The organism is Amphibacillus xylanus NBRC 15112 (assembly GCF_000307165.1).
In the GTDB taxonomy this organism is placed as follows: domain Bacteria; phylum Bacillota; class Bacilli; order Bacillales; family Amphibacillaceae; genus Amphibacillus; species Amphibacillus xylanus.
The window spans coordinates 634,385-692,055 of sequence record NC_018704.1 but is presented as its reverse complement, the minus strand read 5'-3'; the positions used below and the strand labels follow the sequence as shown (position 1 = coordinate 692,055).

Below are 57,671 nucleotides of genomic sequence, written 5' to 3'. Positions count from 1 at the left end.
GATTCAAATCAAAGAGGTTATCTACGTTAAAGAAGTTTTCAGCTTTTGTAATTCCTTCTTCACTTAATTGTACACCTTTAGTTTTCACGTCATAAGTGTAATCAACTTCTTTTTTCAGTGTGCGGACAAATGTGTTTGCTTGCTGATAAAGTGCAGCCGACTTACGCGCTGATCCTGAAATAATTAATGGTGTTCTCGCCTCATCAATTAAAATAGAGTCGACCTCATCAATAATTGCGAAGTTTAATGGGCGTTGTACCATTTGTTCTTTGTAGAGAACCATGTTGTCTCTTAAGTAATCGAAACCAAATTCATTGTTCGTTCCATAAGTGATATCAGCTTGATAGGCAGCGCGCTTTTCAGTTTTGTTCATACTATTTACGTTTAAACCAACTGTTAAGCCAAGGAACCTAAAGAGTTCACCCATCTCTCTTGCGTCACGATCCGCTAAGTATTCGTTAACAGTGATGATATGAACACCTTCACCTGTTAATGCATTTAAGTACGCAGGCATAGTTGAAGCTAAAGTTTTTCCTTCCCCTGTCTTCATCTCTGCAATATCGCCACCATGTAAAACGATCGCTCCCATTAATTGAACTGGGTATGGGCGCATATTTAATACTCGTTTTGACCCTTCGCGAACAACAGCATAAGCTTCTACTAATAAGTCATCTAAAGTCTCTCCAGCTTGATAGCGTTGTTTAAATTCATCTGTTTTTGCTACTAACTGTTCATCTGTTAGTTTTTCATATTCTGGTTCTAGTGCTTCAATTTGATCTACAATCTCTTGAAGTTCTTTTAATTTTCGTTCATTACTATCAAATATTCGTTTAAGTAAACCTAGCATCTTTTATACGCTCCTCTACTTCCAAAAATAGCTTTTTAAAGCTAAATAACTAACCCTTATCATACCACTTACATGCTTTTTATACAATGTTTATCCATATTATGACTTGCAACTAAAGGTTAACTATATTTTATCAAAGAAAAAAAGGATCAGCTTATTTACTAAGCTCATCCTTTCTAAAAGTAGATGATTTTATGCGTTATTTTTTTTCTTTGATGAGATGTCTAGCCAAACCGCTAAAATAAGGATCAAACCTTTTACGATATATTGCCAGAATGGTGCTAAGTTCATCATACTCATTCCGTTATCGATACTTGTCATAATGAGTGCACCTAATAATGAACCGACGATCGTTCCAACTCCACCCATTAAGCTCGTACCACCAATGACAACAGATGCAATTGCATCCATCTCATACATATCACCAGCACTAATTGTTCCTGCATTCAAACGGCTCGTTAAAATGATACCCGCTATGGCTGATAAAGCACCCATAATGATAAAGATATAAAGCACGTTACGTTTAATATTAATACCTGATAATTTCGTCGCTTCTTCGTTACCACCGATAGCATAAATATGACGACCAAACTCTGCTCTAACTTGTCATGATACAACATATATGAAGAACCAGGATTAGCTAAAACCGCATCTAATGCAATGATTGCCTCACTGTACGACTCAGAGAATTCACTTAGATCTCCAATTGTTTTCCCGATTCCTGCAATCAATTTTGCTTTTCTTTCTAAACGATTAAATTGTTGAATAATGCCGCGGACAATCTCTGCTTTTCGATCTTGATGATTAGTACCTATATTTTTATCTGCGATGAACACTGATACTTGAAAGCCGATTAAAGGTCCTGTAATAATGGCTTCTGTTTGACCTTTAAGAGTATATTTAAGTTGCTTGTATAAACTTGGTTTATCATCACTTTGATAAAATTGAGCATCAGTTTCAAATGAAAATACTGCGACAAATCCGGCCGTTTCATTTAAATTGAGCCAGTTACCTCACTCTTCAAAATGATGTTCAGGTAATGAATTGTGATCACTCGATAATTCTGCAATTTGTTGTTCATACTTTACTGTTTCAATAAAACGGTATATTGATAGAAACAAGCCTAGAATAAAACAAATGCTTAATATTCCATAGACAATATATCTTCTAATCACGGCTATCATCTCCTTTCTTATATTATATATGTTAACGCTTACTTAATCGAGCAAAAGAAAAACGTATCCCTACCAAAGAGATACGTTCTTACTCATTAATATTCTAATACACTCTCGATAACGCCTAGCATTTCTTCAACGTGTGCTTTTTCGATTAAAAAGTCACTTTCATGATCAATAAATGCAGCATAGTGATCTTCGTCATAATCTACTAATTCTAGCGCAATTTCTTTCTGCCCATCTTCTAGTTCAACTGTTGATGTAATTACAACATCTGGTTTACCATAAGTAGCTCCCTCTGATGAACCAGCAGAACGAAGACCTGCAATAGCTGTATATGCCTCTCTAAAGCCTTTTTCAAATAAGAATTTATCATCGACTTTGAAGTAAGTATTCTCTTCATCTTTCTCAACTGTTATATCTACTTTCAGTGAGTCTGAGTCAATAGATAAATGACTTAATGAATCTAGCGCTAAAATCTTCACATAACCATCATGGAATGCAGAAGCAGATTGTTGATACAATTCTAACCACTTATTAGAAATAGTAAATAAATCATTGCTTCCTTCAATTCTTGCATATGTCTCATCATCTGTTGCTGATTCGCCAACAACTAATGTAAGTTTATCTTCAGCAGTAATGAAATCTATTGTGAAATCACTTGAATCTAATCCATAGGTAGACCAATCGGTCATATCCTTCTCAAGCAATTCTGTCATTCTCATCGTTTGCAAGCTTTCAGTTAATTCCTGTTTCTTAGCATAGGAAATATTATGGTAATGCTTGTAAGGCTCGGCAATAAACCAACCTGCGACATTAGCTTGTGTTTCCTCTTCAGGATATGGACTATTCGTTGTTAAGTTAATCACATCAGATTGATGATTAATCTGAATTGATTCAATATTTCCTGCTGGCCATGGTAATAGTGCAGTATCAAGATACTTAACCACATCTAACGGGAAATAATCAATCATCATCTTTTCAATTATGTAAATTCCATCTACTCCATCACCTTGAACCTCAACATAATAACCTTCACCAGTTGGGTCAGGATAACCTAGTGCGACACGTTTATAACTGTTATCGGCATAATCAAGACGAATGACTAGACTCGGAAAATCTAAACCAACACTTTGTCTCTTAACCTGAACCTTCTCCCCAGCCCACTGATTCAATACTGCCAATCCCTGTGTAACAGCGAACTGATCAGTTTCTTCAAGTCGGTCGTGAACAAGCCACTCATCGCCATTGTTTTCGATTACAAAACCATCATCACCACGCACTGTCAATTTATTAATTTCATCATTGGTATTGAAAAATCGAATTAGATTATCTTGAGTTGATTCGATAGCTTTCATAGCCAAAAACACACTTAAAATAGCAACAACTGCAATTCCTACACCCCAAATAACTTTTTGCTGTGTAGCCGAAAATCTCTGTTTCTGTTTGGACGATTTCTTCATTGTCAGCACCTCTAAGTTCCTCTAGATTAAACAAGCTCCAATTGCCTATTTAAATTAGATCTATTATTTATATCACCAAGATATTTTAAAAAGACAAGTTAGATCTAGGTAAATCTACCCAATCATAAATGTCCCTTCCGGTAAAATTATATCAACTGAGCAAATGTTTGTCTACCAGCTAAACAAACTCCATAGAATTGTATAATTATTTATGTTAAAGTAAATAAAGGCTATATTATCTAAAAATTTTAAAATGATAGAGAGTGAGTGTCATTATGAGTCGGACGTGGAATCAATATGTTGTTAAACAGGAAAATAAAACACTCGTTTTAACTACAATTATGAACCATACCCCGATATCAAGAGCAAAAGTTGCTAAAATAACGGGATTAAATAAAGGGACCGTTTCATCATTAGTTAGTGAGCTTATTGATGAGGAACTCGTTGAAGAGTCTGGACCGGGAAAATCGAGTGGTGGACGTCGACCAGTTATGTTGCTGTTTAATGGTAATGCTGGTTATTCAATTTCTATTGAATTAGGAGTTGGATACATATTAGGTGTGATTACAAATCTAAATGGAGAAATTATTGTAGAAGAAAAGATTCAATTACAAACAACACACTATAAAACTATTTTCCCGATGATGATTAATTTAATTAGAGGATTGATGAATCAAGTACCGGAAAGTCGCTATGGTGTCATCGGAATCGGTGTTGGTGTTCCTGCAGTCGTCAGTCAAAAGGGTGAGATTTTACTCGCACCTAACTTGTATTGGAAAAATGTGAAGTTAAAAGAAGAATTAGAAGCAGTTTTTGATATACCTGTTTATATTGAGAATGAGGCCAACGCTGGCGCCTATGGTGAAATGCGCTATGGATCTAGCCAAAATTCACGCCATACGATATTCGCAAGTATAGGTATTGGTATTGGTGTCGGAATGGTTTTAGACGGGAAGTTATATCACGGGCTGAATGGTTTTGCTGGTGAATTAGGTCATATGACAATTGAAAAGGATGGAAAGTCATGCCGCTGTGGCAATTCTGGTTGCTGGGAACGTTATGCATCAGAGCAAGCATTGATTGATGAGGCACTGAATCGTGGACTCATTGATGAAGGTCAGTCTGAGCCGTTTGAACAGCTTATTCAACTAGCAGATGAAGGCGATAATCATGTGATCGAATTATTTAATGAAATTGCTACTTATATTGCAATTGGTCTAACAAATTGTATTAATATATTTAACCCAGAACACGTCATTATTGGAAATCGGTTAATGCGTGCTAAAGAATGGTTTTATCCAGTCATCGAGTCATATATTTTAGACCATGCAATTGGATTTCATCAAAACAAGTTAAAAATTGACTCAGCAAAACTCGGTCATCATTCGACTGTCGCAGGAATGGCAGCCTTTACAATTGAGGGGTTTTTATTAAATCAGCGAAATAACTTGGTATAATCAATATTGTATTAACGTATTACGATAGATGTACTTATTTAACGAAAGAAAATAGCATCAGAGAGCTGAAATTTAGCTCACTGATGCTATAAATTTATCTTACATAAATTTTAATGATTATCATGCTTTTTAAATTACTTTACTAATTCATCGCGCTTTATTAAGTAATAATTAATTCGGTTCAATTAAACCATATTTACCATCATGTCGACGGTAAACAACACTTGTATCCCCTGTATCTGCATTTGTAAAGACAAAGAAATCATGACCTAACATATCCATTTGTAAGATTGCTTCCTCAGAATCCATTGGCTTTAAGTTAAAACGTTTTGTTCTGACGATTTCAATACTATCGCCATCATCCTCCTGTTCAACTGAGTTTGTTTCTAGCTCAGCAAACATGTACTTAGCATTGCCTTTTTGACGAGTTCTACGGTTAATTTTCGTTTTGTGCTTTCTAATTTGACGTTCTAACTTATCTACTACTAAGTCGATGGCAGCATATAAATCCTCATGCTTTTCTTCCGCTCTTAGTAATAAATTCGTCATTGGAATCGTGACCTCAATCTTCTGTTCTTCATTATAGACACTTAAATTAACTTTGACATCTGATGTAGGTGACGATTCAAAGTAGCGTTCAAGCTTGCCCACCTTCTTCTCTACATATGCTTTAATAGCATCTGTCACCTCAACATTTTCACCTCTGATGTTATAATTCATAAAAGTGTCCTCCTTTCTTTATCTATAGTACTCTTTTTCCCTGTTCTTCAATAAATTAAACTAGGAAAAACAGGATAATGATGTGATAAAGCGCTTATGTATAGTATACCAAAAAACTCCCCAAGTTTCACTTGGAGAGTCTCTTTTTTTATTTTTTCTTATCCCAATAAGTTCCATCATTACTTGCGACATGACGATAAGGATCAAGATATTTCTCAGATGATGACTTTTGTCTTTTTACATCTCTTAATTCACTCTTAAGTTCTAAAAATAAATGATCAAGCTTCAATTGAATTTCTTTATCCTTTTCCATAATAGATTGTGCAGTCTTAGCGTCTGTTTCTGAATAAGGTGGTTTTATGTCCTTTAATAAATTCTCACGTTGATCTAGAAATTGATTGATTTCATTTAACACTTGTTCACGATTTTTCACAGTAACAGGCTGTTCAAGTAATTGAGCAAGCTTTTGTGTTACACGATTTAATTCATCTAGCTTTTTCATTATGCTTGGACACCTTGTTTATACTCACGAGTACGTGTTTGTTTAATAACTTCCTTCCACGTATCACGAAATTCCTCAACTAAATTAGCTGCTTCGTCTAATGAATTTAAATCATTTTTGATATTAGCTTCAATTAGTAACTGATTAATATAATCGTATAATGGCATAATATCTTTAGCGATCGGTGCACTTTGATCGAGAGTTACCATTAATTCTGTAATGATGTTTTGCGCCTTTTGAATATTTGTATTCTTAAGCTCCATATTCTGCTCTTCTATACCTTTTTTCCCATACCTAATAAACTTTAAGCAGCCATTGTAGAGCATCAATGTCAATTCCGCGGGTGATGCTGTGTTAACTGAATTATTTATATAGGCTTGATAGGGTTGTTGTACCATATAATTTACACTCCTTGTTTGAAATCATTTTTACCATTGTTGATTGAACTGACTAAATAAGTAATTAGATTGTTCATTCATACGTTGGATGGCTGATTCCATTGCCGAGAACTGGCGCCAATATCGATCTTCCGTTTGTTTTAAGCGACGTTGAAATGCTTCAATCCGCTCATCCATTCCTTTTAAGCGACGACCAAGTGCATATTGATGTGGTTGGTGAGTTGATCGGCCTGCTTGATGATTGATTCGTTCAGTCGTTTTATCAACAGCATCTTCTAAGCGATTAATAATGCCTCGTTCTGAGCCCGTAGCATTATTAGAAAATAAACGATAAACAGCATCAGGGTCTTCTTGTAGTGCTGCTTTCAATTTATCTTCATCTAGCTCTAACTTACCACCATCCATATAGTTAGTTGTTGTTTTAATCCCAATTTGTGAAAAGTGTGTGAAACTACTATCAGTTGTGACTCTGCCAGTCCACGCCTGACGCATTTGTGATAGAGCGTTTGTTAGAATTGGATCACGTCTTAATAAACCGCTACGTGCTTTTTCTTCCCATAATTCAATTTCGCGATCGCTCATTTCTTCCATTTGTTCAGATGTCAATGGTGGATAATCACGATAATACGTTTCCGTCACTTTTCCATTAATCTTCTCAACAATTTCATTATATTTCTCAACAAATTCTTTAATTTTATTAAATGTAGCATCAGTATCATTACTAATATTAACATACGTACGTTCTGTAACATCATTAAAGGTAAATGTAATGCCATTTAACGTTGTTGTGTTTGTTTTTGACGTCAGTTCGATACCATTATATTCGAAGACAGCGTCAGTGCCACCTTTCTCATTACCATATCTAATAACATTCCCGTCACTGTCCGTTACTGGATCTGATTTCAAGCCGAAAATGTCTCCAAAGAAGTTACCCATAAAGCTAATTTCATTTTCATCAGTAATTCCTTTAGCATCCATCACTTCTTCTAAAGATACATTAAAATCAATCTCTGGACCATTCGAGTTAAATTTACCTGCGCTCGTTCTTTCCATAATAACACGATCTGCTTGAACATCATAAAAAGCACGAACACCAGCATCCTTGAGATTGGTGATTTTCGTTAATACGCTATTTAACGTATCTTCATCAGTTATATCAATTGTATGAACTTCGCCTTCTCGGTTATTATGGTATGTTTTAAAGGCAATTGTTTTAGGGAATTCTCCACCTAATTTTTCTCCTAGTTGCTCACTTAACGGTGTAAATGGGTTAAGTTTATCAACCCCTAATAAATCCGAAAGAGTTCCTTCTGTTGCATTAATTGCACTTGTTGCTAAGCTCTTAACAGCGATATTATAGCTTCCTGCTGATGCAGTTGCTGCAGCTGTAGCTGTAACTGCTTGATTTGATGAAGTAGCTGATTTCGTATTGTATGTTCTACTTAATTTCATATCAAGCATCATATTGTCGAGTTCGAGTAACATTGAATTAACGTCTCTAAAAGCATCTCGTTGCCACTCAATTCGAGTCTTGTCCTGTTCTAGTTTATCTAAAGGAATTCGTTCTGCTTTCATTAAGTCTTTAACGATACCGTCAATATCCATTCCAGTAGCTAAACCACCGACTCTCATTCCCATCTGTTGTCACTCCTTTTAAATTTTTTCGTCAATAATAAGTCCCATAAATTCTGCCATTGCAGCATACATATCCAACATTTGCTTAGGAGGGATTTCTCTTACGATTTCTTCCGTTTTTGTATCGATTACTTTGACATAATATCGGTTCAGTTTATCATGTAATTCAAAGCGAATCGATCTATTTATCGGTTCTAAGAAATCATTTAACCCCTCGATCATTTCTTCAATCTTAGCACGTTCAACAAGTTGATTCCCATGTGTTCTAGCTTGAGTATACAATGTTTTTTGTTGAAGTACACCATTTTTGTTTGTTTGTGCATTTTCAATTTCTGGTTTAGTATCTATATTTTGAGATTGTCTATTTGGTAACGAAGCATAATTTGTTCCAGAGATCACTTTACTTACATCCATGGTTATGCCAGCTCCTCTACAGTTTTCTTTCTTCTTATATCGGCATAATCATAGAAGTGTTTAAGATTTCTTGATTAATCAAAGTACTATTTTTTTCGTTATTACATAATCACATAGAGAAAAGTAGCCGGACTAGATTTCAATCGGCTACTTTTACTAAACATTTGCTTACTTATTTTATATCATATCATTGACGGCGACGACCGCCGAAGATCATAATTAATCTTAATAATTGTAATACAGCAACCAATGTACTTGCGACATAAGTGAGCGCTGCAGCATTTAAAACTTTATTAATACCATACTCTTCATTCCTTGCAATTAAGCCCATGGATACTAATTCATTTTTCGCACGTGTACTCGCATTAAACTCAACTGGTAGTGTAACTACTTGGAATAATACGGCGGCTGCAAACAAGCCAATACCAATTCCGATTAATGGTTCGAAGCCTGAAAAAATAAATCCTGAAACTAAGAAAATTGGCGCCATTCTTGAACCTAAATTGGCAACAGGTACTAACGCTGTTCTAAACCTTAACATGAAGTATCCTTGATCGTGTTGGATTGCGTGACCAACCTCGTGAGCTGCAACAGCTAAAGCAGCAAGCGAAGATCCACTATAAATGGCATCTGATAAGCGAACTGTCTTAGTTCTTGGATCGTAGTGGTCACTTAATAGTCCATGTCTAGATCGTTCAATTTTAACATCATATAGACCGTTCTGATCTAGTATCCGACGAGCTACCTGAAGACCAGTAACTTGAGCACCGGACTGAACTCTTGAGAACCGATCAAAGTTATTTTGCACATTTGCTTGCGCCCACATGGCAATTCCAAACGCAACTAAAATTAATAAATACATTGGGTCAATACCCATAGGATAAAAGTACATTATGAATTCCTTCCTTTACATAGTTTAACTTTTTTTACAACTTGTGCATTAACCCCTTGTTTAGTTAATGTCATTGCAAGCTGCCTCATTACAGATGGTTTTTCTGTTTTAAAAAATATCGACTGTCCCTTAGTAAAATTAACAATTGAGTTATAGTTACTCAAAAGTAGTCACCTCAGTTTATATATTTGTCTTTATTATAGACAACTATTATGAACTGAATATGAACTAAGACATTTTTTCTAAAAAATTTTTATTGAATTGGCAAACGGACAAAAAAAGTTGTGCCAATCCCCTTTTGGCTGACGAGATCGATTGAGCCATTATGAATCTGAATGATCTTTTTCGTAATCGATAAACCAAGACCATTTCCACTGCTAAACTCAGATCGGGATCGGTCAACTTTATAAAAACGATCAAACAAATATGGGATGTCTTTTTGATCGATTCCAATTCCTGTATCATTAATCCGGACAACAATGTCTTGATCGTCCTTATAAAATGAGATATAAATCTCCCCATTCTCACGGTTATACTTGATTGCATTGACAATGAGATTGAGCCAAACTTGTTCCATTAAATCTTGATTAGCATAAATATATGTCTTGCTTAAATCAAGTTCAACGGAGATATTTTTTTCACGCCATAAAGGTTCAATTGATAAAATGACACGCCTAATTTGTTCATCTAATCGATACGTTTCAAGTTTGATTAAATCTTTCTCAGCATCTAATGAGGCCATTTTCAGTAAATTGTTAGATAATCGTGATAAACGATCAACCTCTTGATAAATAATATCTAAGTAGTCTTGTTGATTTTCTTCAGATACTAATCCGTCCCTTAGAGCCCCTGCATATCCCTTAATAGAAGTTAATGGTGATTGCATTTCATGAGAGATATTACTAATAAATTGCTTACGGACTTCCTCCATATTCTCTAATGCCTCAGCCATATTATTAAAGCTATGCATAAGCCGACCTAATTCATCTTGTCGATCAGTAGGTAATCGTGTTGAAAAGTCACCTGTTGCTAATTTTTCACTTGCTTTTGTAATTGATCGAATACTGTCAACGAAATATCGTGATAGTAATAAAATTAATAAACTACCAATACACAACACCAACATAAGGGTTTGCATCGTTAACCGGCGGGTGTCCTTTACTGTGCTCGACAGGTCAAGTTTAATAAACAATGCTTCTGCACCTTCAATATTTGAAAGTCTTGTCCCAATATACCGTGTAGCATCTTGCCTTTTGCTTGCAAAAGAAATCACTTCATTTGGTTGAAGTTGTTGGATTTGGACAATCATGTCATCTGTCACAAAATCTGCAATCATATCTGAGATAATTGGTTGACCAGATAAATCAGTTAAAACTGGATCGATCCCAAATTGGTTAAACAGCTCAACCAATTCCGGAATTGACTCTTGATCTACAATCTGAAGTAATCCCTTCACATATTGAGATACACGGCCCATTTCACTTTCCAAAATAACATCTTCTTGAATAAATCTTGACGAAAAAATAAATGAACCAAATAAACTAACGATAACACCGACGATAAATGCGACAACAAATTTCCAATATAAACTATTGCGCAATTACGTCACATCCTCTAAACGGTAGCCTAGCCCTCTTACAGTGGTGATTTTTAATTCCTTAAAGGGAGCTAATTTTTCACGTAATCGTTTAATGTGGACATCTACCGTTCGTTCATCACCTTCATAATCAAAGCCCCATATCTTTTCAACTAATTGGGCTCTTGTAAAAATCCGGCCGGGTTCAAATGATAGCTCCAATAGGAGTTCACACTCTTTCCTTTTTAGCTCAACGGTTGTTTCACCATCAGAGACAATCAATCGATCCAAATCAATTTCGATCGTACCAATTCGATTATTTCTTTCTACATTAATGTTATACCTTTTTAGTAGAGCTTTTACTCTTAATACGAGTTCAATTGGGTCGAATGGTTTAACTAAATAATCATCTGTACCTGCCTCAAAACCAGAGACTTTATCTTCTGAAGCACCTTTAGCTGTTACCATAAGGATCGGTATTGAATAGTATTGTCTTATTTCCTTTGTTAACTCAATACCATCCATTTTTGGCATCATAATATCAACGATCGCTAAATCAATCGGATTTTGCTCGAGCTTTTCAATTGCCTCATATCCATTTCTAGCTTCAACAACTTCAAAGTGATGATTCTTTAAGTATAATGCTATTAATTGACGGATATGGTCATCATCATCAACAACTAATATGACTGCCATCTTCTTCACACCTTCCAAAACATCGATACGTAATTTTATTAAGATTTTTCTTCAGAATAAATATGTAATATGATACTGTTTAGCTTATCACGTCTGCTTTTAAAGTGCTATAAATTACACAATCGAAATGATAAGTTAGCAATAATTCTAAAAGAAAAAACAGACATCAAGTGTGAATTAGAACACTTGGATGTCTGCTAATAAGTTATGCATCAATGTTAAATTAAAATAGCTCGCTTAATTTGCTTAAGATAAAGATATCTAACGATTAAGTAATAAATGACCTGAATGACAAAGAAGCTACCGAGCACGCTACTTGCTACTATCGTTAAATCGTAATTAAAGAAGTGAGAGAGCGCTGTTAATGCGACTGCTCCATGAACAAGTGCAACAATAATTGGGGCGAAAAATAAAATACACGTTTGACGACTAATCACTTTATTCAACTCTTTTTCTGATAAACCGATTTTAGCAATTGAAGCAAATTTAACTCTATCTTGGTCGAGATCTGTGAACAGTCTGAAGTAAAGAAAACTACCTGCTGATACGAAGAAGACAATTCCGATAAATAAACCAATAAATAATATCGGACCGTATGCTTTATTTATCATGTAAAACATATAATCAAATGCCTGAAAAGCATAAGTATAATTCAATGTCTCCGTTAATTCTTCCCCAACCTCAACTAGCGACTTCTGATCAGCTTTTTCTGCTGACCAAACATTATGACTGTAAACATCTAATGGCTGTGGAAGATTTTCATAATCTTGATCTGACACAATAAAATGAATTTCCATTTCAGTAATGACATAATGATCAATGACATCTACTAAGTCAAGATTTTCTCCCATTTCCAATTGCTTAAGCGTAGTGTTAATTTGCTCATCACTATAATCACCAATTATGGCTTCACTTTGTCTGACACCAATGACTTGATTAGCCTCAAGCTCAACTTTTTCTGCACCCAGTACTTGTGCAAATTGATTATAGGTTGATTGATTAGTAATCAGCACAGATTGATTATTTTCTATTTCATAATAGCCAAACTCTGCACTGACTTTTGATGCGGATATTCCCCGTTCCTCTAACATCTGGTCAATCATTTTCAGATCATGTTCAAGATCTTCTGCTGTTTGATGCTTAGATTCAATATAGGTAAACGAATAAGGATTAATATCACGAGCCCCATTAATTAAATAAGATTGTAGACCAAATAATGTACCAATCGCACTAAACGACACAGTTGAAATCATCGCTACCATAAAAAATGTCCGCGCATTATCTTTCATTCGAAAAGATAAATCGGAATATAAAATCATATTCGTCTTCTTCCAAAATATCAGTTTGCGTTTTTTAATAAAGTGAATTAAATAGACGCTTAACTGAGTAAACAGAAAATATGTCCCAATCATAACTATGACAATAACTGGAATCATAACAACTAATACTTCTAATCCTCTTGCAATTAAAGCCGTTGAATAACCAATACTTAATAAGACAAGCGCCAAAATTGCTAACCAAATCGATGCTTTTGGTTCTTTTTTTGGTTGTTGATCAGCTTTAATCAATTCAATCAGCTTTTTAGTTCTTAGTACAAAAGTGATTGCGAATGAAATCACTAAAAACAAGAACAAGAAAGAAACAAATGTAAGTACAATCGCCCAAAACGGAATATAGAAATACAAGGTTTCTTCAATGACTAATACTTTTTCAGCAATCATGAGAATTAATTTCGAAAATACTAATCCTGTTAAAATTCCAATTGCTGTTGCAAGTGTACCAATCAACATATTTTCTAAAAAGACCATTAACCGAATTTGATGTGTGGTCATGCCATGTAGTGATAATAAACCAAATTCCTTTTTTCTCGTTTGTAGAAATGATCCCATTGAATAAAGCACAAAGAAAAACGAGAATATATAAATGATGCCACCAGCAACACTCATCCCAAATAACGCATAATCATTAACTTTACCAAGTGATAACGCTGGGTGAAATGCAAACATGGCAAAGGTAAAGAAGATCATCACTGTAAACATACTACTTAAAAAATAAGCGCCATAGATACGTTTGTTACGGACAACATTATTAATCACGAATTGACGAAAAGTCATGATCATGCCCTCCTAAAAAGGAGAGTGTATCAATGATCTTTTGGAAAAAGGCCTTTTGATTTTCTCCTTTATGAATTTCCGAATAAAACTGACCATCTCGAATAAAAATAATTCGATCAGCATAGCTGGCTGCTTGAGGATCATGTGTAACAAGTAATAATGTTGCTTTTTCCTGTTGATTTAACTTTTTTAACATTTCCATGACATCATGAGACGCTTTCGAATCTAAATTACCGGTTGGTTCATCTGCAAGCAACAGCTTCGGTTGATGAATCATCGCTCTGGCAATTGCTGCCCGCTGTGCCTGACCTCCTGAAACTTCATATGTGCGCTTATTCAAAATTGAGCTTATCCCCAATTTTTCAGCGATCTCATCTGCCTTTTGAACCATCTCTTTTACACGTGTACCGTCAAGCGTCAATGGCAATACAATATTTTCTTTAATCGTGAGTGTCGGTAATAAATTAAAGTCTTGAAAGACAAACCCAAGCGAACGACGACGGAACTTTGCTAACTGATTACGATTTAATTGATATGGATCCTTTCCTTCAATTAATATTTGACCGGTTGTCGGCTGGTCAATTGTCGCAACCAAGTTTAATAGTGTTGTTTTACCACTACCAGACGGTCCCATCACCCCAACAAATTCTCCCGCTTCAATTTGTAAATTAATATCTGATAGTGCGCGATAGGCCACTTTACCTTGATAAATTTTACTTACATTTTTAATTTTAAGCATGACGACTTTCCTCCTCAATCAAACTGATAACTCTATCCTAACCTGTTTCAGACTAATTAAGGATTGATTTATCTTTCAATTACCTTACACTTTTGTAAGGTAACACTGTAGTTTTATGATAGTGTTTGAGCTTCAGTAAAGTAAATTCGAAAAGTTGTCCCAACATCTACATTTGATTCGACTTCAATCTCGTGTCCAAGATAGTCAATGACTTCTTTTACTAAGTAAAGCCCCATTCCAGTCGATTCACGAAATTTCCGACCATTATCTCCCGTGAAAAAGGATTGATAAATTCGTTTGATATCATGACGCGCAATACCAACACCATAGTCAGTAATCTCAATGAACGCTCTTTTAGTAGCTGTTTGTTCAATTTTTATATCAATACGATTACTTCTACCATCTGTATATTTAACAGCATTATGTAAAAGCTGATCAACGATAAAAAAGAGCCACTTCTCATCAGTTTCTACTGTTATATCTGAACTCGCCACAGTCAGATGAGGATAAACATTATTTCGTATATAAAGACGTTTGTTTTCTTGATTAACCGCTTGAATCAATTTGTTTAAGTTAACAGGCTTAATTTGAAAATCTTCTTCAATCGTCCGCATCCGTGCCATATAAAGAATCGTTTCTAACCCTTTCTTCAATCTATCAGTCTCTTCTCGAATATTTGAAGAGTCTGGTTCATCTAATTCTTTTGCTGATAACTCTATGACAGAAAGCGGTGTTTTCATTTGATGAACCCAGCGATCAATAAATTTTAAGTGATTTGCTTGATCTTCTTCTACCTTATTGATTTGCTCGATAAATAATTGATAAGATGAATGCATAATCTGATCAACCGCTTCACCAAGTGGTGTATGATCTGTTTGTTCCAGTAATTGTTGTAAATCTGTTACTTGAGTCGTTAACTTTTTATAGACATAACGTCTTCGATAATAATAAAAACCTAAATATGTAACTATTACAAATAGACTGATAAAGATGCCGTATACCAAAATCGGAATGTTGTCATAACCGCTTAAAACAATTACTAAACTAAATAAACCGATTTGAATAGCTTGAAATAACATGAATCCTGCAAAATCTTTAATAAATAACTTCATAACTCATTCTCTTCCCATACTTTATTTAGTCGATATCCTGATCCCCTAATCGTTTCAATCGCATCATTAATACCTAGCTCTTTTAGTTTTCTTCGCACTCTTGTCATATTGACATTTAGTGTGTTTTCATCAACAAATGCTTGATCATCCCATAACTTTTCTAAAAGGTCTTCCCTACCTGCTACCCTAGGGTGACGTTCGATTAATAATTCGAATATATTTGTTTCATTTTTTGTTAATTCTACGTTAGCGTCAAAAAAATGCAACTCGTGACGTTCTGGATATAGCTTCAAGCCTGCTAATTGTAAGACTCTTTCTTGTTGGTTACTTGCATACTCACCATAAGCACGTCTTAATTGACTACGGATTTTAGCCATGACAATATCAGGTGAGAATGGTTTAGTAATATAATCATCTCCACCATTTTCAATCGCCATAACTTGATCCATTTCACCAGTTCTGGCTGAAATAAATATCACTGGACAAATTGAAAATGAGCGAATTTGGCGACACCAATAAAAGCCATCATAGTAAGGCAAGTTAATATCTAATAAAACAAGATCAGGATTAAAGGCTTGAAAACTATCAATAATCCTCTCTAAATCGGCAACGATCTCTACTTGATAATTATATTTTTCAATATATGATGCTAAATAAGTTGCGATTTTAGGATCATCTTCAATAATCATAATTTTACTCATCATACACACCTCTACTTACCTTATATTTTTTCATTTGATGTTGATCTGATTTTTGTTAAAGTTACCATAAATATAACATAAAAATTGTTCCATTTAATGACTATCCCATTACATTTTACTAAATAAACAATATTTTTGTTTCTAGGTTGTATTGAATGAAATTAATCGGATAAGCTAACCAAAAAAGGACTGTGAATTTTATGTATACAACAATTTATCTGTTATTAATGATGAGCTATATTGGTCTATTTATTTGGGGGATACTCCTGTTTCGTCGACAAAAACATATCGACCTTACAGTTGTGCTACTACTCGTTATTTTCGGATTAATTTATGATAATTTCATCTTAAGTATGGGACGTGTGATTGGTGAAGGCCAATTTCTATTAAATTTAACTTATCTTCGTTTTTGGCTTCATGCGTTATTTACTCCTTTACTTATTATTTTCGTCTGGAAAATTAGTGAGAAAGTTGAGTTAAAATGGACAAAAAGCGAAACATCTAAAATGTTTATCGTGCTTTTAACAATTGGATTAATCATATACGAATGGTACCAAACATTTAGAGAACTTAAACTTGAGCCTAAGTGGGAACAAGATGTACTGATGTATGAGAGTGCAGGTGAACAAGGGCTTCCCATTATGGTATTAGTTACAACCTTCATCGTTGGTTGGGTCGGTGTTTTACTGTGGAAACATCAAAAGTACCGCTGGTTGTTTATTGGCACTGCCGCAATGGTTGTTGGAAGTATTCTAGGCGTTTGGTTTAAAACCTCACCCATTATGAATATATTTGAGTTGATTTTTATCCTCTCACTCCTATTAACGAAAAAGTATCAAATTAAAAGAACATCCTCTCCTTTTGCTTAACTAGGCTATTATTTAATCCTCTATTCAGGGGATTTTTTTATTGGTAAAATAATTATTAACTCATTAGGCAACGCATTTTACATCTTGGCTTTTTTTACTATATAATGATTACATGTCATGACATGATTAGACAAATTTTTTATCGAAAAGGGGCTCGTCTAATGAATAACAAGATCAAAATAGGTATTGTTGGGTATGGTAACCTAGGTAAAGGTGCAGTTGAAGCGATTCATACGACAAATGACCTTGAATTAGTTGCCATATTTACACGTAGAAACCCTGAAAACTTAAAACTCAATATACCGAATGTAAAAGCATTACATGTCGATGATGCTGAAAAATATAAAGACAAAATCGATGTAATGTTACTTTGTGGTGGATCTGCAACTGATTTACCAGAACAAGTTCCACACTTTGCTCAATTCTTTAATACTGTAGATAGCTATGATAATCATGCACAAATCCCTAATTTTTTTCAATCAGTTAATGAAGTTGCCCGCCAAAATCAGACGACTTCAATTATCTCAGTAGGCTGGGATCCAGGTTTATTTTCAGTTAACCGAGTAATGGCGGATGCAATCTTACCTAACGGAGAAAATTATACATTCTGGGGCAAAGGATTAAGTCAAGGCCACTCTGATGCGATTCGCCGCGTAAATGGTGTTAAAGATGGTGTCCAATATACGATTCCTTCTGATGAAGCGATTGAAAAAGTAAGAAGCGGAGTCAATCCAACACTTGAAACAGCTGACAAACATATCCGAGTATGTTATGTCGTACCAGAAGAAGGAGCAGACCGAGCAAAAATTGAACACGATATTAAAACAATGCCAAATTATTTTGCAGACTATACGACAGACGTATATTTTATTACTGAAGAAGAATTAGCACGTGATCATTCCAAAGCACCACATGGCGGTTTTGTGATTCGTGGTGGAGAAACAAGTAATGGTCATAAACATATTTACGAATTTTCATTAAAGCTTGATAGTAACCCAGAGTTTACTGCAAGTGTCCTTGTTGCATATGCACGTGCAGCATACCGCTTAAATCAAGAAAAACAATTTGGTGCCAAAACCGTATTTGACGTTGCACCAAGCTATATCTCACCACGATCAGCCGAACAATTACGAAAAGATTTCTTATAAAATATTGATGAAGAGGAACTTTAAGATTATTAAAGTTCCTCTTTTTATTTGACATCGAAAAATTTACGGTATATAATTATCTTGAATTCGAGATAATTTAATATAAAATTTATTTGATAATAATAGGAGTGAGATATATGAGTAAACAAACAACTGGGATCCACCATATTACTGCAATTGTTGGCCATCCTCAAGAGAACGTTGATTTTTATGCAGGTATATTAGGTTTAAGGTTAGTGAAAAAGACGGTCAATTTTGATGATCCGGGTACTTACCATCTATATTTTGGTAACGAAGGTGCAGAGCCTGGAACAATAATTACTTTCTTCCCATGGATTGGTGCATATCAAGGTGAAATCGGTGGTGGACAAGTCGGTATCACAACATATGCCATTCCAGAAGGAACAATGTCATTTTGGAGAGAACGATTAGAAAAGTTCAATATTACTGTTAATGAGTTATCACGTTTTAATGAAGACTATTTACAATTTGAAGATCCACATGGATTAAAACTGGAGTTAGTTGAGCGCTCTGGTGGAAAATTGAATCATCGTACTTTTGGCGATATTACGCCCGAGGTTGCCATTAAAGGATTTGGTGGAGCGGTTCTATATTCTACTAACTCGGAAAAAACATTAAATATCCTAAAGGAAACAATGGGATTGAATCAAATTGATGAAAATGATGAATATATTCGTTTTCAATCTAGTGGAGAAATCGGTAATATTATCGATGTCAAGAAAACAAATGTCCCTCGCGGAAGAATGGGAGTTGGAACTGTCCACCATATCGCATGGCGTGCTAACGATAAGGAAGACTTGTTAGCTTGGCAAGATTATGTTGCTAATAAGGGTGAGTTTGTCACAGAAGTTAAGGATCGAAACTATTTTAATGCGATTTACTTTAGAGAAGCTGGTGAAATCCTTTATGAGATCGCTACTGACCCTCCAGGATTTGCACACGATGAGTCATACGAGACAATGGGTGAGGCTTTAAAATTACCACCGCAATATGAAAGTCACCGTGAAAAATTAACAAGAACTTTAGTACCAATTGAAGTTAGAGAATTAGATTAGGAGGCATCATTGTGCTATCATTTGATCCAAAAGAAATTTCTGAACGACAAAATTACAAATTTTTAATCGGCACAGTCATCCCGCGTCCAATTGCCTTTGTTACAAGTATTAGTGAGGATGGTGTCGTAAATGGTGCTCCATTTAGTTATTTTAATGTCGTATCATCGAATCCACCAATGATTTCAGTAGCCGTTCAACGAAAAGCTGGCCAAATGAAAGATACAGCTCGAAACATTGTAAAACAAAAAGAATTTGTAATTCATATCGTTGATCATGAAAATGTAGAAAAAGTTAATGAAACTGCAGCAAATTTACCACATGATGAGAGTGAATTGACACGTGCAAATTTAACGACAGTTCCAAGTAAAAAGGTTACCGTACCAGGCGTAAAAGAAGCGAAAGTTCGCTTTGAATGTGTACTCGAGCAAGCAATCGAGCTCGGAGAAAATGATGAAGTTGGCGTTGACCTATTAATTGGTAAAATCGTTCATTATCATATTGATGAGTCAATTTATCAATCGGATCAACGGATAGACGCTGACAAGTTAGCAGCAGTCAGCCGATTAGCAGGGAATAACTATGCAAAAATTGGTGAAATTTTCGAAATTGAACGACCGGATTAATTTATTTAAAAGAACTGGCACATACGCCAGTTCTTTTTTTATCATGATATATTAGTCCGTTTGGCTTTTATCTCCTTTTTATGCTCGTTCGCGCATACATTTAAAAATACGAAGAACAGTGTGTGAAGAAACAGCAACTCGATTACCAATAGTTTTCATTGATTGTAACTCTTTTAATTCTCAAGCGATATGGCTTTTTATCAAATTAGATATGTAACAATGCTTATCTACTAATGATGTTGATGCAGTAAACATTTGATCACATACCTTACAATAAAAACGTTGTTTTTTTAAACGTAGCAGTACAGGTTGAAAGATAATATAACCTAGCTTGATTGTAGATGTTTTTGTCCCATGTTTAATCACGGAGTGATTTTCATTTTTTACACCGCATTTTTCGCATGCTTTAGGTGTATATGTTAGGCGCGCTTGAAAAACTTGATAAGTAACACCATTTATCTGTTTGTCCGGAAGTTTTAAATTTTCTTCGCAAAAAGTAATGTTTTCGTCTTTAATATTAAATATTTTTCGTATACACTGAGCGTAGGCTAGGTAGATTCTCCTTTAAATGGGTTTTCGTCGACTTAATGATAAAGGAATCTACTGGTCTTTTTCTATGAAAACACAAAAAAAGGTGTCAGCGAATTCGAAAAAAAAGAACTCACCAACACCAAAAATTATAGAACCGAAAAAACAGCCTGAAATCTTCAAGCTGTTTCTTAAAACTATTCCGCATTCAAATCAATTAGGAACGAGTCTAATTCTGTTGTTCTCTTTTTCGGCTTAACATATAATTTCAATCCGTTGGGTTTATCTTCAGCCACTCTTAAATAAAAAACTTTCCCACCTTGATCACGGATATACAGTATTTCTTCTTCCTTACTAAAGCTGGCACCGTCAAATCTTAAACGTAGACTCTCACTTAATAACGGGTTGAACTGATTAATGCCAACATAGATTTGATTCGTTAGAGGATCGTACCAGACTCCAGTTTCAATTTCAGAAAAAAGTGTTGGATTCTTAACCGGCATTATTTCATAGTCTCTAGTTTCAACTGGTGTCAACTCAGCTTTAGTATACTCATTGGAAGGTGCCGCGTCCCTAATATCAAGATATAACAAATACGAAAATACACAAACAACAGCAGTTAGTATCGCAACGTACAATTTTTTTGATTGTTGAATTTTCCTTTTTAACTTTTGTTTTTGCTGATAGCGATCTAAATCTTGCTGTAGTTGCCGTTCTAAGTGAATCGATGGTTTTGGCACGTTTTCATCAGCTAATAAAGATTGCCAGCTTAACCACTCAGTCTGACACCGTTCACAGCTATACAAATGCCGTGATACAAACTTAGCTTCATGATCAGACAGTTTATCTAATACATAATCAATTAACTGCTCATCCGTTAGATGCTGCTTAACCATGACCTTCACCCCGATCCGAATCTATCCACTGCAAGAGTATCTTTTGTTTGCGCAAATGATTTAACCCATAACGTACCAGTGACTTTATTGTTCCTAGAGGGCGTTTAAACTTTTCCGCCAGTTCTTTTTGTGTCTTTCCTTCAAAGTAAGCGCCATAAATCACTTCTCGCTGTGCCTTAGGAATATGGTTTAAGGCTGCTAAAATAATCTCGTGTTCCATTTTTGATAATGCAGCAACTTCAGCAGGTTGATCCTTTTCATAAGACATCAGAATCGCTTCAAACCTATCAATCAATAAAGGTTTCTTCTTTCTTAGATGATCTATCGCCCGACTTTTCGTTTTGATCGCAAGCCATGCTTCTACACTCCCCCGCTTCGGACTGTATTGATCAGCATTTTGAAATACATCTAAAAATATATCATGACAAACATCCTCAGCAGTTAACTGCTCACCAATAACATTAAAAGCAATTCTAAAGACGTAATCACTATAAAGCTGATAAAATCGATTGAACGCCTCTCTAGAGCCTTGAGCCATATCTAAAAGTAAGTAATAACTCGTTTGCTGGTTTTCCACGTCATTCCCTCCTCACTTTACTCTGAAAGATCATTTAGCGCTCTGATCTAGCGATTAAAATAAATTTCCATGAAAAAATGACAGATAGAATAAACCAAGGCATCTACTATATTAAGATTTTTCTATTCTAATCATAATTTTATAAAAAAATTATTAAAAATCAAATCCATTTGAGAGAGCTAATCGTAATTATTATGAAGGCGTTTTAATTCATGCCCAAAAATCTGTGAAAACAAAGGGAGGAAAAAAATCATGAAAAAGAAAATTTCAATTATTTTAATGACTTTACTAATGATTGGAGGCATGCTTGGTTTTAGTCCGACTGAAGTGGCAGCAGAAGTGAACATGTATACACCTTATACTGGGCTGTCGACAACACCAGGTGAATCGATCAACTATTCTGTTGATGTTAAAAATACTAGCTCATCTGTTGCCCACGTTTCATTCTCGTTGAAAAACTTGCCTGATGAATGGACAAGCAAAATTAGAGCTGGAGGCCATGACATTCGTCAGCTATCAATTGATGCAGACAGTTATCAAACAATTAGCTTAGACATTGAGATTCCCCTACAAGTAGAAAAAGGAGAATACAAGTTTGACCTCGTCGCACGTGGAAGTAACGGTGTTGAAGCTACACTACCATTCTTAGTTGAAGTATCAGAGGAAGGAACATACTCGACAGAATTAACGATTGATCAACCAAACCTAGAAGGACACACTGATGCAACATTCTCTTACAAGTTTAATCTAAAAAACCTAACAGCAAATGAACAGAACTATTCATTAAGTTCAGAAGTACCTGCAGGCTGGCGTGCACAATTTAAAGCAGATGGAAATGCTGTCACATCTGTTTCATTAGAGCCTGGAGCAAATAAAGATATTGATCTTGACCTTATTCCAGCCGAAACAGCGAGTGCAGACACATATGAAATTCCTATCAAGGCATCTGCAGGAGGAACCGCTGCTGAAACAACACTTGAAGCAGTCATAACCGGATCTTATGACATTGATATTACGACACCAGACGGTAGATTAAATACCGATATAACAGCTGGGCGAAGTAAAATGATTGAATTAATTGTCCGAAATATTGGGACAGCAACATTAAATGATGTATCAATCACATCATCAACACCACCTAACTGGGAAGTTGAATTTGACGAATCTGAAATTGAAGTCTTAGAAGCTGGTGAAACAAAAATAATCAAAGCAAAAGTTACAGCGGCTGATGATGCTATTGCCGGAGACTATGAAGCTTCATTCTCTGCCAAAGCAGCAGAAACATCTGATAATGCAGTCTTTAGAATCTCTGTAGAAACATCAACATTATGGGGACTTATTGGCATAGCAATTATCCTAGCTGTATTCGGCGGACTGTTTTACTTATTTAAAAAATACGGGAGGAGATAATTGTGACCGAACCAATTATTCAATTTAATGATCTGACCAAAGTATATGATAAAGAATATGCAGTCGATCACCTCTCTCTCTCAATCAATAAAGGCGAAATTTTTGGTTTATTAGGCCCAAACGGTGCTGGTAAGTCAACGACTATCCTTATGACACTTGGGCTTAGCGAACCTACTTCAGGTACAGTAACCGTTAACGGAATTAACTCAACGAATCATCCGATTGATGTTAAGAAAATTGTTGGTTATTTACCTGATGACGTTGGATTTTACCACCAAATGACCGGATTAGAAAACTTAATGTATACAGCTAGTTTAAACGGAATGGATAGAAAAGAGGCGAAAGAAAGAGCACTTCATCTACTAGAGCTTGTCGGCCTAACAGATGCAAAGGACAAACGAACAGATAAATATTCAAGAGGAATGCGCCAACGTCTTGGTTTAGCTGATGTATTAATGAAAAACCCACAAGTCATTATCTTAGATGAACCTACAATTGGTATTGACCCTGAAGGTGTTCGTGAATTACTCGGCTTAATTAAAGATTTAAGTAAGAAGGAACAGATTACTGTTCTGTTGTCATCACATGATTTACATCAAGTTCAAAGGATTTGTGACCGAGTCGGCATTTTTGTTAAAGGTAAACTACTAGCAACTGGAAATATTAACGATCTCGCACAACAGCTATTTAACGAAGATGCCTACCTTATTAACTTAGAGTATATCAGTGGTGACACAAACTTGATTGAGCAATTTAAAAACACAGCAGGTATTAATGAAGTTGAAGAGATTCACCCTGGAAAACTTAAACTACATTGTGAAGCAGATTTAACTAAGCAAGTAGCCAAAATTGTTTTTGAATCCGGTGCAGAATTAATTCAAATTAGTAAAAGTGACTATGGCTTAGATGAAATCTACCATCGATACTTCGAGGGGCGTGATCAAAGTGAAACTGCCTAATTTAGAGTTAACTAAACCAGATTTCTCAAAATGGATTAACGCATTAAAAATTGAAAAAAGAGATACGACTGATTTAGATGATAAGCAAAAACAACGACGAATATTTAATGCGATCGTAAGAAAAGAGTTTACTGATTATATAACAAGTTGGCGAATTATTATCTTACTTGCGATTATCGTCTTAACATGTATTGGCTCACTTTACACTGCTGTTACTACAATTAGTGATGCAGCTAAATCATCTGAAAATGCGGTGGAATTTACAACGAGTTCTTACTTATTCTTAAGACTATTTACTTTATCAGACGGGACATTACCACCATTTATTACGTTTGTTTCATTCCTCGGACCACTACTTGGTATTGGATTAGGTTTTGACGCGATCAACTCAGAACGAAATCGAGGTACACTTAATCGCTTATTAGCACAACCAATCCCGAGAGATTCAGTGATCAATGCAAAATTCGTTGCAGCAGTCCTAATTAATGTCGTCCTATTCTTCACATTAGGCTTTTTAGTGATGGGATTCGGCATCCTAATTATCGGTATCCCGCCTACTTTTGAAGAATTTGCAAGGATCATCTGCTTCTTATTGCTATGTATTGTCTATGTCGCATTTTGGCTTAACCTTGGGATCTTATTCTCAGTACTATTTAAGCAACCAGCGACATCAGCGCTTGCAGGTATTGCAGTATGGATCTTTTTCAGTATGTTCTTTAGTATTATCATTAACTTAATCGCAAGTGCGATGACACCACAGTCTGTAGACGACCTACTAAGTAATCAGAATTTAATTTTAAATTTAATGCGACTCTCGCCAAGCTATCTATTTAGCGAATCAACTACGACTCTGTTATCGCCATCTGTAAGAGCATTAGGACCACTTACGATGCAGCAAACAGCCGGCGCAGTTGCTGGGCCATTGCCACTATCACAAAGCTTACTCCTAATTTGGCCACAGCTAACAGGACTCATCGCCGCTACAACAGTTTGCTTTGGAATCTCATACTATAATTTTATGAGACAAGAAATTAGAAACTAACAAAAAGCAATCAGTACCTATTTAATTAGGTATTCTGATTGCTTTTTTTACTTAAGATTAATAGCTAATGCTCTCTAACTATTAATACTAATTTGCTTATAAAAAAGAAAAGCCCTTACTAGCAAACTAGTAAAGAACTTATCAAAATAGTTATGATTTCCGCTCAGCGAACCCTTAACATTTGTGAACGTTCATTCCGATCATAATTACACCTTACACATGCACCAGTGATAATACTAATCTTATGTTTTCCTTGCAAATGACACTTAATCAATCTTTTAAAAAACTCGATCATCCTGTTTACCTCCTAATATATCATAAGAGGTTCCTTTGGCAACTCGGCTACCATGGTGACCATACATGTCACGTTAGGCCCTCGTTTTGCGTCCTTAGTTTTCACTAAGTTTGCCTTTTCATATCACCTGCAATACTTATTTTCCAGTATGAAAGACCTATTGTCAATAGCTTCGACAAAGGTTCTAATAAAATAACAAGATTAGTATTTTAATGTTATGACGTTAAATCAAGACAAATAAAACTATGATTTTTTTGATTTATTTGTCTCAATATATTCCTTTGTAGTGATCCCAGCAAAGATAAGCGCACCTACTGATTGAATAATCGATCCCTGTGCTGCAATAAAATCAGCAGTCTCCACGTCACCTTTCGACTCGGTAAATACACCTAGCAATTCTAATCCAATCCCTAAACTCTGTAATAGATTACCTATCAACAGCTTTTCTTCTTCGTTATCAAAGTTAGTAGTTTGTGGACTAAATGCAGAATTCGCAGCATCCATTACACCACCAATAATTTGCTGAAACAAACTAAAACCAAATAAACTTGGATTAACTAACGATAAATAGGTTAATTCTTCATCATCGGCATCGCCGAAACTCTCAATCATATTGTCAGTACCTTCATCAAGATCTTCTTCGATATCAATTCGCATCAGAGCCAGACCTAATAATTCCATTATTCCAGCTAATTCAACTATTGTATCACTTACGGGTTGATCGCTTGTTAAATCTTTAATTTCAGATAATGCCACAACAATAGTTCCAATCGCATTAATCCATGATCCAATTAGTAATGTATTCGAACCACCCAACTGTTTCTCCCCCTACTGAACAATATGCATATAATCATTTTATTCAGTAAGAAAGAAATTGGCACCCCAATTGTCATAAGCGGAAGAGTCAACTAATCTAGATTAATTAAGTTCTTATTTTTATGCATTTCTTTAAGTTCAATTATCGCTGCCTGGTCCATTTCCTCTAAGTCTTGATAATAACGGAAAATACGATCAACATTTGATTGAATATTCTTTAATTTATCTTCATTCATACTTTCAATATCAATCAAGGCTCCTTGAACTATGTTTTTAATACTTTTCCGAATCACTTGAATTCTCATCATAACTTTTGACGGTAAATTTAATAGATTAATCACATCAAGCTACCTATCTGTTTTAACTAGTTCTGATAGCTCAGTCAATAGATTAATAACCGCATTATTATCAATGGTCGTTTGACTTGTTACTATACTGATTCTTCTTAAAACCGTCATATATTCATCAAGTTTTGGTTTATAACCAGTATAAAACGAGATAAATGTATTCAACTGTTCAACACGATCTTCGTTTTCTTTCAATTTGATGACTTTTGATCATAATAATTCCTGCCGTCAATGCACCCATAAACGCTCCAATTATTGTACCAATACTTTGAATCCAAGCATCATGGCTAACGTGTTCGAAAAAGCTCATCTTGATTGTCTCCTTTAATTTATGGCATTTGAAAATATAATGTGAGTAGTTCGTTGAATTAGCTAAATAAACCTAATTATAAGTGATTAATTAGGGATTTACTATTACGTTTAAGAACTCACCATAAGCTTATATACTATAATCAAAAAAGTGTTAGCAAGTTCAATTTGAACTCACTAACACTTTTAATCTTATTTAGGCAATTTTACTCTGGTAAATTGTCAAGAGCATATTGCGCTTGTTCATCAGTAAATTGCTCACCGTATTCAGATGTAAGCTGTTCGAATAATTCTTGATCAGACATCGGCATGAATTCTAAATAGCTAATTGCTGCTTCAAGAGCTTCTTCTTTGTAATCAACATCCACATTTTCAATTGCATATTGTGCAGCTTCTTCTGGATATTGATCTCCAAACTCAGAAGTTAATTGTTCGAAAAGTCCTTTCTCTGAGAAATGCATAAGGTCGATGTAATTTTGAGCAGCTTTTAAAGCATTACGATATTCACGCGGAACATCTTCAGATTCTGTTTGCTCCTCTTCTACTTCATCTTCCTCAACATTTGCTTCTGTCTCTGTTTCTGTCTCTTCTGCTTCGTCATCATTAGATTCAGTTTCCTCAACATCTGGTGTATCGACAGCTTGTTTGCTATCGTCACTATCAACTTCACCACATGCAATTAGAGTAATTGAGACTAGCAATGCCATAAGCAAAAATAGTGCTTTCTTCATGTATGTACCCCCCAATATTGTAATAAACTATTATATTATCACTCATTAAACAATCATTTGCAAGAAATTGATACTGAAAATGGATAAGTAGTTTAATAAGTTTACTTAATAAATAGCTTAGAACTATTAATCATTCAGATTTAAAGCTAATAATATCACTTATTTTACAAAATTGACTTGATGTAGAATAAATTAATTACTATTATAACCAAATATTCTAGTTTGCAGAGTTTCTTTCCACCATGATTCTCTTTCTAAGATTATATGGTCATCTACTTTTGCATTATAATTTTCAAGAATTGAATAATAAAAATTAGATTTGATATAATCAAATCCCTCTTTATTTACCAACTCTATTAATTCTTTATTACCACCATGACCACTTTCAATGTAGCTTTTCCATCTTTGTAACAGCATTCCATAATCACTTGTGGCAGACCCTACATACATTTTTCCATTACTTTTATCTGTCAGTAAATATACAGCTTTTTGATTCTCAAGTGCGGCAATCCAGTCTCGCTTACCACGAATAATGATTGATTCTAATTGCTTATAAGAAATATTTACTTTATCATATCCTGGGAAATCTTGTCCGCCATACATCGTCGGTAAAATTTCCTTAACATTGCTCTCGTCTATGTATCGTGAAAGGTTAAACGTGTATCTAGCAAAGGTATTACCTTTCACTAAATCAATTACTAGTCTACCAAATAACGGTTTATACTTTTCAATAATCTTAACCTTAGCAAATGTATTTTCTGGTACGTCTATTATCTCTGCCGCTGAAGTAAATAGCCACTCATTATCGCGAATTCTAACAAAGCTAAACACCCACTGTCCTGGGCTAAAGTTTCTTTGTTTACCGTACCAGCCCCAATATCCACACTCAGGACATGTGCCATTTTCTTTGTCTATATCACTACTATAAAGCCATAGATCAATATATGATTTTCCGCCTACACCGGCCTGCATATTAAGCTCTATTTTACTATTAGATATCTCTGTATCATTTAACCCTAAAATATCATTCAATTTGATTCTATTCATTTGTTTCTACTCCTTTTATATTGAGTAACACAAAATTATCTAAATTACATTCTTATAAACAAAAAAACTCGCAAATATCAATTTTTGGAAATTCACGAGTGTTCTATCATTTATAAGGTTAAATTGTTTAAGTAAGAATACCGGTGGTCGGGGTCGAACCGACACGTCCCAGGGGACACGGGATTTTGAGTCCCGCGCGTCTGCCAATTCCGCCACACCGGCATAATTGGAGGCGGTAACCGGATTTGAACCGGTGATGAAGGTTTTGCAGACCTCTGCCTTACCACTTGGCTATACCGCCGGGATATTCGCGCTAAAAATAAAAATGGAGCGGAAGACGGGATTCGAACCCGCGACCCCCACCTTGGCAAGGTGGTGTTCTACCACTGAACTACTTCCGCATTAAATGGCTGGGCTAGCTGGATTCGAACCAGCGCATGACGGACCCAAAAACCGTTGCCTTACCGCTTGGCTATAGCCCAACGCTCTATAATATTTATAATTTAAAGTTTTATGGGGCGATCGATGGGGATCGAACCCACGCATGTCGGATCCACAATCCGATGTGTTAACCACTTCACCACGATCGCCATAAATAAAACAGGGGTAGTAGGAATCGAACCCACACCAAAGGTTTTGGAGACCTCTATTCTACCGTTAAACTATACCCCTATAAAAAAATAAAATGTTAAAAGAGAAATGGTGGAGGGAGTAGGACTCGAACCTACGAACCCGATGGGAGCGGATTTACAGTCCGCCGCGTTTGGCCAACTTCGCTATCCCTCCAAGAAAATGGTGGCTCAAGACGGAGTCGAACCGCCGACACACGGATCTTCAGTCCGTTGCTCTACCAGCTGAGCTATTGAGCCATTTCTGATGAAAGTTAATAGATAAATGGCGGTCCGGACGGGACTCGAACCCGCGACCTCCTGCGTGACAGGCAGGCATTCTAACCAACTGAACTACCGGACCATTTACTATATATTTAGTTAGAGATGTATTTTGGTTGCGGGGGCAGGATTTGAACCTACGACCTCCGGGTTATGAGCCCGACGAGCTACCAGACTGCTCCACCCCGCGAAGATAAAAGTATAATATCATGTTATAAAAATTGGTGACCCGTACGGGATTCGAACCCGTGTTACCGCCGTGAAAGGGCGGTGTCTTAACCGCTTGACCAACGGGCCTATGTAAAATAAGATAACAGTTTCTAGTAAATTAATACTTTAGTGGCGGAGAGCGAGGGATTTGAACCCTCGAGACAGCTTACGCCGCCCACACGAGTTCCAGTCGTGCTCCTTCAGCCACTCGGACAGCTCTCCATAATGGCTCCACAGGTAGGATTCGAACCTACGACCGATCGGTTAACAGCCGATTGCTCTACCACTGAGCTACTGTGGAACGGATTAAATGCTTAGCGACGTCCTACTCTCGCAGGGAAGACCCAACTACCATCGGCGCTGAAGAGCTTAACTTCTGTGTTCGGTATGGAAACAGGTGTGACCTCTTCGCTATTGTCACTAAATCTTGAAGGTTATCCTAAGTGCTAATTTTACAAGGACAAGATATATTATACTCATTTCTTAACAGAATTGCAAGTGTTTTCAAGGAAAAACATTTTTTATAAACACAATTGTGTCTAAAATGTATACCCTGAAAACTAGATAAGAAATGCACCTGACAAGTGTCATCAAATTCAATGCTGAATAGTCGCTTTCGCTTTTTGTTTTAGTTAAGTCCTCGATCGATTAGTATTCGTCAGCTTCACATGTCACCATGCTTCCACCTCGAACCTATCTACCTCATCGTCTCTGAGGGATCTTACTCTAAAAGATGGGAAGTCTCATCTTGAGGGAGGCTTCATGCTTAGATGCTTTCAGCACTTATCCTTTCCATACGTAGCTACCCAGCCATGCTCCTGGCGGAACAACTGGTGCACCAGCGGTATGTCCATCCCGGTCCTCTCGTACTAAGGACAGCTCCTCTCAAACTTCCAAACGCCCACGACGGATAGGGACCGAACTGTCTCACGACGTTCTGAACCCAGCTCGCGTACCGCTTTAATGGGCGAACAGCCCAACCCTTGGGACCGACTACAGCCCCAGGATGCGATGAGCCGACATCGAGGTGCCAAACCTCCCCGTCGATGTGGACTCTTGGGGGAGATAAGCCTGTTATCCCCGGGGTAGCTTTTATCCGTTGAGCGATGGCCCTTCCATGCGGAACCACCGGATCACTAAGCCCGACTTTCGTCCCTGCTCGACTTGTAGGTCTCGCAGTCAAGCTCCCTTCTGCCTTTACACTCTATGAATGATTTCCAACCATTCTGAGGGAACCTTTGGGCGCCTCCGTTACTCTTTAGGAGGCGACCGCCCCAGTCAAACTGCCTGCCTGACACTGTCTCCGAACCGGATAACGGTCCTGGGTTAGAAGGTCAACACCATCAGGGTGGTATCCCACCGGCGCCTCCACGTAAGCTAGCGCTCACGCTTCTTTGGCTCCCACCTATCCTGTACAAATGGCATCAACATTCAATATCAAGCTACAGTAAAGCTCCACGGGGTCTTTCCGTCCTGTCGCGGGTAATGCGCATTTTCACGCATAGTATAATTTCACCGGGTCTCTCGTTGAGACAGTGCCCAAGTCGTTGCACCTTTCGTGCGGGTCGGAACTTACCCGACAAGGAATTTCGCTACCTTAGGACCGTTATAGTTACGGCCGCCGTTCACTGGGGCTTCAGTTCAACGCTTCGTACCAAAGGTACTAACGCATTCCCTTAACCTTCCAGCACCGGGCAGGTGTCAGCCCCTATACTTCGCCTTGCGGCTTCGCAGAGACCTGTGTTTTTGCTAAACAGTCGCTTGGGCCTTTTCACTGCGGCTTCTTCTAAAAGAAGCACCCCTTCTCCCGAAGTTACGGGGTCATTTTGCCGAGTTCCTTAACGAGAGTTCTCCCGCTCACCTTAGAATTCTCATCTCGCCTACCTGTGTCGGTTTGCGGTACAGGCACCTGTGTCCTGGCTAGAGGCTTTTCTTGGCAGTGTGGAATCAGAAACTTCGGTACTATATTTCCCTCCCCATCACAGCTCATGATTAATATCAGACGGATTTGCCTATCTGACTCACTCACTGATTGGGCGTGCATTTCCATCAGCACGCTTTTCTTATCCTCCTGCGTCCCCCCTTCGCTCGTAACGGTCACGAGGTGGTACAGGAATATCAACCTGTCATCCATTGCCTACGCCCTTCGGCCTCGGCTTAGGTCCTGACTAACCCTGAGTGGACGAGCCTTCCTCAGGAAACCTTAGGCATTCGGTGAAGAAGATTCTCACTTCTTTTTCGCTACTCATACCGGCATTCTCACTTCTAAGCGCTCCACCAGTCCTCTCGGTCTGACTTCTCTGCACTTACAACGCTCTCCTACCATTGATCGAAGATCAATCCGTAGCTTCGGTGATACGTTTAGCCCCGGTACATTTTCGGCGCAGCGTCACTCGACCAGTGAGCTATTACGCACTCTTTAAATGGTGGCTGCTTCTAAGCCAACATCCTGGTTGTCTGTGCAACGCCACATCCTTTTCCACTTAACGTATACTTTGGGACCTTAGCTGACGGTCTGGGTTGTTTCCCTCTCGACTATGAACCTTATCACCCATAGTCTGACTCCCAAGTCTATATCTCTGGCATTCGGAGTTTGACTGAATTCGGTAACCCGATGAGGGCCCCTAGTTCAATCAGTGCTCTACCTCCAGGATACGTATCTTGAGGCTAGCCCTAAAGCTATTTCGGAGAGAACCAGCTATCTCCGTGTTCGATTGGCTTTTCACCCCTACCCACACCTCATCCCCGCATTTTTCAACATACGTGGGTTCGGGCCTCCAGTCAGTGTTACCTGACCTTCACCCTGGACATGGGTAGATCACACGGTTTCGGGTCTACGACCTTCTACTATATTCGCCCGTTTCAGACTCGCTTTCGCTGCGGCTTCACCTTTTCTGGTTTAACCTTGCAGAAAATCGTAACTCGCCGGTCCATTCTACAAAAGGTACGCCGTCACCCATTAACGGGCTCCGACTACTTGTAAGCACACGGTTTCAGGTACTATTTCACTCCCCTCCCGGGGTGCTTTTCACCTTTCCCTCACGGTACTGGTTCACTATCGGTCACTAGGGAGTATTTAGCCTTGGGAGATGGTCCTCCCGGATTCCAACGGAATTTCACGTGTTCCGCCGTACTCAGGATACACATCGGAGGTGATGATCTTTCCACTACAGGGCTGTTACCTTGTATCGCGGACCTTTCCAGATCGCTTCGTGTAAATCGTCACTTTGTAACTCCTAATGATGTGTCCTACAACCCCAGTAAGCAAGCTTACTGGTTTGGGCTAATTCCGTTTCGCTCGCCGCTACTCAGGAAATCGCTTTTGCTTTCTCTTCCTCTGGGTACTTAGATGTTTCAGTTCCCCAGGTCTGCCTCATTTAACCTATGGATTCAGTTAAATGTACTACTCCATTACGAGTAGTGGGTTCCCCCATTCGGAAATTCCCGGATCAATGCTTACGTACAGCTCCCCGAGACATATCGGTGTTTGTCCCGTCCTTCGTCGGCTCCTAGTGCCAAGGCATCCACCGTGCGCTCTTTCTTACTTAACTAAAGTTGAACTTTTTATTGCTTCACAGTAAAAAAGACTTTTGGTCTTACTTTGTTTAAAAGTTTGATTTGATGTCTTGTCATACAGTTCGTGTTCAATCCTCATAAATAAGGAATGTTCACTTACTGTTTATTCTTATCTAGTTTTCAAGGTACGCTTCCACACGGATGTGGTGACTTCTGTGTTGTCACAAATGTTTTCGATGGGGCGAGTAATCGCAGTCCCACGGATGTGACGATTTTAACAGAAGATCCTTTGAGAGATTGATCTCTCAAAACTGAACCAAACAACTGAATTGTTAAGTCAGCCCGTAGGGCTGTTCCTAGATCAGTCTAGCTCCGACGCCTTATCGACTAGCAGATTTCGAATGCCTTCCTACGATAAGTCAATATCGATTCACTTACGTTCATCGTATTTCCTTTATCTCGTCAGGCCTTCTCCAATCTGTACGTCGATGAGCAAGGCGTCTCCACTTCCTGATTTTCCTTAGAAAGGAGGTGATCCAGCCGCACCTTCCGATACGGCTACCTTGTTACGACTTCACCCCAATCATTGGCCCCACCTTCGGCGGCTGGCTCGCTAAAAGCGTTACCTCACCGACTTCGGGTGTTGCTAACTCTCGTGGTGTGACGGGCGGTGTGTACAAGACCCGGGAACGTATTCACCGCGGCATTCTGATCCGCGATTACTAGCGATTCCGGCTTCATGTAGGCGAGTTGCAGCCTACAATCCGAACTGAAAATGGTTTTATGGGATTGGCTCCACCTCGCGGTTTCGCAGCCCTTTGTACCATCCATTGTAGCACGTGTGTAGCCCAGGTCATAAGGGGCATGATGATTTGACGTCATCCCAACCTTCCTCCGGTTTGTCACCGGCAGTCAACTTAGAGTGCCCAACTGAATGCTGGCAACTAAGTTCAAGGGTTGCGCTCGTTGCGGGACTTAACCCAACATCTCACGACACGAGCTGACGACAACCATGCACCACCTGTCACCGCTGTCCCCGAAGGGAAAGCTATGTCTCCATAGCGGTCAGCGGGATGTCAAGACCTGGTAAGGTTCTTCGCGTTGCTTCGAATTAAACCACATGCTCCACCGCTTGTGCGGGTCCCCGTCAATTCTTTTGAGTTTCAGCCTTGCGGCCGTACTCCCCAGGCGGAGTGCTTAATGCGTTAACGCCAGCACTAAGGGGCGGAAACCCCCTAACACCTAGCACTCATCGTTTACGGCGTGGACTACCAGGGTATCTAATCCTGTTCGCTACCCACGCTTTCGCGCCTCAGCGTCAGTTACAGACCAGAGAGTCGCCTTCGCCACTGGTGTTCCTCCACATCTCTACGCATTTCACCGCTACACGTGGAATTCCACTCTCCTCTTCTGTCCTCAAGTTCTCCAGTTTCCAATGACCGCTTGCGGTTGAGCCGCAAGATTTCACATCAGACTTAAAGAACCGCCTGCGCGCGCTTTACGCCCAATAATTCCGGACAACGCTTGCCCCCTACGTATTACCGCGGCTGCTGGCACGTAGTTAGCCGGGGCTTTCTCGTTAGGTACCGTCAAGGTACCACCCTATTCGAATGGTACGTGTTCTTCCCTAACAACAGAACTTTACGATCCGAAGACCTTCTTCGTTCACGCGGCGTTGCTCCGTCAGACTTTCGTCCATTGCGGAAGATTCCCTACTGCTGCCTCCCGTAGGAGTCTGGGCCGTGTCTCAGTCCCAGTGTGGCCGATCACCCTCTCAGGTCGGCTACGCATCGTTGCCTTGGTGAGCTTTTATCTCACCAACTAGCTAATGCGCCGCGGGCCCATCTATAAGTGATAGCTTGCGCCATCTTTTATCCTCTTGTCAGGAGACAAAAGGTTTTATCCGGTATTAGCTCACGTTTCCGTAAGTTATCCCAGTCTTATAGGCAGGTTGCCCACGTGTTACTCACCCATCCGCCGCTCGATCCATTAAACGTCACTCCGAAGAGATCTGTTTAATTTCACGCGCTCGACTTGCATGTATTAGGCACGCCGCCAGCGTTCATCCTGAGCCAAGATCAAACTCTCAATAAAATTGATAGAGTTACGATTAACTCAATTTTGAAGCACTAGCTTCTTCTTACTTGTTTTTCTTAACATCTTTCGTTGTTTGGATTCAGTTTTCAAAGATCAATTGTTACTGCCTTCGTTTGCGACAGCTTTTATATTATATACCGATTAACCTTCAAAAGTCAACACTTATTTTTTATTTTTTTAAAACCTTTTAAAAGATAAGTATTAACGTTAATCAGTGACTACCTCTTTTATTACTAGAGGTGGTAGCTCCAATCTCGAGCGACGTTTAATACTATAGCATGTTTTTTTATTTTCGCCAATAGTTTTTTTGAAAAAATATAAATTAATTTTCAAATTGACTAAAGATTATTTTTACCTATCAATGAAGGAACTAATACAAGTTGATTAAAAAAACTCTGGATTTATTAGATTAATCCAGAGTTTAGCGTGAAAATTATTAATGTGTGACTTTACATCCCGGGCATGTTCCGTATATTTCCATGCGGTGGTGACTGATTGAAAAGCCTGTTACTTTTTCAGCCAATGATTCAACTTCATCTAATGTTGGATAATGGAAATCAACAATTTTACCGCAAGACTCACATATAACATGATAATGTTTTGATGTTGTGTAATCAAAACGACTAGAGGCATCACCGTATGTTAATTCCTTCACCAATCCGATTTCTCTAAATACACGCAAGTTATTATATACTGTAGCAACACTCATGTTTGGGAACTTACCCTCTAAAGCTTTATAAATTTCATCAGCTGTTGGATGCGATTTAGCGTTAACTAAAAATTCTAAAACAGCAAATCGTTGTGGAGTAATTCGCACACCTGATTGTTTCAATCGTTCAACTGCATCTTGAAGTTCATTATGCTCATGATGATCGTGCATGGCCACCCACCTCACTTTCAATAAAATAAAATCATTATTCATTAATCATTAATTACTATAATTAATTGCTAAAGGAAAACCACTTTCATTAGCGACTATAGTCTAAAATCATTTTCAAAACATAGATAAGTTTCTTTACTCTATTGTTTCAATTATTATATTATAATTCTTATAATCAGTTTACTCTGTAATACTTAGTATGTCAATTAAATGACATACTCATTTAGAGGTAGTGGATGTTTTCATTTGTATTTATTATTCTTTAACAAATTCAATTTCATCATAAACACTAAATTTATTGACATACCTTGCCGCAACAAATAATAGATCAGAGAGACGATTTAAAAATACTAAGACAAGTGGATTAACTTCATCCTTGATGCCAACCACAATTCGTTCAGCACGTCTAACAATTGTTCGAGCATGATGTAAACTTGCACCTGTTGGATGACCATTTGGTAAAATAAATTGCGTTAATGGTGGAACCTCTTGTTCCCATTTATCTATAGTTTCCTCTAAACGATCTATATGATCTTGAGTAATCGGCCAAGCTACTTCTTTTCCTTTTGGAGTTGACAACTCTGCTCCAACATGAAATAGAAGTGTTTGAATTCTATGCATACATTCCACAAAAGATTTTCTTTCTTGTATTGACCAACTTAAACCTTGATCAATCGAGCTTGTTGCGATTCCAATTACTGCATTTGCCTCATCACATGTTCCGTATGCTTCTACACGCAAGTGATTTTTCGGCACTCGTTCTCCATAGACTAAAGATGTCTCACCCTTGTCTCCAGATCTTGTATATATTCGCATCTTAATACCCCTTATCTATGTTTATTTTATTTATTGATACTGTACTTGTTTCTAAAAACTCCATGAGACTTTCACGGAATAACGCCACAGCACGTGGTATATATTGTTCTGACCCACCAGAAATATGAGGTGTTAATGTTACCTTTTCATGAGACCATAACTGACTTTCCCTTGGTAATGGTTCAATCGGTGTCACATCTAATATAGCATGCTCAATTTCATTATCATTTAATGCTTGTAGCAACACATTTTCTGTTACTGCTGATCCTCGTCCCATATTTAAAAATATCGCTGATTGTTTCATCCATTTAAAATGATCTTTACTATAATAACCTTTCGTTTTTTCTGTCTCAGGCAATATCGAAACGATAAAATCCGCTTGCTCTAACGCTTCTTTAATTTGATCATTTTGATAGACTTGATCAAAATATGGACGTTCTCCGCCGGAATTAGTTACAGCTATCGTCTTCATATGAAAGGCCTTTGATAGTCTCGCTAATTCTGAACCAATTGATCCAGCACCGACAACAGTTAACGTCCGTCCGGTAATCTCACGTCTTTTAATTGATTTATCCCAAACTTTTTCTTGTTGGCGTTTGTAATAAGTAAATAAATTTTGATAGTAATTTAATAGCATCGCTAAAGCATATTCGGCCATTTGTGTTTTATGTATACCTCTAACATTTGTTAAAAGAATTTTGCGTTCTTGGATTTCTCCAAGAGGCATTTGATTAATTCCAGCAGATAGAACCATAATCCATTTTAATTTCGTTGCCTTTTTGATGTGCTCACGCCTAATATCACTACCAAACGTTAGTAATATATCCGCTTCTTCTAAATGATTATCAGCCGCTTCAATATTTTCTTTAAATATAAATCTTATCTCGTCAAATTCCTGAATCAATTCCTGTTCAATTTCATCTGTCAAACGTGTCGTTGTTAAGATTAACATTGGTCTCCTCCTTATAAGTAAAAATCACCTTTCTTCTATATAATAAAACACATCGGCCATTTTATTGAGCACAGCACTAATGTGGTTATATCAAATAATAATTTCCCTATCTAATTTTATCTAAACATCACCATTTTTGTCATACTTTAATACTTATCCCGATAATAGCTATAAATAATAGTCTTTATCTCAACTTGTAATTAATCATCCTTTCAAATCACTGTTTTATGAATAAAAATAATAATTAATGAATTAATATTCAATGATAAAAATGTGTTTTTATATTGATTATGCATTTAATTATGACAAGATAACAATTTATATAATATATACAAAATCATTATTATACCAGCATTTTAACGCGACAAAACACAAACAAACACATTAAAAATACACTGCCTCTTTAGTAAAAATTAGAACCTGATACTATTTTTCTAAAAATTTAATAAAATTATGAATTTTTGTTTATTTATGAATTGATTATTTTTTTAGATTATGCTATTATAAATCTTGAAATTTAATTTCAACTCATGCTTTTTTTGTCAATTTGTATGACTTCCCTTCAAAGCATGAACTTGGCCTTTACTAAGTTAAGTTAGTAAAGGTCCTTTTTGTTTTTCTTCATTTTTTAATATTTCAGCCTACTATCCATAAGCTATATCATCAAACATAAAAATCATTCCATGCTATAATTAATTTGTCATCACAATTCACTTGTTTAGATATTGAGTCAATTTAAATATTGTTTATAATAGATTTATTCAGTTCTATCATAAGGGGGCTTACCGATGAAATTAGGAGCTCGAATGTTTAAAACAGGACTAGCTGTTGCCATTGCATTATACTTTGCTGGATTACTTAGTTTTCCATCTCCTGCATTTGCTGGTTTCGCAGCAGTCTTTGCTATGCAGCCTTCTATTTATCAGTCTTTTAAAATTACATTTAAACAGTTATACGGTAACTTAATTGGTGTTGTCACGGGGGTTAGTTTAGCATACACGATTGGTAATGATGCAGTTGTCGTTGGACTGGCCGTAGTCACTGTCATCATCATATGCCGTTTATTAAAATTTGAAAAAAGTGCTGTCTCAATTGCATTAATGGCCGTTATTTCTGTAATGGAAACAACATCAATGGAAATTCTAGCCTTTGGTATTGTGCGATTTTCATCGTTAATGTTTGGAATATTAGCGGCTTTTGTCGTGAACCTTGTGTTTATTCCTCCCAAATATGAATCGACATTATTTGAACATATCAAGCAATTAACTCTAGAAATTATCCAGTGGTTAAGAGTAACCATCAGGCATTTATCCGATGATCCTTCATTAAAAAAAGAAATGCAAAATCTTCATAATGAATTAAAACGAATGGATGAATTGTATTTACTTTTCTCTGAAGAAAGAATCTATTTGCCTAAAAATAAATTTATGCGTGCTCGAAAGCTTGTCATCTTTAGACAACTGATTAAAGTGAGTCATGTAAGTTTCAGTTTACTTCGAACGATTCATACTGTTGATAATCGAACAAATATGATCCCAATTGATATTCGAACGAAACTAGTTGAAGAAATAGATTATGTCGTTCACCGTCATGAACATATGCTACTTAGTTTTACCGGAAAAATTAAACCAAATAATCAAAGTCATGATAGTCATTCCAATATTACTGAGTTTGTTGATGGTCTTTTAAAATTATACCAAGAAAACTCTAGCGACTATCTGGTCTTCTTACCTCTAGCAACAAAATTAGTAAGGTACGACCATGAACTTAATCATTTGCAAGCATTATTAAGTAGCTATGAGAAATTTCATGCTAATGAAAAAGTGAAGATAGTGCCAAAACGAGATTTAGAACAATAAAAAAATGACCTGCATAACTAAAGTGAGTGTAACAATCGTTATCTCTTACTTATCATATGCGAGGTCATTTTTTTATTATTTAGAATGAGCGATAAGTTAAAAACATTTCATACCATCTTTCGACATGTTCATAGGCGAACGGACCTTTACGTTGATGAATCATTTGTTTCAACTGAGAAACATTATTCCATAAAATTCGATCCAGAACTTCTGGATAATTCATTCGTTCACGATGAAGCGCATATTCATCCTCATCTAAAAGTGTATAAGTCATATCAGGAAATACTTTAATATCTAAATCGTAATCGATATACTTTACAGCTCCTGACTCATAAATAAACGGAGAGCTAATATTACAATAGTAATGAATACCGTCCTCTCGAAGCATCCCAATAATATTAAACCAGTATTTAGTGTAAAAAAAGCAAATAGCTGGTTCTCTAGTGACCCAAGTCCTTCCATCACTTTCAAAGACTTTAGTCCGATCATTCGCACCTATAATTCGACTATTTGTTGCTTTTAGAACTGTTGTCTCTTGCCACGTTCGATGTAGCTGGCCATCATGCTTATAACTTACAATTTTTATAGGTGAACCTTGATTTGGCACAACCATTGTTTCTTCCTTTCATTGTTTAAGCTCTCTTTATTATAACTTTAATTAACCTCAAATGAAACTATTTAGACTAGCTTTTTTATCTAGCGGCATCCATGAGTAAGATAGACTATTAATAAAAAAAGAACCATAAGAAAAGCACCCCGAATGTTAGAACATACTTCAAATTCGGAGCGCTTTTCATTCATGCCTCTTTTTTTATTAATTAAAGTTACTTCTTATTTTGTTGCGATTTTTTGTTTTGTTGTCTCACTTGAGCTGTATCCGTTTCAGAAGCAAACTCAGTTCCATATTGACCTTGTCCTTGTTGAGCTTGCTGATTTTGTCGTTTTACTTCCTCAACATTAGTTTTACTTCTAGCTTGGTTTTTATTTTGGTTCTTAGCCATTTGCATATCACCTCCACACCGATTAGAGTAACCAGTTTCGCGGTGACTATTCAGAAATTAATGATAATATTTTTTTACACTCATATATTAAGCTGTTCAATTATTTTTTGATGAGGAACTGGAAATGGATAGTCCTTCATATCAGCTAAAGATACCAATTGCTGTGCAGATTCAGTTATTGAAAAGTCTGCTACTTTAAAGTGAAATACATCAATTGACCAAATTAAATGTGTGAAAATATGTTTGATCGATTCTAATTTTTGAGTATTCAATACCTTTGTTTTGTATGTTTGTTCTAGAAATGTTGCTAAAAGCTGTGCATCTACTTCACCTTGTTCAATCATCGGAAATTGCCATAATCCTGCTAGCAATCCTGCTGAAGGTCTTTTTTCAATTAAAAATTCACCTGATTGGCTTTCTAAAATGGTCACATAATAATGTAGTGTTTTCTGTTTTTTCTGTTTTGACTTAACTGGATAATCTGCTTGAGAATTCGATTGAAAAGCCTGGCAGTGTGCTCGAACTGGACATAGCTGACATTGAGGGTTCCTTGGCTTGCAAATTAAAGCACCTAACTCCATTACACCTTGATTAAAGCTCGATGGATCTTCAAGCGAAATAATTTCACGAACTAAATTTTCAAAAATCCGTCTCGTTTTTTGTTTGGCTATATCATCGTCAATTCGAAATACGCGTGACATGACTCGCATGACATTACCATCTACCGCTGGCTCAGGTTGATCATATGCGATACTCATAATCGCTCCTAATGTATAAGGTCCAATCCCTTTTAGTTTACTTAATTGTTGACGATCTTCTGGTACGATGCCTTGATATTTTTCTTTAACTTCCTTGACTGCTGTATGGAGATTGCGTGCTCTTGAATAATACCCAAGACCTTCCCACGCTTTTAGTACATCTTGTTCATCAGCTTCAGCTAATGCTGTTGGAGTTGGGAATTTATCAATAAAGTTTTTAAAGTACGGAATGACTGTATCTACTTGTGTTTGTTGGAGCATAATTTCAGAAACCCATACTTTATATGGATCTTGATCTTCACGCCAAGGTAATTGGCGCTGATTTTGTTTAAACCACTGAATTAAGTCTGTTTGGAATGCTTTTTTATCAAATAAATCTGGCTGCAATCTTGTCACCCTTTTTTCTTGATCTCGTATGTATAATCATAAAATGTTTAATCCACTACAATTATGGCAAAATATAAAGGAAAATAAATTGAAGTAACTTTGATTATATCGACTAATTACATCATTTGAAAGAGGTGAGCACAAATCGATACTGGTACTCATATTGCAATGGGGATTGCTTTAGGTGGAATCGCTACTATTGATCCGGTTATTCAACAGAATCCAATCTTTTTTACTGCTGTTATGGCTGGAACGATTATTGGCTCACACGCTCCTGATTTTGATACAATCTTAAAATTAAGAAATAACGCAGTCTATTTGCGCCATCATCGTGGGATTACGCATTCAATCCCGTTAATGATTTTTTGGGGATTGTTCATTTCGGGGATCATTTATTTAATCGTACCTGATATACCCTATATTAATATTTGGTTCTGGACAGCACTCGCTGTATTTCTCCATGTACTCGTTGATATCTTTAACGCTTATGGAACCCAAGCTTTTCGACCTTTTTCAAGAAAGTGGGTAGGGCTTGGTTTTATCAATACATTTGATCCGGTTATCTTTTCTGCTCATATTATTGGATTTGCGTTTTGGCTTTTAGGAGCAAGTCCTGTTAAAACGTTTCTCATCATTTATTTCTTGCTCGTTTTATATTACCTAAAACGATTTTGGCAGAAAAAAGTATTAGAGCGGAAAATTCGTCGATCTTTTTATAATGTTGAGGGGATCTTCACATCTCCAACCATTAGTCAAAAAATTTGGCGTGTTGCAATTACGACTAAAGATAAATTTTACGTTGCTAGAGCAAATGATGGTAATATTCAGATTGTCGATCAATTTGAACGAACGCCAGTACCTGATACAGAAATAATGAGAGTCGCTAAAACAGATCAAAATGTTGATGCGTTTCTATCATTTTCAAAAGTGTATCGCTGGGAACAAACTGAATATGATGCTTACACTGAAGTTCGTTTCATTGATTTACGTTACCGTTCAAAGGATCATTATCCATTTGTTGCAGTAGTGAAAATCACAAAAGATCTGCAAATATTAAAATCATACACAGGTTGGATCTTTTCAGAGGCGAAGCTCCAAGACAAATTACTTATTGAAGATCTATAAATTTTTTCCTGTCCAAATCCCCTTAAAGTATTGTCTGATCAATACAATTTTAAGGGGTTTTTATTGCGTCGTTTGCCTTATTAGCTTAGAGTAGAAGTTAGAGATGAATTGCGAAAGGATGATTAAATGATTAAATTATTTGCTACTGATTTAGATGGCACGCTTTTGAAAGATCATCGCTATATAGAAAAAGAGAACCAAGAAGCGATTCAAGCGTTATATCAAAATGGTACTGAGATTGCGTTTGCCACTGGACGATCAGATCGGGATATCGTCTGTCTGTTTAACCAATTAGACATAAATGGTCACCGTGTGAGTCAAAATGGTGCATATGTCATTAATAAGGCTGAGGAAATAATTTTTAAACGTCAATTTTCAAAGGACTTAAGTCAGGTTGTTTATCAGCAATTAAAAAAATATCCAGCCTACTATTTTGTAACAACGAAAGATGACATTTTATTTGAACAAGATATTCCAATTTTAAATGATCTTCAAGTATTGTTTAATCACAGACTTATACATACTGAACAGCTTGAGGGCAAACTTAAACATCAATTAGATATCACGAAGTTTATGTTGCTTGGAGAAATTGAACAGTTATTAGTCATCCAATCCGAGTTAAATGCTCGTTTTAAAGGCAAACTAGAAAGTGTGTTATCTGCACCAAAGTGTATGGATATCATGCCGACAGGTGTTAACAAGCAGATTGGACTCGATCAGTTAATTCAAACGATGTCAATAAAACCTGAGGAAATTGCTGTGATTGGTGATTCTCAAAATGATATTGAAATGCTTCAAATGACACCACATAGCTATGTGATGTCAAGCGCAGACCATGATGTTAAACAAGCTGGAAAATATATTGTTAATCATGTTTATGAAGCAATTGATCACTTAAAGGCAAATGGCTTATTGTAATATAGATCAGGTTTGATTTTTATTTTTGTACATTAAATTAATTTGGTAAGTGCTCATCAATAAATCGTTCAATTAAATCTTGATTAAAGCCCTTTCGATAGAGAGAGGCTTTAATTTTTTGCACAAGTTGATAACCTTCTGATTTTGCTTGATAACTTCTTAATGCCTTTTCGCCTTGGTAAACTAGTGCTTGCCACTCTTGATCATCATCTTTGTCTAACTCATACTGTTGAAATGCTTGTTCGATTGTCGATTGCTGAAAACCTTTTTGCATCAATTGTTGCTTCATCTTATTAATTCTTTGGCGATATGATTGACGAGCTGATTTCTTCATTTGTTTCCCTAGCCATTTTTCGATTAAGATTAATTGCTTTTGCTCAGAATAAAGTTGTAGCGCATAATCAATCATCTCATGCTTAATACCTTTTTGAACCAACTCTATTCGTATTTGTTCTGGACCTTTGAATCCTGTATTCATTTTCGTCGTGACATAAGCTTCTGCAAAAGCTTGATCATCTAGTAAGTTATGGCGATTCAAACGTTCAATGATAACTTCTAGCTGTTCTTCATCTAATTCTTTTTTAAGTAGATAGTCTTTAATTTCTTTCGTCGAGCGCATGCGATAGCTTAGATAATGAATAGCACTATTATAGGCCTTATTAAGGTCATCTGTTCTCATTAATTCATTTATTTTAGCTTGATCTAGTTTTTCACCTTTTTTTAAACCCTCACTAATTAACGTCTCTTCTTCTACACTAAAACCATACTGTTCTTTTCCTTCTTTTTTAATGAAAATATTATAACGATGTTGGTTATTTTTCTGTATTGTTATTCTTGTGATTTCTGTCACTTCAATCACCTCGTACAGTCATTATAACATGAATAAATTATCAAGAACTTTGTAAAAATAACAATATACAATTTAAGTTATACTATTTTAATTGAATCAAAATTGATTAGCGATAACGCTTAATCTCTCAATCAGATGAGATAAAATTATCTATTAATTCAAATTAAAAATCCCTCTTCACGTAAGAGGGATTCACTATTGTTCTGACTCTAGCTTTTGAATAACATACTTGCAGCTTTTACCACCTTTTGCAATACATTCTACTCGCTCAATTTGATCTGTACCTAATACTTCTTTAAATAATTCTAATTCATAATGGCAAGGTCTGTCGTATCGATCTGCGATTGCTGCGATTGGACAATTATATTGTTCAAATGTGATGGTATCATCATTTTCTGGAGCGGAAAATTCGGCCATATAGCCGTTCTCAGATTGGACATCGACTAATTGTTCAACTCTCTCAGTCAATGAATCTTCTTTATAAATGCGGCGTTGATACCTTTTTCGTAGTCGCTGTTCGCGGTTTTTGAATAGTGTGTCGATTGTTTCTTCGCCTAAATTTTCATGAATATCTTGTAGTAGTTCAACTACAATCTTATCATAGTTATTAGGGAAAATTTCGTGGCCCTTTTCAGTTAAACTATAATAGATAACAGGTCGTCCCATTGGTTGACGAATAGATCTTGATGTAATCAATTCATCAGCTTCTAACTTTACTAAATGCTTTCTAACAGCCATTTCGGTTATATCTAAATACTCTTTTAACCCACTTACTGACAATTCCTTGTTCTTCTTTAAAAGCTCAACAATTGATTGTCTAGTTGTTTTCTGTGAACTCATCCAAAACACCCACCCTTTATTTAATCATAGCTTAAAATATTTGTGAAGTAAATAACAAAGTGTGAACATTTATTACTTATTAATCTCCTACGTCTAAAATGTCACAATTGGTGTATATTAAATGACAAACATCATTGTATCCACTACAATGATATTCTAATAAGATAAGTTTTTCCTGAAAGGGTAGATTAATATGGGGATTGTCATCGTAGAAATCTGCGAAAGTAATGTCTTAATAACAGTTGATGCTGAACGATTATTAGAAGAGGAATATCCGGAAGTTTCCGTTATCGTCAATCAATGCCTATCTCTATGCGGTTTATGCAGATTCAATCCTTTTGCTTTAGTAAATGGTAAAAGAGTGCGTGGTAGAGATGTTGATGAATGTTTAACTCGAATTCGTCAAGCTATTGAAGAGGAATTATCACAGCTTCAAGCTTAATTTAAATATTTTTTCAAAAAAAAAGCGTCTGCCTTTTGATTCAATTGGCAAACGCTTTTTAGCTTACATCTTAAATTGTTGAACTAATTCATTTAATTCTCTTGCAGATTCTAGTAATGTGCTCGCTCCATTTGAGACGCCTTCCATTGCACTTGAGGCCTCTTCAGCTGAAGCTGATGTTTCTTCAACACCTGCAGCAGACTCTTCTGAAATCGATGCGATTTCTTGAACAGCTTCATTTACTTTAGCAGAATCATTGTTCAATTCTACTAATCCTGAAATAACTGTTTGAACATTAGATGTCATAACCGCAATAGCATCTTCAATTGCCTTGAAACGAACTCCTGTTTCTTCAATATCTTTTGTTCCTTGTTCAACTTCATCGTAGCCTTTTTCTAATGCATCAGTAACATTCCTAGATTCAGTTTGAATTTCATTAACAATTTTGGCGATGCTGACAACAGAATTAGCAACTTGTTCAGCTAACTTTCTTACTTCATCAGCAACTACTGCAAATCCTCGACCATGTTCACCTGCTCTTGCTGCCTCGATTGCGGCGTTTAGAGCTAAGAGGTTTGTCTGATCTGCAATTTCTTTCACAACGCCAACAAGTTTAGAGATTTCTTGTGTTTGTTTATCCAAACCTGCAACTTTTTCAACTGCATCTTTAACAATTTGATCGATATTATCCATTTGATTAATCGATTTATTCATATATTCATTACCAAGCTCAGTTTCTTTCAGCACGTCATTAGATGATTCATTAATCGATTCACTGCTAGCATTAATTGACTTAATCTTTTCAGCGAAGATTGTCATTGTTTCAGCTAAATCACCTGCGAAGTTTGCTTGCGTTTCTGTTCCTGATGCCAATTCTTCCATTGTAGCAGCAATTTGCTGTGTACCTGATTTAACATCATCTGCCGATTGATTTAACTGCTCACTTTGAGAACTTACTAATAATGAAGTCTGTTTAATAGAATCAATCATATTTGTAAGCTGTAAACGCATTTTCTCCATTGATGTAGACAATTGAGCAATCTCATCTCTGCCTCGATAATGGTGGTCTGTTTCAGTTAAATCACCAGATGCAATTTTTTCGCTCATTAATACAACTCGATTTAAGTGTTGCGTCACATGGCGACTAATAAAGATAACAAGGATAAATGCAATAATTATCGATACAACCATACTTGCAATTAATATCTGTAATGCATAGTTCTGGCTACCTTCAGCATGTTCAGCAGCTAAGTTTCGATCTTCTGTTACTAAATCCCGAAGTGATTCTAAATAAAGTCCAGCGGTTGTAGTCAAATTGTTATATCGATTACTACTATATAAACGCATAACTTCGATATCAGAACCAACTGCATCTACAATTTCATCATAAAATAGTGTATTTAATTCGTCATTAATTCTAAGTACCTCATTGTAAAGCGACTGGTGCTTCTCGCCAGAAAATTTTTCATTTAAATCACTTATCAATTCATTAATTTCAACATTTTTAGCTTCGAATGCATCAAAATAACTTGTTCCGCCATATTGTGCATAAGCCATTGCTGATAGACCTTTTGAATTTATTAAATCACTTAATTCAATTGTTAAAACAGAAAGATCCGCTTCTTCAAGGACGACATCCAAATCTTTTTGGGCGTCATTAATTGAAAATGAAACAAGTCCGGTAGTCACAACTAGTAGAATAAAAATAATAATAAGTACAAAACCGTATTTCCAGCCAATTCTTAAATTATGTATACCAATTTTGCCATATTTCTTTGGACGTTTAGCCTTAATGACTTTTTCAGGCTTCGTCGTTTTGTGATGTCTTTTCGGCAGTTTTAATTTTTTAAAAGCCTTCTTGATTGATGGAATTGGTGAGGAAATGTTAAGCTTGCTGAAGTTAAATCTTTTAAACAACTTGATGGCCTCCCTTTTTTAAAAAACGCTTTCATAATATTTTAAAACTTTTTGTCGAATGAACATTATACTTTTATAGTATACTTAAAAACAACTTAAGACAAGACATTTTTCCTATTTTATCTATCAACTTAAGGCGTTTAGACTATGTATTATTTATCGGACATAATTAATTAATTTTAATATGTACTTTTGTCACATTTTATAAAATTATCTAATTTTTCATACAAAATATTACATATTTAAAAGTAAAAGACTTAATTCACAACTAATCTCTTAGTTATGAATTAAGCCTAATTTAAACCTATTAGATTTTATCGATTTAACCCGCAGTCCAGCCACCATCAGCTGTAATAATAGCGCCGTTAACAAAGCTTGAAGCGTCAGATGCCAGGAATAGCGCAACTTCAGCAATCTCTTCTGGTTGACCAATCGGTGCTGTACCTCCGCCAATTGATCCAATTGCTTTACTTCCTAACTCATGCGGTTCTGTAATTGTTGATTGAATGTTTGTTGCTACTCCACCTGGTGCAATTGCATTAGCACGGATCTTGCCGTGAATACCATATGTTGCAGCGATATTTTTAGTTAATCCTAGTAAGCCATGCTTAGATGATACATAAGCTCCACCACCACGAACTCCGAATAAGCCACCAATTGATGCGTTATTGATGATTACACCACCGTTTTCTTGCTTCTCCATCACTTTAATGGCTGCACGTGCCGCTTTAAATGGCCCAGTTAAATTTATTTGAATAATTCGATCCCATAGCTCATCTGTTAAATCACCAACAGGAACAAAATTATCCATAATTCCAGCGTTATTCACTAAAACATCAAGTGATCCGTAACGTTCAATTGCTTCATGAACCATTTGATCAATATCTTCTTGGTTACCGATATTACTTACTAATCCGACAGCTTCACCACCAGCTTCAGTGATCGACTGTACCACTGGATCAAGTAATTCTTTATTGATATCTGTAGCAACAACCTTTGCACCTTCAGCGGCAAACTTCTTAGCAATCGCTTCACCCATACCAGCAGCTGCACCTGTTACAATGACCGTTTTACCTGATAACTTCATGTGAACACGTCCTTTAGATTAATATTTTTATAATTTCTAGTTCATTATATTTCTAATCTATAAAAATAACAATCTATTTGTGAAACATTTCACAAATAGTTCATAAAAACAACACTAACCGCTGTTTTGATCAGTGTTTTGTTTGTTTTATATGGAGCATAGCGGGATCGAACCGCTGACCTCTTGCATGCCATGCAAGCGCTCTCCCAGCTGAGCTAATGCCCCTAAATGAATCCTAAATTATTATAGCTGATTATGATTTAAATCTCAAGCCCTTTTCTTGCTATCATACTAGAGTTGACATTTATCGTAATCTTTTATTAAACTGGAGATACAAGTATGAGAAAGGGTGAATTATTAGCCGATGAAGTTATAATCCTATTTTTTCACAGTCTAACTACATCTAAGTCGCATTAACCAACTCCTAAGTGAGTTTATTAAGTGTGCTTTGATTTAGTTTAGCGAAAATAGGATGTAATCGGTTATTTGAATTTAACTCTCATTTCATTTAAGCAATCGGTGCCTCCTATTTTCATTTTTACTTAAATAAAAATAGGGGGTTTTTTTGTCTCCTTTAATGAGGTGAAATGAATTGGTTATAACAGAATTAAATCAAATTAAGCAATATATCAATGGTGATTTACTATTTGAAGTTGAACAACTAATTATCGAAAAGAAAGCACGAATTGGACTTGTTGGTAAAAACGGATCCGGAAAGTCAACGTTATTAAATCTAATTGCTGGTAAGCAGGAAATTAATCAAGGCCATATTAAACGTTATGGTTCAGTAGAGTTACTTCCTCAATTGAAAGTGACCGATACAACTGAAAGTGGCGGCGAAGTGACCCAGCGCTATATCAATCAAGCATTAGCTAAAGAAACAGATTTACTTTTAGCTGATGAACCAACTACAAATTTGGATCAAGACAATATTCAACACTTATTAAATCAACTTCATCACTGGAATGGTGCAATCGTCATTGTCTCACATGATCGTTATGTTTTAGATCAACTATGTGAACAAATATGGGAAATAGAGCAACAGAAAATCCATGTATATCATGGTAACTACAGTGATTATCGCAACCAAAAGCAGTTAAAAATTGTAAAGCAAGAAGAGGAATATGAGCAATATTTACAAAAGAAAAGACAGCTAGAACGTGCTGTTGCCAAAAAAGAGCAAAAAGCACAACGAGCAACAAAAAAACCTAAACAACTTAGTTCATCTGAAGCTAAGATAACTGGTGCTAAACCATACTTTGCAAAAAAACAAAAGAAACTTCACCAGTCTAAAAAAGCAATTGAAACAAGACTAGAAAAATTAGAACGAGTAGAAAAGGTTTATCAAGAAGCGCCAATTAAAATGGAACATCCTGAAGCAGAAAAATTATATGGCAGGACGATTTTAAGAATTGAAAGTTTACCTGCGGAAATTGGCAAGCGAACATTATGGAAACCTACTAGTTTTCAAATCAATGGCAATGATAAAGTCGCGGTTATCGGCAATAACGGCGTTGGTAAATCAACACTCATTAAAAAAATTATCAATCGTGTTGATGGCGTACAACTATCTTCAGCTGTGAAAATTGGCTATTTTGATCAGAAGCTAAAACAACTTAAACTTAATCAATCGATTATCGAATATGTAAGAGAATCATCTATCCAATCAGAAACAATCATTCGAACTTGCTTAGCTCGACTAAATTTCAACCAACACGATGTTAATAAACCAATTCGAGCATTAAGTGGTGGTGAGCGAGTAAAAGTCGCGTTAGCAAAGTTAATTGTAAGTGATGCGAATATGCTGATTTTAGATGAACCAACAAATTTTTTAGACATTGAAGCGATTGAAGCTTTAGAGTCATTGCTAATCTCATACCCAAGTACTGTTTTGTTTGTATCTCACGACCAGCGACTTATTGAACGACTCGCAACGAAAATCATTGTTATTGAAGAACAGAGGCTTGAATTATTTCCCGGGACATATGAATCTTACCTTAATCCAGTAGATGATGTAGATGATTTAAAGCAAAAATTAATGATTATAGAAACTCGAATCTCAGAAGTGTTAAGTAAACTTAGTCTTGAGCCAAGCGATGAGCTTGAACAGGAGTTTCAATTATTACTGAAAAAGAAGCAAGAATTAACGAATCAATAGTATTTTGACGGTGATTGAATTTATCTTCAATTACCGTTTTTTCTTGACAAAATGGCGAGGTTATTTTAGCATTTAAGTAATTACTTAAATAGTTAAGGGTGATAATCTTATGAAAGATGTTTTTAAAGCTCTTGCTGACCCTACCCGTAGACAAATATTGACGTTATTAAAGGACGGAGACTTAACTGCCGGTGAAATATCTAGTCATTTTGATATGTCAAAACCGAGTATTTCACAGCACCTCAATATTTTAAAACAGGCAGAACTTGTATATGATAACAAGAAGGGGCAATTTATTTACTACACTTTAAATACAACTGTTTTCCAAGAGCTTGTCAGTTGGACACTTGAATTTCTTGATAAAGGAGACTCCAAAGTATGAATAAACGTATTATTCCACTAATTATGATCATTTTTTCAATTAGTTTATGGTTGATTTTCTACCGTCAGCTACCAGAACAAGTCCCGATGCAATGGGGAGCTGATGGTTCAGTCAACTGGACCGCTTCTAAATTTGTAGCTTTACTTGTCAATAATGGCATGTACATTCTTCTTTACCTCTTATTAATGTTCAGCCCTAAAATCGATCCGAAAAAGAATAACTATAAACAGTTTTCGCGTTCATATGAAATCATGGTTTACGCTATTTTAGGCTTATTTTTAATCATTAATGTAGTTGTGTTGTTCAAAAGTTTAGGTTATCCACTAGAGATAAATTTCTTTATTCCATTTTTGATTGGTCTATTATTAATGATTTTCGGTAATTACATGCAAACAATTAAACCAAATTGGTTTATAGGGATTCGTACGCCGTGGACTTTAGATAATGAAACGGTTTGGCGTAAAACACACCGACTTGGTGGAAAAATCTTTATTATTTTAGGTTTAATTTTGATGATAACACCGTTTCTTTCTGATCAGTATGTTCTACCTGTTACATTAATCAGTGTTATTGTTGGTTCACTTATTCCGACAATTTATTCTTTTTATCTTTACCGAAAGCTAAAATAAATTTGGGGGTGAAATGATGACAGACGTCATTCAATTGCTTCAACTGTTATGGCCATTATTAGTTTTACAATTTATTTTACTCGTTGTTGCAATAGTTGCTTGGTTTAAAACAGATGAAACAAAAGGGCCAAAATGGGTATGGCTACTCGTTATACTTTTTGCCAATATCATTGGACCGATCTTATTCTTTTTAATTGGAAGGAGAACAGACTAAATGGAATTATTAATAGAAAATTTAACTAAGAAATTTAACCAACAAGTTGCGGTAAATAACGTCTCATTTCAATTAAAATCTGGACAATGTATCGCATTATTAGGAGCGAACGGTGCTGGTAAAACTACTACACTAAGAATGTTAGCTGGTTTACTAACACCGACATCTGGCGAGATAAAATTTGACGGTTCTCAAAATGGTGTCGACATTCGCTCGAAAATCGGTTACTTACCTCAGCACCCTGCTTTTTATGGCTGGATGACGGGGAAAGAATTTTTAGTCTATGTTGGTCGTTTAGCTAATTTAACTAAGCTAGAAGCAGAAAATCGCGCAGATCACTTACTTGAGCAAGTTGGTATTAGTGATGCAAAAAATAAGCGCATTGGTAAATATTCAGGCGGAATGAGACAAAGGCTTGGTATTGCACAAGCTTTAATCCATAAGCCTTCAATGATCATGTTAGATGAGCCAGTTTCTGCACTAGATCCGATAGGTCGCCGCGAAGTTTTAACGTTGTTACAAGAATTAAAGCAAGATACGACGATCTTGTTTTCAACCCATATTTTAAATGATGCTGAGGAGATCAGCGATGGATTACTGTTAATTCATCAAGGTCAGCTAGTGGAGCAAGGTAGTCTTGCAGAGCTTCGGGAAAAATATCAAAAGCAGAAAATAGAGTTAAGCTTTAAAGAAGTAGATGATCAAATGATTGAACAATTAAATCAGCTTTCTAGTATTGTAGAAATCAGCCAAAATCGTGATCAATTAAATTGCATTGTTAACAATGTTGATTTAGCAAGAGAGCAAATTTTATCAAAAACCTTAGATTCCGGCTGGCAGATGACTAACTTTACTGTGTCTCGTGCTACATTGGAGGATATGTTTATGGAGGTGGTAAATAAATGAGTCAGTTTTTAACAGTATTCAAAAAAGAATTCATGGAGTCATGGCGTAACTTTAGTTGGATTTGGGTACCGATCGTCTTTATTTTACTTTCAATTATGGATCCATTGACTTATTACTACTTACCAAAAATCATGGACGCAGTTGGTGGTGTGCCAGAGGGGATGGCATTTGAAATTCCAGAAATCCCAGCACCAGATGCGGTGATGTTAGCGCTAGTACAAATCAGCTCAATAGGCGTTTTAATCGTCGTATTATTAACAATGGGGACTATTGCTGGTGAGAGAAAAACTGGTATTGCTGAATTAGTTTTAGTAAAGCCGGTTAATCACGTAACATATATTTTAGCTAAATGGTTTGCTAAGTTCGTCCTATTTTTTATCGCCTTTACGATTGGGATGCTATTAAATTGGTATTACGTTAATCTACTTTTTGGTGATGTAGGTTTTACCGAACTAATTTATCTGCTGCTGTTTTATGCTTTATGGATCATGTTTGTCATCTCATTAACAATTTTCTTTAGTACCATTTTTAAAGGACCAGGACCTGTTGCAGGTGTGACAATCGGAACATTACTTAGTATGTCAGTCGTTAACGGTTTAGTAAACCACTGGTTACCTTGGTTCCCAAATCAACTAAGCACATACATTAACGAGATGCTCTATAATCAATCCGTCTCAACTGAACTCTGGGGAACGGCAGGTATAACTGTTGGTCTATCAGCCATTCTACTAATCTGTTCATTTATTATATTTAAAAACAAAAAAGTTCTCTAAACTTTTGAAAAAGCTATCTACTACCTAGTATGATAGCTTTTTTATTAACTAAAATATAGATGAGTTGCTTTGCAGTGGGGAATTTTGTAATGTGTTTAGAATTAGACATAATCTTTGACATTTGCTATTGTTTTTTGTCAAAACATTAACGATTAGAGCATTATCTTTAACTTTTACCACTATTTTTTGTCTAAACATTAACGATTAGAGCATAATCTTTAACTTTTACCACTGTTTTTTGTCTAAATATTAACGATTAGAGCGTTATCTTTAACTTTTACTACTATTTTTTATCTAAACATTAACGATTCGTGCATTATCTTTAACTTTTACCACTATTTTTTGTCTAAACATTAACGATTCGTGCATTATCTTTAACTTTTACCACTATTTTTTATCTAAACATTAACGATTCGAGCATAATCTTTAACTTTTACCACTATTTTTTGTCTAAACATTAACGATTCGAGCTTTATCTTTAACTTTTGTTACTACTTTTTATCAAAACGTTAAAGATCTAACATTTCACAGATAAAAAGACTGCACTAAAGGTCATAGCCTTCGATGCAGTCTTTCTTTTAGAAAATATAAACTTGAAATCACATTAGCAATGTTCAACTATTATCCTTTTTTCACAACAATCTCTTCATCAACTAACTCAACTGTTATCTTACTAACATCTGTTTCATCTAATAGTAAATCAGTTATGCCATCTTCAACCGTTTCTTGAATCACACGACGCAATGGACGTGCGCCATAATCAGGATTATAGCCTTTTTTCGCTAAAAATTCTTTAGCCTCGTCTGTAATGGTTAATTGATAATTTTGCTCACTTAGATGTGCGCTTAACTCATTCAACATTAAATCAACAATCTTAACGAGATCGTCAGTTGATAATGTTTTGAAATTAATAATAGAATCAAATCGATTTAAAAACTCTGGTTTAAAGTAATCTTTTAATTGATCAAGTGTTGATACAGCTTCATTTTGATCTTTATTAAAGCCTACCTGAATCTCTTTAAAACTTGATCCTGCGTTACTTGTCATAATAATGACACAGTCTTTAAAACTAACAGTTCTGCCATGGGAATCAGTTAAATGACCATCCTCCATGATTTGTAAGAACATATGCTGAACATCAGGGTGTGCCTTTTCAATTTCGTCTAGCAAAATTAAACTATATGGATTACGGCGAACTTTTTCAGTTAATTGACCGGCTTCCTCGTGACCTACATAGCCTGGAGGTGATCCGATAATTTTCGATACAGAATGTCTCTCCATATACTCACTCATATCAAGTCGGATGAGCGAGTCTCTTGTACCGAATAACTCCTCTGCTAGTACTTTAGCAAGCTCTGTTTTTCCAACGCCTGTTGGTCCGACAAATAGGAAAGAACCGATCGGACGCGTCGCTACTTTCAAACCAGCTCGACTTCTTCGAATGGCTTTAGCAACTTTATTAACTGCATGATTTTGACCAATTACCTTTTCTGATAATTTTACTGCTAGATCGCGCATTTTAGCTTGCTCATCTGCTTGCATTTTCTGAACCGGAATACCTGTCTTTTCTTCAATAATTTGTTGAATGTCATCAACTGTCACTTCTGTAGACGGACTGTCTTCTAACTCTTTTAATTGTTTTTCAAGTTGTAGCTCTTGATGACGTAAATGTGCTGCCGTTTCATAGTCCTCTTTCTCAGCTGCAGCTGCCTTTTCAACGGCAATCTCTTCTAACCTAGCTTCAATAGCTGATTTATCTGATTCTGCATGCAATAAATTAAGTCGAGCACCTGCTTGATCAATTAAATCAATTGCTTTATCCGGTAAAAATCGATCCTGAATATAGCGTTTTGATAATCGGACAGCATGCTCAATGACTTCATCACTATACTTGACGTAATGATATTTTTCATAGCGATCTTTAATCCCGTTTAGTATTTGAATTGCTTCATCAGTTGTTGGTTCCTTAACAATAATCGGCTGTAATCGGCGTTCTAAAGCTGCATCTTTTTCAATTTGGCGGTACTCTTTTAATGTTGTTGCACCGATTAACTGCAATTCACCTCTAGCAAGTGCAGGTTTTAGAATATTTCCAGCATCCATTTGTGAACCTTCTGCCGTTCCAGCACCTACTAATAGATGGATTTCATCAATAAATAATATTACGTCTTTTCGTTCTTGTAGCTCACGGATCAATTGATTCATCCGTTCTTCAAATTGACCTCTAATTCCTGTATTTGCTACAAGCGAAGCCACATCTAATAAGTATAACTGCTTATTCTTCAGTTTATTTGGCACTTGACCTTCAACTATCTTTAATGCCAGGCCCTCTGCAATAGCTGTTTTACCTACGCCTGGCTCACCAATTAAAACTGGATTATTTTTATTCCGGCGATTTAACGTTTCAATGACTTGTTTAACTTCTAGATCGCGTCCAATGACAGGATCAATCATACCTGCACTTGCAGCTTCAGTTACGTTACGACCAAGCTGATCTAATAAGCCTCCTCCGCTTCGACCAGACTCAGTTCGAACCTGTTGACCTTGCTTAGGCTGTGCACCAAATGCAAAACCACTAAACGGATGGGCGTCTTTGTTGCCAAAAAAGCTTGAAGGGTTCAATGAATTATTTCTAATTTCTTTGTAGCAATCTGGACAAACATGAAGTTGCTCTGTTTCCTGATTAATCTGAAGAGTTAAGTTTATAGTTGCGGGACGTATTTGACACTTTTGACATTTCATCCTTTTCTTCCTCCTTTATTCTTTTTGACTATCTTTGACCTTTCTTACTTATAGTATACTTTGACCTTATTTGACTTTCAAGTTTTTTGCATATTTTAATCAATAATCAACTTATATCAGTTGATTTTTCTCATTTTATGGTATGATATAATTAACAATAGGATGATTAGGAGGCGGTTTAAATGAAATGTAGAATCCAAATTCAGCA

Annotated in this window: 54 protein-coding genes, 14 tRNA genes, 3 rRNA genes, 2 pseudogenes and 1 riboswitch (2 of these 74 running past the window's edge); of the genes and pseudogenes, 19 read left to right on the top strand and 54 right to left on the bottom strand. The window is 36.3% G+C overall.

The window, feature by feature from the left end:
- The 5 genes and pseudogenes from secA to AXY_RS03535 all read right to left on the bottom strand — a co-directional run.
- Positions 1 to 847, bottom strand: partial view of a preprotein translocase subunit SecA gene (secA, locus tag AXY_RS03545; protein WP_015009405.1) — the 5' portion only. It extends 1,661 nt beyond the left edge of the window; only the first 847 of its 2,508 coding nucleotides appear in the window; its start codon is at positions 845 to 847; its stop codon lies beyond the left edge, outside the window.
- A 192-nt stretch (positions 848 to 1,039) separates the two neighbouring features.
- A pseudogene (locus AXY_RS03540) lies at positions 1,040 to 1,447 on the bottom strand (ABC transporter permease subunit); the annotation flags it as partial.
- 62 nt (positions 1,448 to 1,509) lie between these two features.
- Positions 1,510 to 1,812: pseudogene (locus AXY_RS13165) on the bottom strand (hypothetical protein); the annotation flags it as partial.
- 48 nt (positions 1,813 to 1,860) lie between these two features.
- Positions 1,861 to 2,022, bottom strand: coding sequence for a hypothetical protein (locus tag AXY_RS12730; RefSeq protein ID WP_015009403.1), 162 nt, complete (start codon positions 2,020 to 2,022; stop codon positions 1,861 to 1,863).
- A 95-nt stretch (positions 2,023 to 2,117) separates the two neighbouring features.
- The gene (locus AXY_RS03535; protein ID WP_015009402.1) at positions 2,118 to 3,485 is read right to left on the bottom strand and encodes a DUF4340 domain-containing protein; all 1,368 of its coding nucleotides are present in this window, start codon (positions 3,483 to 3,485) and stop codon (positions 2,118 to 2,120) included.
- A 275-nt stretch (positions 3,486 to 3,760) separates the two neighbouring features.
- Between AXY_RS03535 and AXY_RS03530 the strand changes: the two genes are divergently transcribed.
- On the top strand, positions 3,761 to 4,942 hold the full coding sequence (locus AXY_RS03530) for an ROK family transcriptional regulator (RefSeq protein WP_015009401.1): 1,182 nt from the start codon (positions 3,761 to 3,763) through the stop codon (positions 4,940 to 4,942).
- A 171-nt stretch (positions 4,943 to 5,113) separates the two neighbouring features.
- On the opposite strand, the gene hpf is transcribed toward AXY_RS03530, so the two are convergent.
- From hpf to AXY_RS03470, 12 genes are all read right to left on the bottom strand, one after another.
- Positions 5,114 to 5,662 (bottom strand): ribosome hibernation-promoting factor, HPF/YfiA family, encoded by a 549-nt coding sequence (hpf, locus tag AXY_RS03525; protein ID WP_015009400.1) that lies wholly within the window; start codon positions 5,660 to 5,662, stop codon positions 5,114 to 5,116.
- Positions 5,663 to 5,810: 148 nt separating this feature from the next.
- Positions 5,811 to 6,164, bottom strand: a complete 354-nt coding sequence (locus AXY_RS03520) for a flagellar protein FliT (RefSeq protein WP_015009399.1) — start codon at positions 6,162 to 6,164, stop codon at positions 5,811 to 5,813.
- Positions 6,164 to 6,562 carry a flagellar export chaperone FliS gene (fliS, locus tag AXY_RS03515; RefSeq protein ID WP_015009398.1) on the bottom strand — a complete coding sequence of 133 codons (399 nt, stop codon included), beginning with the start codon at positions 6,560 to 6,562 and terminating at the stop codon, positions 6,164 to 6,166. The genes AXY_RS03520 and fliS overlap by 1 nt, the downstream gene beginning before the upstream one ends.
- A gap of 30 nt (positions 6,563 to 6,592) precedes the next feature.
- On the bottom strand, positions 6,593 to 8,200 hold the full coding sequence (locus AXY_RS03510) for a flagellar hook-associated protein 2 (protein WP_015009397.1): 1,608 nt from the start codon (positions 8,198 to 8,200) through the stop codon (positions 6,593 to 6,595).
- 15 nt (positions 8,201 to 8,215) lie between these two features.
- Positions 8,216 to 8,611 (bottom strand): flagellar protein FlaG, encoded by a 396-nt coding sequence (gene flaG, locus AXY_RS03505; protein WP_015009396.1) that lies wholly within the window; start codon positions 8,609 to 8,611, stop codon positions 8,216 to 8,218.
- Positions 8,612 to 8,798: 187 nt separating this feature from the next.
- A complete protein-coding gene (locus AXY_RS03500) occupies positions 8,799 to 9,503 on the bottom strand; it encodes a zinc metallopeptidase (protein ID WP_015009395.1) in 705 nt (234 codons plus the stop codon).
- A 253-nt stretch (positions 9,504 to 9,756) separates the two neighbouring features.
- Positions 9,757 to 11,103, bottom strand: coding sequence for a sensor histidine kinase (locus AXY_RS03495; protein ID WP_015009393.1), 1,347 nt, complete (start codon positions 11,101 to 11,103; stop codon positions 9,757 to 9,759).
- The gene (locus AXY_RS03490) at positions 11,104 to 11,775 is read right to left on the bottom strand and encodes a response regulator transcription factor (protein WP_015009392.1); all 672 of its coding nucleotides are present in this window, start codon (positions 11,773 to 11,775) and stop codon (positions 11,104 to 11,106) included. It abuts the gene before it with no gap.
- Positions 11,776 to 11,993: 218 nt separating this feature from the next.
- The gene (locus AXY_RS03485; RefSeq protein ID WP_015009391.1) at positions 11,994 to 13,889 is read right to left on the bottom strand and encodes an FtsX-like permease family protein; all 1,896 of its coding nucleotides are present in this window, start codon (positions 13,887 to 13,889) and stop codon (positions 11,994 to 11,996) included.
- Positions 13,864 to 14,628 carry an ABC transporter ATP-binding protein gene (locus tag AXY_RS03480; protein ID WP_015009390.1) on the bottom strand — a complete coding sequence of 255 codons (765 nt, stop codon included), beginning with the start codon at positions 14,626 to 14,628 and terminating at the stop codon, positions 13,864 to 13,866. Before AXY_RS03480 ends, AXY_RS03485 begins: the two co-directional genes overlap by 26 nt.
- A 113-nt stretch (positions 14,629 to 14,741) precedes the next feature.
- Positions 14,742 to 15,740, bottom strand: coding sequence for a sensor histidine kinase (locus AXY_RS03475; protein WP_015009389.1), 999 nt, complete (start codon positions 15,738 to 15,740; stop codon positions 14,742 to 14,744).
- A complete protein-coding gene (locus tag AXY_RS03470; protein WP_015009388.1) occupies positions 15,737 to 16,441 on the bottom strand; it encodes a response regulator transcription factor in 705 nt (234 codons plus the stop codon). Before AXY_RS03470 ends, AXY_RS03475 begins: the two co-directional genes overlap by 4 nt.
- A 200-nt stretch (positions 16,442 to 16,641) precedes the next feature.
- Between AXY_RS03470 and AXY_RS03465 the strand changes: the two genes are divergently transcribed.
- From AXY_RS03465 to AXY_RS03450, 4 genes are all read left to right on the top strand, one after another.
- Positions 16,642 to 17,310 (top strand): hypothetical protein, encoded by a 669-nt coding sequence (locus AXY_RS03465; RefSeq protein WP_015009387.1) that lies wholly within the window; start codon positions 16,642 to 16,644, stop codon positions 17,308 to 17,310.
- 161 nt (positions 17,311 to 17,471) lie between these two features.
- On the top strand, positions 17,472 to 18,458 hold the full coding sequence (locus AXY_RS03460; RefSeq protein ID WP_015009386.1) for a diaminopimelate dehydrogenase: 987 nt from the start codon (positions 17,472 to 17,474) through the stop codon (positions 18,456 to 18,458).
- Between the two features lie 137 nt (positions 18,459 to 18,595).
- The gene (locus AXY_RS03455) at positions 18,596 to 19,534 is read left to right on the top strand and encodes a ring-cleaving dioxygenase (protein WP_015009385.1); all 939 of its coding nucleotides are present in this window, start codon (positions 18,596 to 18,598) and stop codon (positions 19,532 to 19,534) included.
- 11 nt (positions 19,535 to 19,545) lie between these two features.
- Positions 19,546 to 20,157 (top strand): flavin reductase family protein, encoded by a 612-nt coding sequence (locus tag AXY_RS03450; protein WP_015009384.1) that lies wholly within the window; start codon positions 19,546 to 19,548, stop codon positions 20,155 to 20,157.
- A 180-nt stretch (positions 20,158 to 20,337) separates the two neighbouring features.
- On the opposite strand, the gene AXY_RS13160 is transcribed toward AXY_RS03450, so the two are convergent.
- The 3 genes from AXY_RS13160 to AXY_RS03440 all read right to left on the bottom strand — a co-directional run bounded on the left by AXY_RS13160 (position 20,338) and on the right by AXY_RS03440 (position 22,158).
- Positions 20,338 to 20,616, bottom strand: coding sequence for a transposase family protein (locus AXY_RS13160; protein WP_407919034.1), 279 nt, complete (start codon positions 20,614 to 20,616; stop codon positions 20,338 to 20,340).
- 266 nt (positions 20,617 to 20,882) lie between these two features.
- Complete coding sequence (locus AXY_RS03445; protein WP_015009382.1) at positions 20,883 to 21,581, bottom strand: anti-sigma factor family protein; 699 nt, start codon at positions 21,579 to 21,581, stop codon at positions 20,883 to 20,885.
- Complete coding sequence (locus AXY_RS03440; protein ID WP_015009381.1) at positions 21,574 to 22,158, bottom strand: RNA polymerase sigma factor; 585 nt, start codon at positions 22,156 to 22,158, stop codon at positions 21,574 to 21,576. Before AXY_RS03440 ends, AXY_RS03445 begins: the two co-directional genes overlap by 8 nt.
- A 252-nt stretch (positions 22,159 to 22,410) precedes the next feature.
- On the opposite strand from AXY_RS03440, the gene AXY_RS03435 reads away from it, so the two are divergent.
- From AXY_RS03435 to AXY_RS03425, 3 genes are read left to right on the top strand one after another with little or no spacing between them, the layout of a single operon-like run.
- Positions 22,411 to 23,568, top strand: a complete 1,158-nt coding sequence (locus AXY_RS03435; protein WP_015009380.1) for a COG1470 family protein — start codon at positions 22,411 to 22,413, stop codon at positions 23,566 to 23,568.
- A gap of 2 nt (positions 23,569 to 23,570) precedes the next feature.
- On the top strand, positions 23,571 to 24,527 hold the full coding sequence (locus AXY_RS03430) for an ABC transporter ATP-binding protein (protein WP_015009379.1): 957 nt from the start codon (positions 23,571 to 23,573) through the stop codon (positions 24,525 to 24,527).
- Between the two features lie 49 nt (positions 24,528 to 24,576).
- A complete protein-coding gene (locus AXY_RS03425; RefSeq protein ID WP_407919033.1) occupies positions 24,577 to 25,569 on the top strand; it encodes an ABC transporter permease in 993 nt (330 codons plus the stop codon).
- Between the two features lie 329 nt (positions 25,570 to 25,898).
- Positions 25,899 to 25,989, bottom strand: a riboswitch (cyclic di-GMP riboswitch).
- A 118-nt stretch (positions 25,990 to 26,107) separates the two neighbouring features.
- Here AXY_RS03425 and AXY_RS03420 read toward each other — a convergent pair.
- From AXY_RS03420 to AXY_RS03305, 25 genes are all read right to left on the bottom strand, one after another.
- Entirely contained in the window at positions 26,108 to 26,680 is a 573-nt protein-coding gene (locus tag AXY_RS03420; RefSeq protein WP_015009377.1) for a DUF6944 family repetitive protein, read from the bottom strand.
- Positions 26,681 to 26,772: 92 nt separating this feature from the next.
- Positions 26,773 to 26,985 (bottom strand): hypothetical protein, encoded by a 213-nt coding sequence (locus AXY_RS03415; protein WP_155835454.1) that lies wholly within the window; start codon positions 26,983 to 26,985, stop codon positions 26,773 to 26,775.
- Between the two features lie 42 nt (positions 26,986 to 27,027).
- On the bottom strand, positions 27,028 to 27,222 hold the full coding sequence (locus AXY_RS03410) for a hypothetical protein (protein WP_015009375.1): 195 nt from the start codon (positions 27,220 to 27,222) through the stop codon (positions 27,028 to 27,030).
- Positions 27,197 to 27,337, bottom strand: coding sequence for a hypothetical protein (locus tag AXY_RS12725; RefSeq protein WP_155835453.1), 141 nt, complete (start codon positions 27,335 to 27,337; stop codon positions 27,197 to 27,199). Before AXY_RS12725 ends, AXY_RS03410 begins: the two co-directional genes overlap by 26 nt.
- Positions 27,338 to 27,542: 205 nt before the next feature.
- The gene (locus tag AXY_RS03405; protein ID WP_015009374.1) at positions 27,543 to 28,067 is read right to left on the bottom strand and encodes an Ltp family lipoprotein; all 525 of its coding nucleotides are present in this window, start codon (positions 28,065 to 28,067) and stop codon (positions 27,543 to 27,545) included.
- 192 nt (positions 28,068 to 28,259) lie between these two features.
- On the bottom strand, positions 28,260 to 29,114 hold the full coding sequence (locus AXY_RS03400; protein WP_015009373.1) for a GIY-YIG nuclease family protein: 855 nt from the start codon (positions 29,112 to 29,114) through the stop codon (positions 28,260 to 28,262).
- A 138-nt stretch (positions 29,115 to 29,252) separates the two neighbouring features.
- Positions 29,253 to 29,336, bottom strand: a tRNA-Leu gene (locus AXY_RS03395).
- 5 nt (positions 29,337 to 29,341) lie between these two features.
- A tRNA-Cys gene (locus tag AXY_RS03390) sits at positions 29,342 to 29,415 on the bottom strand.
- A gap of 25 nt (positions 29,416 to 29,440) precedes the next feature.
- Positions 29,441 to 29,515 (bottom strand) — tRNA-Gly (locus tag AXY_RS03385).
- A 6-nt stretch (positions 29,516 to 29,521) separates the two neighbouring features.
- Positions 29,522 to 29,596: transfer RNA gene (locus tag AXY_RS03380), tRNA-Gln, on the bottom strand.
- Positions 29,597 to 29,628: 32 nt separating this feature from the next.
- Positions 29,629 to 29,704, bottom strand: a tRNA-His gene (locus AXY_RS03375).
- A gap of 11 nt (positions 29,705 to 29,715) precedes the next feature.
- Positions 29,716 to 29,786 (bottom strand) — tRNA-Trp (locus tag AXY_RS03370).
- A 28-nt stretch (positions 29,787 to 29,814) separates the two neighbouring features.
- Positions 29,815 to 29,900: transfer RNA gene (locus AXY_RS03365), tRNA-Tyr, on the bottom strand.
- Positions 29,901 to 29,907: 7 nt separating this feature from the next.
- A tRNA-Phe gene (locus AXY_RS03360) sits at positions 29,908 to 29,983 on the bottom strand.
- A gap of 26 nt (positions 29,984 to 30,009) precedes the next feature.
- Positions 30,010 to 30,086: transfer RNA gene (locus AXY_RS03355), tRNA-Asp, on the bottom strand.
- Positions 30,087 to 30,117: 31 nt separating this feature from the next.
- Positions 30,118 to 30,194, bottom strand: a tRNA-Met gene (locus AXY_RS03350).
- A gap of 32 nt (positions 30,195 to 30,226) precedes the next feature.
- Positions 30,227 to 30,301: transfer RNA gene (locus AXY_RS03345), tRNA-Glu, on the bottom strand.
- Between the two features lie 43 nt (positions 30,302 to 30,344).
- Positions 30,345 to 30,436, bottom strand: a tRNA-Ser gene (locus AXY_RS03340).
- Positions 30,437 to 30,440: 4 nt separating this feature from the next.
- Positions 30,441 to 30,515: transfer RNA gene (locus AXY_RS03335), tRNA-Asn, on the bottom strand.
- A gap of 11 nt (positions 30,516 to 30,526) precedes the next feature.
- Positions 30,527 to 30,639 (bottom strand): 5S ribosomal RNA (gene rrf / locus AXY_RS03330).
- Positions 30,640 to 30,842: 203 nt separating this feature from the next.
- Positions 30,843 to 33,765: ribosomal RNA gene (locus AXY_RS03325) — 23S ribosomal RNA — on the bottom strand.
- Positions 33,766 to 34,254: 489 nt separating this feature from the next.
- Positions 34,255 to 35,824, bottom strand: a 16S ribosomal RNA gene (locus tag AXY_RS03320).
- The 16S, 23S and 5S rRNA genes sit together here with 13 tRNA genes alongside, the layout of an rRNA operon.
- A 439-nt stretch (positions 35,825 to 36,263) precedes the next feature.
- Positions 36,264 to 36,707, bottom strand: coding sequence for a peroxide-responsive transcriptional repressor PerR (gene perR, locus AXY_RS03315; protein WP_041450095.1), 444 nt, complete (start codon positions 36,705 to 36,707; stop codon positions 36,264 to 36,266).
- Positions 36,708 to 36,962: 255 nt separating this feature from the next.
- On the bottom strand, positions 36,963 to 37,523 hold the full coding sequence (locus tag AXY_RS03310; RefSeq protein WP_015009371.1) for a cob(I)yrinic acid a,c-diamide adenosyltransferase: 561 nt from the start codon (positions 37,521 to 37,523) through the stop codon (positions 36,963 to 36,965).
- A gap of 1 nt (position 37,524) precedes the next feature.
- A complete protein-coding gene (locus AXY_RS03305) occupies positions 37,525 to 38,475 on the bottom strand; it encodes a D-2-hydroxyacid dehydrogenase (RefSeq protein ID WP_015009370.1) in 951 nt (316 codons plus the stop codon).
- A 788-nt stretch (positions 38,476 to 39,263) separates the two neighbouring features.
- Here AXY_RS03305 and AXY_RS03300 point away from each other — a divergent pair.
- Complete coding sequence (locus AXY_RS03300; RefSeq protein WP_015009369.1) at positions 39,264 to 40,334, top strand: FUSC family protein; 1,071 nt, start codon at positions 39,264 to 39,266, stop codon at positions 40,332 to 40,334.
- A 79-nt stretch (positions 40,335 to 40,413) separates the two neighbouring features.
- Here the strand turns inward: AXY_RS03300 and ntdP are convergent, their stop codons facing one another.
- The 3 genes from ntdP to mutY form a co-directional block, all read right to left on the bottom strand.
- Positions 40,414 to 40,947 (bottom strand): nucleoside tri-diphosphate phosphatase, encoded by a 534-nt coding sequence (ntdP, locus tag AXY_RS03295; protein WP_015009368.1) that lies wholly within the window; start codon positions 40,945 to 40,947, stop codon positions 40,414 to 40,416.
- Between the two features lie 211 nt (positions 40,948 to 41,158).
- Positions 41,159 to 41,335, bottom strand: coding sequence for a gamma-type small acid-soluble spore protein (locus AXY_RS03290; protein WP_041450094.1), 177 nt, complete (start codon positions 41,333 to 41,335; stop codon positions 41,159 to 41,161).
- Positions 41,336 to 41,415: 80 nt separating this feature from the next.
- The gene (mutY, locus tag AXY_RS03285) at positions 41,416 to 42,480 is read right to left on the bottom strand and encodes an A/G-specific adenine glycosylase (protein ID WP_015009366.1); all 1,065 of its coding nucleotides are present in this window, start codon (positions 42,478 to 42,480) and stop codon (positions 41,416 to 41,418) included.
- A 144-nt stretch (positions 42,481 to 42,624) separates the two neighbouring features.
- Here mutY and AXY_RS03280 point away from each other — a divergent pair, with 144 nt between their 5' ends.
- Entirely contained in the window at positions 42,625 to 43,605 is a 981-nt protein-coding gene (locus AXY_RS03280; RefSeq protein WP_041450093.1) for a metal-dependent hydrolase, read from the top strand.
- A 126-nt stretch (positions 43,606 to 43,731) separates the two neighbouring features.
- Positions 43,732 to 44,523 carry a Cof-type HAD-IIB family hydrolase gene (locus AXY_RS03275; RefSeq protein WP_015009364.1) on the top strand — a complete coding sequence of 264 codons (792 nt, stop codon included), beginning with the start codon at positions 43,732 to 43,734 and terminating at the stop codon, positions 44,521 to 44,523.
- Between the two features lie 37 nt (positions 44,524 to 44,560).
- Here the strand turns inward: AXY_RS03275 and recX are convergent, their stop codons facing one another.
- Positions 44,561 to 45,373, bottom strand: coding sequence for a recombination regulator RecX (gene recX, locus AXY_RS03270; RefSeq protein WP_015009363.1), 813 nt, complete (start codon positions 45,371 to 45,373; stop codon positions 44,561 to 44,563).
- Between the two features lie 195 nt (positions 45,374 to 45,568).
- Complete coding sequence (locus AXY_RS03265) at positions 45,569 to 46,213, bottom strand: helix-turn-helix transcriptional regulator (protein ID WP_015009362.1); 645 nt, start codon at positions 46,211 to 46,213, stop codon at positions 45,569 to 45,571.
- A gap of 193 nt (positions 46,214 to 46,406) precedes the next feature.
- Here AXY_RS03265 and AXY_RS03260 point away from each other — a divergent pair, with 193 nt between their 5' ends.
- Entirely contained in the window at positions 46,407 to 46,655 is a 249-nt protein-coding gene (locus AXY_RS03260; protein ID WP_015009361.1) for a YuzB family protein, read from the top strand.
- A 63-nt stretch (positions 46,656 to 46,718) separates the two neighbouring features.
- On the opposite strand, the gene AXY_RS03255 is transcribed toward AXY_RS03260, so the two are convergent.
- The 3 genes from AXY_RS03255 to AXY_RS03245 form a co-directional block, all read right to left on the bottom strand.
- Positions 46,719 to 48,572 carry a methyl-accepting chemotaxis protein gene (locus AXY_RS03255; protein WP_015009360.1) on the bottom strand — a complete coding sequence of 618 codons (1,854 nt, stop codon included), beginning with the start codon at positions 48,570 to 48,572 and terminating at the stop codon, positions 46,719 to 46,721.
- Positions 48,573 to 48,894: 322 nt separating this feature from the next.
- Entirely contained in the window at positions 48,895 to 49,659 is a 765-nt protein-coding gene (locus AXY_RS03250) for a glucose 1-dehydrogenase (RefSeq protein ID WP_015009359.1), read from the bottom strand.
- Positions 49,660 to 49,811: 152 nt separating this feature from the next.
- Positions 49,812 to 49,884 (bottom strand) — tRNA-Ala (locus tag AXY_RS03245).
- A gap of 367 nt (positions 49,885 to 50,251) precedes the next feature.
- Here AXY_RS03245 and abc-f point away from each other — a divergent pair.
- The 6 genes from abc-f to AXY_RS03215 all read left to right on the top strand — a co-directional run bounded on the left by abc-f (position 50,252) and on the right by AXY_RS03215 (position 54,721).
- A complete protein-coding gene (gene abc-f, locus AXY_RS03240) occupies positions 50,252 to 51,817 on the top strand; it encodes a ribosomal protection-like ABC-F family protein (protein WP_015009358.1) in 1,566 nt (521 codons plus the stop codon).
- A 109-nt stretch (positions 51,818 to 51,926) separates the two neighbouring features.
- On the top strand, positions 51,927 to 52,199 hold the full coding sequence (locus AXY_RS03235; RefSeq protein ID WP_015009357.1) for an autorepressor SdpR family transcription factor: 273 nt from the start codon (positions 51,927 to 51,929) through the stop codon (positions 52,197 to 52,199).
- Positions 52,196 to 52,828: an SdpI family protein gene (locus AXY_RS03230; protein ID WP_015009356.1), complete on the top strand. Its 633-nt coding sequence runs from the start codon at positions 52,196 to 52,198 to the stop codon at positions 52,826 to 52,828. The genes AXY_RS03235 and AXY_RS03230 overlap by 4 nt, the downstream gene beginning before the upstream one ends.
- 13 nt (positions 52,829 to 52,841) lie before the next feature.
- A complete protein-coding gene (locus AXY_RS03225; RefSeq protein WP_015009355.1) occupies positions 52,842 to 53,042 on the top strand; it encodes a PLD nuclease N-terminal domain-containing protein in 201 nt (66 codons plus the stop codon).
- On the top strand, positions 53,043 to 53,948 hold the full coding sequence (locus tag AXY_RS03220; protein WP_015009354.1) for an ABC transporter ATP-binding protein: 906 nt from the start codon (positions 53,043 to 53,045) through the stop codon (positions 53,946 to 53,948). It begins immediately after the preceding gene.
- The gene (locus AXY_RS03215) at positions 53,945 to 54,721 is read left to right on the top strand and encodes an ABC transporter permease (protein ID WP_015009353.1); all 777 of its coding nucleotides are present in this window, start codon (positions 53,945 to 53,947) and stop codon (positions 54,719 to 54,721) included. Before AXY_RS03220 ends, AXY_RS03215 begins: the two co-directional genes overlap by 4 nt.
- Before the next feature lie 621 nt (positions 54,722 to 55,342).
- Here the strand turns inward: AXY_RS03215 and AXY_RS03210 are convergent.
- On the bottom strand, positions 55,343 to 57,463 hold the full coding sequence (locus AXY_RS03210; protein WP_015009352.1) for an ATP-dependent Clp protease ATP-binding subunit: 2,121 nt from the start codon (positions 57,461 to 57,463) through the stop codon (positions 55,343 to 55,345).
- A gap of 182 nt (positions 57,464 to 57,645) precedes the next feature.
- Between AXY_RS03210 and AXY_RS03205 the strand changes: the two genes are divergently transcribed.
- Positions 57,646 to 57,671: the 5' portion of a tetratricopeptide repeat protein gene (locus tag AXY_RS03205; protein WP_015009351.1), read on the top strand. 1,288 nt of this gene lie beyond the right edge of the window; only the first 26 of its 1,314 coding nucleotides appear in the window; its start codon is at positions 57,646 to 57,648; its stop codon lies beyond the right edge, outside the window.

Coding starts and splice junctions, on each gene's coding strand:
- AXY_RS03535 (WP_015009402.1), bottom strand. CDS start 3,485: ATGAAGAAATCGTCCAAACAGAAACAGAGATTTTCGGCTACACAGCAA.
- AXY_RS03530 (WP_015009401.1), top strand. CDS start 3,761: ATGAGTCGGACGTGGAATCAATATGTTGTTAAACAGGAAAATAAAACA.
- hpf (WP_015009400.1), bottom strand. CDS start 5,662: ATGAATTATAACATCAGAGGTGAAAATGTTGAGGTGACAGATGCTATT.
- AXY_RS03520 (WP_015009399.1), bottom strand. CDS start 6,164: ATGAAAAAGCTAGATGAATTAAATCGTGTAACACAAAAGCTTGCTCAA.
- fliS (WP_015009398.1), bottom strand. CDS start 6,562: ATGGTACAACAACCCTATCAAGCCTATATAAATAATTCAGTTAACACA.
- AXY_RS03510 (WP_015009397.1), bottom strand. CDS start 8,200: ATGGGAATGAGAGTCGGTGGTTTAGCTACTGGAATGGATATTGACGGT.
- flaG (WP_015009396.1), bottom strand. CDS start 8,611: ATGGATGTAAGTAAAGTGATCTCTGGAACAAATTATGCTTCGTTACCA.
- AXY_RS03500 (WP_015009395.1), bottom strand. CDS start 9,503: ATGTACTTTTATCCTATGGGTATTGACCCAATGTATTTATTAATTTTA.
- AXY_RS03490 (WP_015009392.1), bottom strand. CDS start 11,775: ATGGCAGTCATATTAGTTGTTGATGATGATGACCATATCCGTCAATTA.
- AXY_RS03485 (WP_015009391.1), bottom strand. CDS start 13,889: ATGACTTTTCGTCAATTCGTGATTAATAATGTTGTCCGTAACAAACGT.
- AXY_RS03480 (WP_015009390.1), bottom strand. CDS start 14,628: ATGCTTAAAATTAAAAATGTAAGTAAAATTTATCAAGGTAAAGTGGCC.
- AXY_RS03475 (WP_015009389.1), bottom strand. CDS start 15,740: ATGAAGTTATTTATTAAAGATTTTGCAGGATTCATGTTATTTCAAGCT.
- AXY_RS03470 (WP_015009388.1), bottom strand. CDS start 16,441: ATGAGTAAAATTATGATTATTGAAGATGATCCTAAAATCGCAACTTAT.
- AXY_RS03465 (WP_015009387.1), top strand. CDS start 16,642: ATGTATACAACAATTTATCTGTTATTAATGATGAGCTATATTGGTCTA.
- AXY_RS03460 (WP_015009386.1), top strand. CDS start 17,472: ATGAATAACAAGATCAAAATAGGTATTGTTGGGTATGGTAACCTAGGT.
- AXY_RS03455 (WP_015009385.1), top strand. CDS start 18,596: ATGAGTAAACAAACAACTGGGATCCACCATATTACTGCAATTGTTGGC.
- AXY_RS03445 (WP_015009382.1), bottom strand. CDS start 21,581: ATGGTTAAGCAGCATCTAACGGATGAGCAGTTAATTGATTATGTATTA.
- AXY_RS03435 (WP_015009380.1), top strand. CDS start 22,411: ATGAAAAAGAAAATTTCAATTATTTTAATGACTTTACTAATGATTGGA.
- AXY_RS03415 (WP_155835454.1), bottom strand. CDS start 26,985: ATGAGAATTCAAGTGATTCGGAAAAGTATTAAAAACATAGTTCAAGGA.
- AXY_RS12725 (WP_155835453.1), bottom strand. CDS start 27,337: ATGAGCTTTTTCGAACACGTTAGCCATGATGCTTGGATTCAAAGTATT.
- AXY_RS03405 (WP_015009374.1), bottom strand. CDS start 28,067: ATGAAGAAAGCACTATTTTTGCTTATGGCATTGCTAGTCTCAATTACT.
- AXY_RS03400 (WP_015009373.1), bottom strand. CDS start 29,114: ATGAATAGAATCAAATTGAATGATATTTTAGGGTTAAATGATACAGAG.
- perR (WP_041450095.1), bottom strand. CDS start 36,707: ATGCACGATCATCATGAGCATAATGAACTTCAAGATGCAGTTGAACGA.
- AXY_RS03310 (WP_015009371.1), bottom strand. CDS start 37,523: ATGCGAATATATACAAGATCTGGAGACAAGGGTGAGACATCTTTAGTC.
- AXY_RS03305 (WP_015009370.1), bottom strand. CDS start 38,475: ATGTTAATCTTAACAACGACACGTTTGACAGATGAAATTGAACAGGAA.
- AXY_RS03300 (WP_015009369.1), top strand. CDS start 39,264: ATGAAATTAGGAGCTCGAATGTTTAAAACAGGACTAGCTGTTGCCATT.
- ntdP (WP_015009368.1), bottom strand. CDS start 40,947: ATGGTTGTGCCAAATCAAGGTTCACCTATAAAAATTGTAAGTTATAAG.
- AXY_RS03290 (WP_041450094.1), bottom strand. CDS start 41,335: ATGGCTAAGAACCAAAATAAAAACCAAGCTAGAAGTAAAACTAATGTT.
- AXY_RS03275 (WP_015009364.1), top strand. CDS start 43,732: ATGATTAAATTATTTGCTACTGATTTAGATGGCACGCTTTTGAAAGAT.
- AXY_RS03265 (WP_015009362.1), bottom strand. CDS start 46,213: ATGAGTTCACAGAAAACAACTAGACAATCAATTGTTGAGCTTTTAAAG.
- AXY_RS03260 (WP_015009361.1), top strand. CDS start 46,407: ATGGGGATTGTCATCGTAGAAATCTGCGAAAGTAATGTCTTAATAACA.
- AXY_RS03250 (WP_015009359.1), bottom strand. CDS start 49,659: ATGAAGTTATCAGGTAAAACGGTCATTGTAACAGGTGCAGCTGCTGGT.
- AXY_RS03235 (WP_015009357.1), top strand. CDS start 51,927: ATGAAAGATGTTTTTAAAGCTCTTGCTGACCCTACCCGTAGACAAATA.
- AXY_RS03230 (WP_015009356.1), top strand. CDS start 52,196: ATGAATAAACGTATTATTCCACTAATTATGATCATTTTTTCAATTAGT.
- AXY_RS03225 (WP_015009355.1), top strand. CDS start 52,842: ATGATGACAGACGTCATTCAATTGCTTCAACTGTTATGGCCATTATTA.
- AXY_RS03220 (WP_015009354.1), top strand. CDS start 53,043: ATGGAATTATTAATAGAAAATTTAACTAAGAAATTTAACCAACAAGTT.
- AXY_RS03215 (WP_015009353.1), top strand. CDS start 53,945: ATGAGTCAGTTTTTAACAGTATTCAAAAAAGAATTCATGGAGTCATGG.
- AXY_RS03210 (WP_015009352.1), bottom strand. CDS start 57,463: ATGAAATGTCAAAAGTGTCAAATACGTCCCGCAACTATAAACTTAACT.